At 51.1% G+C, this 55,886-nt stretch carries 62 protein-coding genes and 1 pseudogene (2 of these 63 running past the window's edge); 23 read left to right on the forward strand and 40 right to left on the reverse strand.

Annotated elements, in window-relative coordinates; all coding sequences use genetic code 11:
- From fabG to yceD, 6 genes are all read right to left on the reverse strand, one after another.
- Positions 1–289 carry the 5' portion of a 3-oxoacyl-ACP reductase FabG gene (gene fabG / locus OGX99_RS22175; protein WP_003036255.1) on the reverse strand. It extends 446 nt beyond the left edge of the window, so 289 of the gene's 735 nt are visible here — the first part of the coding sequence; it begins with the start codon at positions 287–289; the stop codon falls past the left edge of the window.
- A 12-nt stretch (positions 290–301) separates the two neighbouring features.
- On the reverse strand, positions 302–1,231 hold the full coding sequence (fabD, locus tag OGX99_RS22180; RefSeq protein ID WP_151218933.1) for an ACP S-malonyltransferase: 930 nt from the start codon (positions 1,229–1,231) through the stop codon (positions 302–304).
- Positions 1,232–1,246: 15 nt separating this feature from the next.
- Positions 1,247–2,200, reverse strand: coding sequence for a beta-ketoacyl-ACP synthase III (fabH, locus tag OGX99_RS22185; protein WP_151218934.1), 954 nt, complete (start codon positions 2,198–2,200; stop codon positions 1,247–1,249).
- A 77-nt stretch (positions 2,201–2,277) separates the two neighbouring features.
- A complete protein-coding gene (gene plsX, locus OGX99_RS22190; protein ID WP_151225245.1) occupies positions 2,278–3,357 on the reverse strand; it encodes a phosphate acyltransferase PlsX in 1,080 nt (359 codons plus the stop codon).
- Between the two features lie 122 nt (positions 3,358–3,479).
- On the reverse strand, positions 3,480–3,653 hold the full coding sequence (rpmF, locus tag OGX99_RS22195; RefSeq protein ID WP_003036242.1) for a 50S ribosomal protein L32: 174 nt from the start codon (positions 3,651–3,653) through the stop codon (positions 3,480–3,482).
- 16 nt (positions 3,654–3,669) lie between these two features.
- The gene (gene yceD, locus OGX99_RS22200; protein WP_003036239.1) at positions 3,670–4,191 is read right to left on the reverse strand and encodes a 23S rRNA accumulation protein YceD; all 522 of its coding nucleotides are present in this window, start codon (positions 4,189–4,191) and stop codon (positions 3,670–3,672) included.
- Positions 4,192–4,388: 197 nt separating this feature from the next.
- Between yceD and OGX99_RS22205 the strand changes: the two genes are divergently transcribed.
- Positions 4,389–4,973 carry a Maf family protein gene (locus OGX99_RS22205; protein WP_151218936.1) on the forward strand — a complete coding sequence of 195 codons (585 nt, stop codon included), beginning with the start codon at positions 4,389–4,391 and terminating at the stop codon, positions 4,971–4,973.
- A 97-nt stretch (positions 4,974–5,070) separates the two neighbouring features.
- On the opposite strand, the gene rluC is transcribed toward OGX99_RS22205, so the two are convergent.
- Complete coding sequence (rluC, locus tag OGX99_RS22210; protein ID WP_187252642.1) at positions 5,071–6,024, reverse strand: 23S rRNA pseudouridine(955/2504/2580) synthase RluC; 954 nt, start codon at positions 6,022–6,024, stop codon at positions 5,071–5,073.
- A 574-nt stretch (positions 6,025–6,598) separates the two neighbouring features.
- Between rluC and rne the strand changes: the two genes are divergently transcribed.
- A complete protein-coding gene (gene rne / locus OGX99_RS22215) occupies positions 6,599–9,862 on the forward strand; it encodes a ribonuclease E (protein WP_286545094.1) in 3,264 nt (1,087 codons plus the stop codon).
- A gap of 51 nt (positions 9,863–9,913) precedes the next feature.
- On the opposite strand, the gene OGX99_RS22220 is transcribed toward rne, so the two are convergent.
- Positions 9,914–10,864: a LysR family transcriptional regulator gene (locus OGX99_RS22220; protein WP_187252644.1), complete on the reverse strand. Its 951-nt coding sequence runs from the start codon at positions 10,862–10,864 to the stop codon at positions 9,914–9,916.
- A 96-nt stretch (positions 10,865–10,960) separates the two neighbouring features.
- Between OGX99_RS22220 and OGX99_RS22225 the strand changes: the two genes are divergently transcribed.
- Positions 10,961–12,160 (forward strand): MFS transporter, encoded by a 1,200-nt coding sequence (locus OGX99_RS22225; RefSeq protein WP_210904956.1) that lies wholly within the window; start codon positions 10,961–10,963, stop codon positions 12,158–12,160.
- Between the two features lie 76 nt (positions 12,161–12,236).
- On the opposite strand, the gene flgL is transcribed toward OGX99_RS22225, so the two are convergent.
- From flgL to flgB, 11 genes are all read right to left on the reverse strand, one after another.
- Positions 12,237–13,190, reverse strand: a complete 954-nt coding sequence (flgL, locus tag OGX99_RS22230) for a flagellar hook-associated protein FlgL (protein ID WP_286545097.1) — start codon at positions 13,188–13,190, stop codon at positions 12,237–12,239.
- A gap of 14 nt (positions 13,191–13,204) precedes the next feature.
- Positions 13,205–14,863, reverse strand: coding sequence for a flagellar hook-associated protein FlgK (gene flgK, locus OGX99_RS22235; protein WP_187252646.1), 1,659 nt, complete (start codon positions 14,861–14,863; stop codon positions 13,205–13,207).
- A 64-nt stretch (positions 14,864–14,927) separates the two neighbouring features.
- Entirely contained in the window at positions 14,928–15,878 is a 951-nt protein-coding gene (flgJ, locus tag OGX99_RS22240; RefSeq protein ID WP_151219687.1) for a flagellar assembly peptidoglycan hydrolase FlgJ, read from the reverse strand.
- Positions 15,878–16,954, reverse strand: a complete 1,077-nt coding sequence (locus OGX99_RS22245) for a flagellar basal body P-ring protein FlgI (protein ID WP_151219696.1) — start codon at positions 16,952–16,954, stop codon at positions 15,878–15,880. The genes flgJ and OGX99_RS22245 overlap by 1 nt, the downstream gene beginning before the upstream one ends.
- A 33-nt stretch (positions 16,955–16,987) precedes the next feature.
- Complete coding sequence (flgH, locus tag OGX99_RS22250; RefSeq protein WP_003836756.1) at positions 16,988–17,686, reverse strand: flagellar basal body L-ring protein FlgH; 699 nt, start codon at positions 17,684–17,686, stop codon at positions 16,988–16,990.
- 57 nt (positions 17,687–17,743) lie between these two features.
- Positions 17,744–18,526, reverse strand: coding sequence for a flagellar basal-body rod protein FlgG (flgG, locus tag OGX99_RS22255; protein WP_005129045.1), 783 nt, complete (start codon positions 18,524–18,526; stop codon positions 17,744–17,746).
- Positions 18,527–18,539: 13 nt separating this feature from the next.
- Entirely contained in the window at positions 18,540–19,295 is a 756-nt protein-coding gene (locus OGX99_RS22260; protein ID WP_151219686.1) for a flagellar basal body rod protein FlgF, read from the reverse strand.
- A gap of 20 nt (positions 19,296–19,315) precedes the next feature.
- On the reverse strand, positions 19,316–20,551 hold the full coding sequence (gene flgE / locus OGX99_RS22265) for a flagellar hook protein FlgE (protein ID WP_151219685.1): 1,236 nt from the start codon (positions 20,549–20,551) through the stop codon (positions 19,316–19,318).
- A 26-nt stretch (positions 20,552–20,577) separates the two neighbouring features.
- Complete coding sequence (gene flgD, locus OGX99_RS22270; protein WP_151219684.1) at positions 20,578–21,276, reverse strand: flagellar hook assembly protein FlgD; 699 nt, start codon at positions 21,274–21,276, stop codon at positions 20,578–20,580.
- Positions 21,277–21,287: 11 nt separating this feature from the next.
- Positions 21,288–21,692, reverse strand: coding sequence for a flagellar basal body rod protein FlgC (gene flgC / locus OGX99_RS22275; protein WP_006685091.1), 405 nt, complete (start codon positions 21,690–21,692; stop codon positions 21,288–21,290).
- Between the two features lie 3 nt (positions 21,693–21,695).
- Positions 21,696–22,112: a flagellar basal body rod protein FlgB gene (gene flgB, locus OGX99_RS22280; protein ID WP_187252647.1), complete on the reverse strand. Its 417-nt coding sequence runs from the start codon at positions 22,110–22,112 to the stop codon at positions 21,696–21,698.
- 157 nt (positions 22,113–22,269) lie between these two features.
- Here flgB and flgA point away from each other — a divergent pair, with 157 nt between their 5' ends.
- The 3 genes from flgA to flgN all read left to right on the forward strand — a co-directional run bounded on the left by flgA (position 22,270) and on the right by flgN (position 23,742).
- Positions 22,270–22,929: a flagellar basal body P-ring formation chaperone FlgA gene (gene flgA, locus OGX99_RS22285; RefSeq protein WP_151219683.1), complete on the forward strand. Its 660-nt coding sequence runs from the start codon at positions 22,270–22,272 to the stop codon at positions 22,927–22,929.
- A gap of 93 nt (positions 22,930–23,022) precedes the next feature.
- Complete coding sequence (gene flgM, locus OGX99_RS22290) at positions 23,023–23,316, forward strand: flagellar biosynthesis anti-sigma factor FlgM (protein ID WP_286545101.1); 294 nt, start codon at positions 23,023–23,025, stop codon at positions 23,314–23,316.
- 3 nt (positions 23,317–23,319) lie between these two features.
- Complete coding sequence (gene flgN, locus OGX99_RS22295; protein WP_286545103.1) at positions 23,320–23,742, forward strand: flagella biosynthesis chaperone FlgN; 423 nt, start codon at positions 23,320–23,322, stop codon at positions 23,740–23,742.
- Between the two features lie 91 nt (positions 23,743–23,833).
- On the opposite strand, the gene murJ is transcribed toward flgN, so the two are convergent.
- From murJ to rimJ, 4 genes are all read right to left on the reverse strand, one after another.
- Complete coding sequence (gene murJ, locus OGX99_RS22300) at positions 23,834–25,369, reverse strand: murein biosynthesis integral membrane protein MurJ (protein ID WP_151219682.1); 1,536 nt, start codon at positions 25,367–25,369, stop codon at positions 23,834–23,836.
- 223 nt (positions 25,370–25,592) lie between these two features.
- A complete protein-coding gene (locus OGX99_RS22305) occupies positions 25,593–26,516 on the reverse strand; it encodes a Gfo/Idh/MocA family protein (protein ID WP_286545104.1) in 924 nt (307 codons plus the stop codon).
- Between the two features lies 1 nt (position 26,517).
- Positions 26,518–27,165: a YceH family protein gene (locus OGX99_RS22310; RefSeq protein ID WP_151219680.1), complete on the reverse strand. Its 648-nt coding sequence runs from the start codon at positions 27,163–27,165 to the stop codon at positions 26,518–26,520.
- A 34-nt stretch (positions 27,166–27,199) separates the two neighbouring features.
- The gene (rimJ, locus tag OGX99_RS22315) at positions 27,200–27,784 is read right to left on the reverse strand and encodes a ribosomal protein S5-alanine N-acetyltransferase (protein WP_151225237.1); all 585 of its coding nucleotides are present in this window, start codon (positions 27,782–27,784) and stop codon (positions 27,200–27,202) included.
- A gap of 259 nt (positions 27,785–28,043) precedes the next feature.
- Here rimJ and mdtH point away from each other — a divergent pair, with 259 nt between their 5' ends.
- Both mdtH and OGX99_RS22325 read left to right on the forward strand, forming a co-directional pair.
- Positions 28,044–29,252, forward strand: a complete 1,209-nt coding sequence (gene mdtH, locus OGX99_RS22320; protein ID WP_151225235.1) for a multidrug efflux MFS transporter MdtH — start codon at positions 28,044–28,046, stop codon at positions 29,250–29,252.
- Between the two features lie 114 nt (positions 29,253–29,366).
- Entirely contained in the window at positions 29,367–29,927 is a 561-nt protein-coding gene (locus tag OGX99_RS22325) for a lipoprotein (RefSeq protein ID WP_187252652.1), read from the forward strand.
- 149 nt (positions 29,928–30,076) lie between these two features.
- On the opposite strand, the pseudogene OGX99_RS23945 reads toward OGX99_RS22325, so the two are convergent.
- The 4 genes and pseudogenes from OGX99_RS23945 to OGX99_RS22350 all read right to left on the reverse strand — a co-directional run bounded on the left by OGX99_RS23945 (position 30,077) and on the right by OGX99_RS22350 (position 32,046).
- Positions 30,077–31,036, reverse strand: a pseudogene (locus OGX99_RS23945) (KPHS_23130 family T6SS system protein).
- A gap of 70 nt (positions 31,037–31,106) precedes the next feature.
- Positions 31,107–31,337: a DUF6708 domain-containing protein gene (locus tag OGX99_RS22340; RefSeq protein ID WP_252838149.1), complete on the reverse strand. Its 231-nt coding sequence runs from the start codon at positions 31,335–31,337 to the stop codon at positions 31,107–31,109.
- Between the two features lie 35 nt (positions 31,338–31,372).
- Complete coding sequence (locus tag OGX99_RS22345) at positions 31,373–31,792, reverse strand: hypothetical protein (RefSeq protein WP_252838148.1); 420 nt, start codon at positions 31,790–31,792, stop codon at positions 31,373–31,375.
- 23 nt (positions 31,793–31,815) lie between these two features.
- A complete protein-coding gene (locus OGX99_RS22350; RefSeq protein ID WP_252838147.1) occupies positions 31,816–32,046 on the reverse strand; it encodes a hypothetical protein in 231 nt (76 codons plus the stop codon).
- Between the two features lie 264 nt (positions 32,047–32,310).
- On the opposite strand from OGX99_RS22350, the gene pyrC reads away from it, so the two are divergent.
- The 7 genes from pyrC (at position 32,311) to OGX99_RS22385 (ending at position 37,190) form a co-directional block, all read left to right on the forward strand.
- Positions 32,311–33,357: a dihydroorotase gene (pyrC, locus tag OGX99_RS22355; protein ID WP_151219672.1), complete on the forward strand. Its 1,047-nt coding sequence runs from the start codon at positions 32,311–32,313 to the stop codon at positions 33,355–33,357.
- Between the two features lie 65 nt (positions 33,358–33,422).
- Positions 33,423–33,668 (forward strand): DNA damage-inducible protein I, encoded by a 246-nt coding sequence (gene dinI / locus OGX99_RS22360; protein ID WP_006685106.1) that lies wholly within the window; start codon positions 33,423–33,425, stop codon positions 33,666–33,668.
- 339 nt (positions 33,669–34,007) lie between these two features.
- Positions 34,008–34,262, forward strand: a complete 255-nt coding sequence (gene bssS, locus OGX99_RS22365) for a biofilm formation regulator BssS (protein ID WP_003036154.1) — start codon at positions 34,008–34,010, stop codon at positions 34,260–34,262.
- A 239-nt stretch (positions 34,263–34,501) separates the two neighbouring features.
- The gene (gene solA, locus OGX99_RS22370; RefSeq protein ID WP_286545108.1) at positions 34,502–35,620 is read left to right on the forward strand and encodes an N-methyl-L-tryptophan oxidase; all 1,119 of its coding nucleotides are present in this window, start codon (positions 34,502–34,504) and stop codon (positions 35,618–35,620) included.
- A 52-nt stretch (positions 35,621–35,672) separates the two neighbouring features.
- Positions 35,673–35,786 (forward strand): YceO family protein, encoded by a 114-nt coding sequence (locus tag OGX99_RS22375; RefSeq protein WP_003036148.1) that lies wholly within the window; start codon positions 35,673–35,675, stop codon positions 35,784–35,786.
- A 260-nt stretch (positions 35,787–36,046) separates the two neighbouring features.
- On the forward strand, positions 36,047–36,613 hold the full coding sequence (locus tag OGX99_RS22380; protein WP_151219670.1) for a cytochrome b: 567 nt from the start codon (positions 36,047–36,049) through the stop codon (positions 36,611–36,613).
- 1 nt (position 36,614) lies between these two features.
- Positions 36,615–37,190, forward strand: coding sequence for a YceI family protein (locus OGX99_RS22385; RefSeq protein WP_151219669.1), 576 nt, complete (start codon positions 36,615–36,617; stop codon positions 37,188–37,190).
- A gap of 46 nt (positions 37,191–37,236) precedes the next feature.
- Here the strand turns inward: OGX99_RS22385 and trhO are convergent, their stop codons facing one another.
- Positions 37,237–38,289, reverse strand: coding sequence for an oxygen-dependent tRNA uridine(34) hydroxylase TrhO (gene trhO, locus OGX99_RS22390; protein WP_286545110.1), 1,053 nt, complete (start codon positions 38,287–38,289; stop codon positions 37,237–37,239).
- Between the two features lie 220 nt (positions 38,290–38,509).
- Between trhO and OGX99_RS22395 the strand changes: the two genes are divergently transcribed.
- The 3 genes from OGX99_RS22395 (at position 38,510) to OGX99_RS22405 (ending at position 41,265) form a co-directional block, all read left to right on the forward strand.
- Positions 38,510–39,430 carry a Kdo(2)-lipid IV(A) acyltransferase gene (locus OGX99_RS22395; RefSeq protein WP_151219668.1) on the forward strand — a complete coding sequence of 307 codons (921 nt, stop codon included), beginning with the start codon at positions 38,510–38,512 and terminating at the stop codon, positions 39,428–39,430.
- A 155-nt stretch (positions 39,431–39,585) separates the two neighbouring features.
- Positions 39,586–40,806 carry a multidrug efflux MFS transporter MdtG gene (gene mdtG, locus OGX99_RS22400; protein WP_187252659.1) on the forward strand — a complete coding sequence of 407 codons (1,221 nt, stop codon included), beginning with the start codon at positions 39,586–39,588 and terminating at the stop codon, positions 40,804–40,806.
- Positions 40,807–40,887: 81 nt separating this feature from the next.
- Positions 40,888–41,265: a MysB family protein gene (locus OGX99_RS22405; RefSeq protein WP_187252660.1), complete on the forward strand. Its 378-nt coding sequence runs from the start codon at positions 40,888–40,890 to the stop codon at positions 41,263–41,265.
- Here OGX99_RS22405 and OGX99_RS22410 read toward each other — a convergent pair whose 3' ends face one another.
- The 3 genes from OGX99_RS22410 to mdoG form a co-directional block, all read right to left on the reverse strand.
- A complete protein-coding gene (locus OGX99_RS22410; RefSeq protein WP_087052693.1) occupies positions 41,266–41,493 on the reverse strand; it encodes a YceK/YidQ family lipoprotein in 228 nt (75 codons plus the stop codon). It lies immediately after the preceding gene.
- A gap of 75 nt (positions 41,494–41,568) precedes the next feature.
- Positions 41,569–44,097: a glucans biosynthesis glucosyltransferase MdoH gene (gene mdoH / locus OGX99_RS22415; RefSeq protein ID WP_210904936.1), complete on the reverse strand. Its 2,529-nt coding sequence runs from the start codon at positions 44,095–44,097 to the stop codon at positions 41,569–41,571.
- Complete coding sequence (gene mdoG / locus OGX99_RS22420; RefSeq protein ID WP_151219666.1) at positions 44,090–45,625, reverse strand: glucans biosynthesis protein MdoG; 1,536 nt, start codon at positions 45,623–45,625, stop codon at positions 44,090–44,092. Before mdoG ends, mdoH begins: the two co-directional genes overlap by 8 nt.
- Before the next feature lie 271 nt (positions 45,626–45,896).
- Here mdoG and mdoC point away from each other — a divergent pair, with 271 nt between their 5' ends.
- Positions 45,897–47,057 (forward strand): glucans biosynthesis protein MdoC, encoded by a 1,161-nt coding sequence (gene mdoC, locus OGX99_RS22425; RefSeq protein ID WP_151219665.1) that lies wholly within the window; start codon positions 45,897–45,899, stop codon positions 47,055–47,057.
- Positions 47,058–47,081: 24 nt separating this feature from the next.
- Here mdoC and OGX99_RS22430 read toward each other — a convergent pair whose 3' ends face one another.
- The 6 genes from OGX99_RS22430 to csgB form a co-directional block, all read right to left on the reverse strand.
- The gene (locus OGX99_RS22430) at positions 47,082–48,521 is read right to left on the reverse strand and encodes a phospholipase D family protein (protein WP_187252662.1); all 1,440 of its coding nucleotides are present in this window, start codon (positions 48,519–48,521) and stop codon (positions 47,082–47,084) included.
- The gene (gene ymdB, locus OGX99_RS22435; protein ID WP_151219663.1) at positions 48,505–49,047 is read right to left on the reverse strand and encodes an O-acetyl-ADP-ribose deacetylase; all 543 of its coding nucleotides are present in this window, start codon (positions 49,045–49,047) and stop codon (positions 48,505–48,507) included. The genes OGX99_RS22430 and ymdB overlap by 17 nt, the downstream gene beginning before the upstream one ends.
- A gap of 101 nt (positions 49,048–49,148) precedes the next feature.
- Positions 49,149–49,469 (reverse strand): YmdA family protein, encoded by a 321-nt coding sequence (locus OGX99_RS22440; RefSeq protein WP_151219662.1) that lies wholly within the window; start codon positions 49,467–49,469, stop codon positions 49,149–49,151.
- A 152-nt stretch (positions 49,470–49,621) separates the two neighbouring features.
- Positions 49,622–49,954, reverse strand: a complete 333-nt coding sequence (gene csgC / locus OGX99_RS22445) for a curli assembly chaperone CsgC (RefSeq protein WP_286545346.1) — start codon at positions 49,952–49,954, stop codon at positions 49,622–49,624.
- 60 nt (positions 49,955–50,014) lie between these two features.
- A complete protein-coding gene (gene csgA, locus OGX99_RS22450) occupies positions 50,015–50,464 on the reverse strand; it encodes a curli major subunit CsgA (protein WP_151219661.1) in 450 nt (149 codons plus the stop codon).
- A 40-nt stretch (positions 50,465–50,504) separates the two neighbouring features.
- The gene (csgB, locus tag OGX99_RS22455; RefSeq protein WP_151219660.1) at positions 50,505–50,963 is read right to left on the reverse strand and encodes a curli minor subunit CsgB; all 459 of its coding nucleotides are present in this window, start codon (positions 50,961–50,963) and stop codon (positions 50,505–50,507) included.
- 761 nt (positions 50,964–51,724) lie between these two features.
- Here csgB and csgD point away from each other — a divergent pair.
- From csgD to csgG, 4 genes are read left to right on the forward strand one after another with little or no spacing between them, the layout of a single operon-like run.
- On the forward strand, positions 51,725–52,375 hold the full coding sequence (gene csgD, locus OGX99_RS22460; protein WP_151219659.1) for a biofilm master transcriptional regulator CsgD: 651 nt from the start codon (positions 51,725–51,727) through the stop codon (positions 52,373–52,375).
- Between the two features lie 4 nt (positions 52,376–52,379).
- The gene (csgE, locus tag OGX99_RS22465; protein WP_016152600.1) at positions 52,380–52,772 is read left to right on the forward strand and encodes a curli production assembly/transport protein CsgE; all 393 of its coding nucleotides are present in this window, start codon (positions 52,380–52,382) and stop codon (positions 52,770–52,772) included.
- A gap of 25 nt (positions 52,773–52,797) precedes the next feature.
- On the forward strand, positions 52,798–53,211 hold the full coding sequence (csgF, locus tag OGX99_RS22470; protein WP_003036084.1) for a curli production assembly/transport protein CsgF: 414 nt from the start codon (positions 52,798–52,800) through the stop codon (positions 53,209–53,211).
- Between the two features lie 25 nt (positions 53,212–53,236).
- Positions 53,237–54,070, forward strand: a complete 834-nt coding sequence (gene csgG / locus OGX99_RS22475; protein ID WP_151219658.1) for a curli production assembly/transport protein CsgG — start codon at positions 53,237–53,239, stop codon at positions 54,068–54,070.
- A 47-nt stretch (positions 54,071–54,117) separates the two neighbouring features.
- Here csgG and OGX99_RS22480 read toward each other — a convergent pair whose 3' ends face one another.
- The 3 genes from OGX99_RS22480 to OGX99_RS22490 form a co-directional block, all read right to left on the reverse strand.
- Positions 54,118–54,600: a DUF1097 domain-containing protein gene (locus OGX99_RS22480; RefSeq protein WP_286545115.1), complete on the reverse strand. Its 483-nt coding sequence runs from the start codon at positions 54,598–54,600 to the stop codon at positions 54,118–54,120.
- Between the two features lie 101 nt (positions 54,601–54,701).
- A complete protein-coding gene (locus OGX99_RS22485; protein ID WP_151219656.1) occupies positions 54,702–55,256 on the reverse strand; it encodes a TorD/DmsD family molecular chaperone in 555 nt (184 codons plus the stop codon).
- A gap of 23 nt (positions 55,257–55,279) precedes the next feature.
- Positions 55,280–55,886: the 3' portion of a phosphatase gene (locus OGX99_RS22490; RefSeq protein ID WP_151219655.1), read on the reverse strand. It continues 131 nt past the right edge of the window; the window shows 607 of its 738 coding nt (coding positions 132–738); its start codon lies beyond the right edge, outside the window; its stop codon occupies positions 55,280–55,282.

Genomic DNA, 55,886 nt, shown 5'->3' on the forward strand with positions numbered 1-55,886 from the left:
GCATTAACAGGTTATCACGAGTAATCCCAGCATTATTGACCAGGATATCGACTTCACCAAATTCTGCGCGAATATTTTCCAGAACCGATTCGATAGATGCCGGATCGGTCACATTCAACATCAGACCTTTACCATTTGCACCTAAGTAATCACTAATAGCCTGCGCGCCGCTTTCGCTGGTTGCAGTACCGATAACTTTCGCGCCACGGGCAACGAGTGTCTCAGCAATTGCGCGGCCAATGCCACGGCTTGCACCAGTAACCAGCGCGATTTTTCCTTCAAAACTCATGGTCTTCCTCTTTTATTGCTCTAGCGCCGCAGACAGTGCCGCCGGCTCATTCAGTGCCGAAGCAGTCAGGGTGTCAACAATACGTTTCGTCAAACCGGTCAGAACTTTGCCCGGACCAACTTCATACAAGTGCTCAACGCCCTGGGATGCCATAAATTCAACGGTTTTAGTCCACTGAACCGGGCTGTATAGCTGGCGAACCAGCGCATCGCGAATAGCGTCTGCGGTGGTTTCGCACTTCACGTCGACGTTGTTCACAACCGGAACGGTCGGTGCGTTAAAGGTGATTTTTTGCAGCTCAACGGCCAGTTTCTCAGCAGCTGGCTTCATCAGCGCGCAGTGAGAAGGAACGCTGACCGGCAGCGGCAGAGCGCGTTTCGCCCCCGCAGCTTTACATGCTGCGCCAGCACGTTCTACGGCTTCTTTGTGTCCGGCAATAACCACTTGACCCGGTGAGTTAAAGTTTACCGGTGAAACCACCTGGCCTTCAGCAGACTCTTCACATGCTTTAGCGATAGCAGCGTCGTCCAGACCGATAATCGCAGACATGCCGCCAGTGCCTTCCGGTACGGCTTCCTGCATGAATTTGCCGCGCAGTTCAACCAGACGTACGGCATCGGCAAAACCGATAACACCCGCACAGACTAGCGCAGAGTATTCGCCCAAGCTGTGACCTGCCATCAGCGCAGGTGTTTTACCACCCTGCTGCTGCCATACGCGATAAAGCGCGACAGATGCGGTCAACAGTGCTGGCTGCGTCTGCCAGGTTTTATTCAGTTCTTCGGCCGGACCCTGCTGAGTCAGCGCCCACAGATCATAGCCCAGCGCAGCCGATGCTTCAGCAAAAGTTTCTTCAACAATTGGGTAGCTTGCTGCCATTTCAGACAACATCCCAACGGTCTGGGAACCCTGCCCCGGAAACACAAATGCAAATTGCGTCATGTTTAAATCCTTATACTAGAAACGAACCAGCGCGGAGCCCCAGGTGAATCCACCCCCGAAGGCTTCAAGCAATATCAACTGCCCAGCTTTTATACGCCCGTCGCGGACGGCTTCGTCCAGCGCGCACGGTACGGAGGCAGCAGAGGTATTACCATGTCTGTCGAGCGTCACGACAACATTATCCATCGACATACCCAGCTTTTTCGCTGTTGCGCTGATAATTCGGAGGTTTGCCTGATGCGGTACCAGCCAGTCCAGCGCAGAACGATCGAGGTTATTTGCTTCCAGCGTTTCATCAACGATGTGTGCAAGCTCAGTCACCGCGACTTTAAAGACTTCATTACCTGCCATCGTCAGGTGAATCGGGTTCTCCGGATTCACGCGATCGGCATTAGGCAACGTCAACAGCTCACCATAGCGGCCATCAGCATGTAGATGGGTGGAGAGAATACCTGGTTCTTCTGATGCGCTCAGTACAACCGCACCCGCGCCATCACCGAAAATAATGATCGTGCCGCGATCGGTTGGATCACAGGTACGCGCCAGAACATCAGAGCCCACCACCAAAGCATGCTTCACTGCGCCAGACTTAACGTACTGGTCGGCAACGCTCAGGGCATAGGTGAAACCGGCACAAGCGGCCGCAACGTCAAACGCCGGGCAGCCTTTGATCCCCAGCATACTTTGGATCTGGCATGCCGCGCTTGGAAATGCGTGAGTGGATGATGTGGTGGCAACCACAATCAGACCAATTTGTTCTTTGTCGATGCCCGCCATTTCAATTGCATGGTTTGCGGCGGCAAAGCCCATCGTCGCAACTGTTTCGTTTGGCGCTGCAATATGGCGTTCACGGATACCTGTACGAGTGACGATCCACTCATCAGATGTCTCGACCATTTTTTCCAAATCGGCGTTAGTACGCACTTGTTCAGGCAGATAGCTGCCAGTACCAATAATCTTCGTATACATGTACGCTCAGTCACTTTTTGGTTATATACCGCTACGAGCAAATCGCCGGTACGCTGGCAGCATTCACAAACGCACCGTTATCTGTGTGCTCGCGAGTTTGCGCTTTCGCCACCGTCCAGCAGTTCGAATCCAGCTGGGTATACAGATTCCAGGCGAGCGGCAATTCGTTGAGGAAGTTGTCGCTGCACCGCCTGCACTGCCTGTTCAATCGCGACTTCAAATGCTCGCTGATTGGCCGCACCATGACTCTTAATCACCGTGCCGCGCAATCCTAACAGACAGGCGCCATTATACTGGTCGGGGTTGAGGTGACTAAATCGCCTTGTCAGGCTTTTTTGTAACCAACGTTTTAATAACAGCAGCCACCACGACCGTTTTTTACCCTCACCCTGAGATTTCAGCAATGAAAGGAACATTCTGACAACACCTTCCATCGTCTTTAATGTGACATTACCCGTAAAGCCATCACAGACCAACACATCCGTTTTGCCGGTCAGCAACTCATTGGCTTCAAGATAGCCGATATAATTGATGGAAGGGATTGTTTTTAGCACTGCAGAAGCATCCCGAATACTGTCGAGACCCTTAGTTTCTTCTTCACCGATATTGAGCAACGCAACACGAGGCCTGGCAATGCCAACCACCTCTTCTGCCAGCACGGAACCCATGACGGCAAATTGCACCAACATCGTGCTATCACAATCCACGTTGGCGCCTAAATCCAGCACCACCGTTTTACCCTTTTGCTGATGCGGTAAAACCGTCACCAATGCGGGACGTTCAATCCCCTCAAGGGGTTTGAGCAATAATTTCGCAAGTCCCATTAGCGCGCCTGTGTTACCGGCGCTCACACAAGCTTGCGCTCGACCTTCTTTCACGAGCTCCAGGGCAACACGCATTGAGCTTCCACGACTGGCGCGAATAGCTTGCGAGGGCCGGGCATCACTGGCAATAACTGACTGAGCAGGAATAATCTGCAGACGTGAACGTTGTTCGAAGTCAGCTTTGGCAAGTAATGGCGTGATTGTATCGGGATCCCCGACTAAAAGAAGTGTGAGTTGCGAGTTAGAATTCAGTGCCTGCAATGCTGCAGGCACTGTCACGGTAGGGCCAAAATCTCCCCCCATGACATCTAACGCCAGGGTTAGACGTGTCAAGGTATCGTCGCTGCCCGGTTAGGTGTTTCCCCAGTTACCCGGGGAAAGCCTCACTAAGCTTCATCACGCGTGTACTCTATGTCTTTCTCACCGTAGTGGGAAAGTCATTGAGTCATGCGTGATTACTTAGCGATTACCTTACGGCCGCGGTAGAAACCGTCGGCAGTGATGTGGTGACGCAGGTGTTGTTCACCAGAAGTTTTGTCTACAGACAGGCTGGTGACTGCGGTCAGAGCGTCATGAGAACGACGCATGCCACGTTTGGAACGGGTTGGTTTATTCTGTTGTACGGCCATGGACCTTACTCCTCAATTACTTACGCTTTAAGCTGGCTAATACGGCAAATGGGTTTGGTTTTTGCGCTTCATCAGGCAATTCGCCAAAGACCATGTCCGCCTCGGACACTTCACAGTGTTCAGAATCATGCACCGGAACTACCGGCAAGGAGAGGATAATCTCATCTTCAACCATTGCAAGCAGATCGATTTCACCGAATTCGTTAACCTCAATCGGCTCATACGCTTCCGGGAGTGCTTCAGCCTGTTCGTCAGAACGGACAGGACTAAAACAATATGTTGTGTGTACATGAAGTGGGAACGGTTTCCCGCAACGCTGACATTCGAGCGTAACCGAAACCTTCGCATCACCGGTTATAACGGCAAGACGCTGGTTATCGATAGCGAACGACATGGAGCATTCCACATCACTGTCCACACTGACTACAGAATCGGCGACACGCTCAACCAGATCAGAAGTATAGATACCTTCATAATCCAGGCGTTTTTGAGCCGTACGAACCGGATCAAGAGTCAGGGGTAATTTTACCTTTTGCATAGGGCGCGCATATTAACTTTGTAACGTCATATAGTCAAAGAAAAAGGCAGCCTGTGGTTGCCTTTTGCCAATAATTCGCACACATTGCGGGTCATCGACTTAAAATCGCTCAACACAAGCCAATACAGCCAGCTTGCAGGACGAAGTCCATAGTTTAAAATGGCTCTCATCAATACGCTATATGCGAGGGAAAAAATATGCCTCAACTTATTCTTGCTTCCACCTCTCCCTGGCGTCGCGCTTTACTGGAAAAACTGGCTATTCCGTTCGAATGCGCAGCACCTGAAGTTGATGAAACGCCGTTACCGGGCGAAGCACCGCGTCACCTGGTGTTGCGACTGGCGCAGCAAAAAGCGCAATCACTCGCCCACCGTTATCCCTCGCATCTGATTATCGGATCCGATCAAATTTGTGTTCTTGATGGTGAAATAACCGGTAAACCATTAACAGAAGAAAATGCGCGCCAGCAATTACTCAAAGCCCGTGGCAATATTGTGACGTTTTATACCGGTCTTGCGCTGTATAATTCTGCAACCGGACATTTACAAACTGAAGTTGAGCCGTTTGACGTTCATTTTCGTCATTTAAGCGAAACTGAAATTGAAGATTACGTGCGCAAAGAGCGTCCGCTGCATTGTGCCGGTAGTTTTAAAAGCGAAGGATTGGGTATAGCACTCTTTGAGCGCCTGGAAGGTCGCGATCCAAATACCTTGATCGGTTTACCACTGATTGCATTATGTCAAATGCTGCGGCGGGAAGAGATGAACCCGCTGAACGCATGATTAAAGAACTGCTGACAGGCGTAATCACGTAGGCCTGATAAGACGTTTACGTCGCTATCAGGCCTACAAATTTAGCGCGATAAAATCGCAACGCGCATCAGCCTTTGCTGCGTAATACTTCGAGACAGCGCTTCAACTGCTTATCCATCGGCGCTTCAATACGCATCACTTCCCCCGTCCCCGGATGAGTAAACTTCAATGCTGCGGCGTGCAAAAACAGCCTGCTCAACCCGGTATCCGCCAGTTGCTTATCGAACTCGCGGTCGCCGTAGCGATCGTCAAAGGCAATCGGATGTCCGGCATATTGCGTATGCACACGAATCTGGTGCGTGCGTCCGGTCACCGGACTGCAGCGCACAAGCGTAGCAAACGCGTAGCGCTCTTCCACTTTAAAGCGTGTTTCCGATGGTTTGCCTTCCTGATTCACCCGCACGATACGCTCGCCGCTTTGCAGAATGTTCTTTAACAGCGGCGCCTGCACGGATTTAACATGCGACTGCCACTGGCCTCGGACCAGCGCGAGGTAGTCTTTCTGCATGCCTTTTTCACGCAGTTGTTCATGCAACGAACGTAAGGCTGAGCGTTTTTTGGCTACCAACAGCACACCGGATGTATCCCGATCGAGGCGATGCACCAGCTCAAGGAAACGCGCTTCCGGACGCAGCGCGCGTAAGCCTTCAATGACGCCAAAGCTAAGTCCGCTGCCGCCGTGCACGGCCGTGCCCGAAGGTTTGTTAAGCACCAGAATGTGGTCATCTTCATATAAAATGACATCGGTCAGCGCCGCGACCTTCTGCAGATTTGGTGAAATGGCCTCTTCTTCACGTTCAGCGACACGCACAGGTGGAATACGCACAATGTCCCCGTCTTCGAGTTTGTACTCGGGTTTAATGCGTTTTTTGTTCACCCGCACTTCGCCTTTACGCAAAATGCGATAAATCATACTTTTCGGCACGCCCTTAAGCTGGGTGCGCAAAAAGTTGTCGATGCGTTGCCCTGCTTCGTCGGCAGTAATGGCAACTGTTTTTACGGCTGGAGTCTCTGTTTTCATGGGGGCCGATTTTAAATAGCCATCAAGATTCGCGCCACACATTTTTCTATGCTTATATTAACTGCTATACCTTATTACTTAAGTTTGACATCGCCGATTTGGTGGTTATTAAAGCAATCACTACGCGGAAGTGAAAAAACTGTGAGTAACCGGGTGATAAATGGCAAAAGTCATCTTGCTATAACAAGGTTAGCAGTGGAATAATGAGGTTGTTTCCGTGTTGAATCTTGTTAAAACAAGAACTTTTCCGGAATGACCCAATTTTGCCCGACCGATCATCAACGCAGCAATGGCGTAAGACGTATTGATCTTTCAGGCAGTTAGCGGGCTGCGGGTTGCAGTCCTTACCGGTAATAAGGAAGCTTCTCTGGAGAGTAACACCCAGACTGTTCCCCTGATAATTGCGCTGTGTTTCCGTATGAAATACAGGCAACCGACACTCTGCGCCTCTTTGAGCTGACGATAACCGTGAGGTTGGCGACGCGAATAGACACGAGGCCATCGGTTCACACCCGGAAAGGCATTACTCTGCCCGCAGCTTAGTCGTCAATGTAAGAATAATGAGTAAGTTACGATGAAAAGAATGTTAATTAACGCGACTCAGCAGGAAGAGTTGCGTGTCGCCCTTGTAGATGGGCAGCGTCTGTACGATCTGGATATTGAAAGTCCTGGACACGAACAGAAAAAAGCCAATATCTATAAAGGCAAAATTACCCGTATTGAACCGAGTCTGGAAGCTGCTTTCGTTGATTACGGCGCTGAACGTCACGGTTTCCTCCCGTTAAAAGAAATTGCCCGCGAATACTTCCCCGCTAACTACAACTCCCATGGTCGTCCCAACATAAAAGACGTGTTGCGCGAAGGTCAGGAAGTCATTGTTCAGATCGATAAAGAAGAACGCGGCAATAAAGGCGCTGCGCTGACCACCTTTATCAGCCTGGCGGGGAGCTATCTGGTTCTGATGCCGAACAACCCGCGCGCGGGCGGCATCTCCCGTCGCATTGAAGGCGACGACCGTACCGAACTGAAAGAAGCACTGGCAAGTCTGGAACTGCCTGATGGCATGGGGCTTATCGTGCGTACCGCAGGTGTCGGCAAATCCGCCGAAGCACTGCAGTGGGACCTGAGCTTCCGCCTGAAACACTGGGAAGCGATTCAAAAAGCCGCTGACAGCCGCCCTGCTCCGTTCCTGATCCACCAGGAAAGCAACGTTATCGTTCGCGCATTCCGTGACTACTTACGTCAGGACATCGGCGAAATCCTCATCGACAACCCAAAAGTCATGGAGATGGCGCGTCAGCACATCGCTGCATTGGGGCGTCCGGATTTCAGCAGTAAAATCAAACTGTACACCGGTGAAATCCCGTTGTTCAGCCACTATCAAATCGAGTCTCAAATTGAGTCTGCGTTCCAGCGAGAAGTACGTCTGCCGTCCGGCGGCTCAATCGTAATCGACAGCACTGAAGCGCTGACCGCTATCGATATCAACTCCGCACGCGCAACCCGCGGCGGCGACATCGAAGAAACAGCGTTCAACACAAACCTTGAAGCAGCCGATGAAATTGCTCGTCAGTTGCGCCTGCGCGACCTCGGCGGCCTGATTGTTATCGACTTTATCGATATGACCCCGGTTCGCCACCAGCGTGCGGTTGAAAACCGTCTGCGTGAAGCTGTGCGTCAGGACAGAGCACGTATTCAGATCAGCCATATTTCTCGTTTCGGTCTGCTGGAGATGTCTCGTCAGCGTCTGAGCCCGTCGCTGGGTGAATCCAGCCATCACGTGTGCCCGCGCTGCTCCGGCACCGGTACCGTACGTGATAACGAATCACTGTCGCTGTCTATTCTGCGTCTGATCGAAGAAGAAGCGTTGAAAGAAAATACGCAGGAAGTTCACGCTATTGTTCCTGTGCCGATCGCATCCTATCTGCTTAACGAAAAACGTACCGCGGTAAATGCCATCGAGACGCGTCAGAACGGGGTGCGCTGTGTGATCGTGCCAAACGATCAGATGGAAACCCCGCACTACTCCGTGCTGCGTGTACGCAAAGGGGAAGAAACGCCTACCCTGAGCTACCTGCTGCCGAAACTGCATGAAGAAGCGATGGCATTGCCGACGGAAGAAGAATACGTCGAGCGTAAACAGCCAGAACAACCGGCGCTGGCCACCTTTGCGATGCCAGACGTGCCGCCAGCCCCTGCACTGCAGGAGCCAGCTACGAAAGCCGTTGCGCCTAAAGCTGCTGTTGCGACCACAGCTGTCGCCGCACAGCCGGGTTTGATTAGTCGTTTCTTTGGCGCTCTGAAGTCCATCTTCAGCGGTAGCGAAGAAGTAAAACCGGTTGAACAACCTGCGCCGAAAGCTGAAGAGAAAACGGAACGCCAACAGGATCGTCGTAAACCGCGTCAGAACAATCGTCGCGACCGTAACGATCGTCGTGATAATCGCGACAACCGTGGTGACCGTGACAACCGTAACGAGCGTTCAGAAAGCGGCGAAAATCGCGAAGAAAACCGCCGTAATCGTCGTCAATCACAGCAGCAAAATGCGGAAGCACGTGATAACCGCCAGCAATCCACTGACATTGCAGACAAAACGAAGTCAGGCGATGAGCAGCAGGCTCCGCGTCGCGAACGCAACCGTCGTCGTAACGATGATAAACGTCAGGCACAGCAGGAAGTTAAAGAGCTGAACCAGGCTGAACAACCAGTGCAGGATACCGAGCAGGAAGAGCGCGTACGTCAGCCTCAAACTCGCCGTAAACAGCGTCAGTTGAGTCAGAAAGTTCGTTTCACAGACAGTCCGGCAGTCGAAACCGAAGTGGCTACCGCCGCCGTGGTCGCTGAAACAGTTGTCACTCAGCCTACTGAACAGTCTGCACCGGTACAGCGTACCGAACTGGCGAAAGTTGATCTGCCAGCTGTCGTCGCAACTGAGCAGGAAGACAACAGCGAAGCGCGTGACTCCAATGGCATGCCGCGTCGTTCCCGTCGCTCTCCTCGCCATCTGCGCGTAAGTGGACAGCGTCGTCGCCGTTACCGTGACGAGCGTTACCCGGTTCAGTCGCCGATGCCGTTAACCGTCGCCTGCGCCTCTCCGGAATTAGCGTCCGGTAAAGTATGGATCCGCTATCCTGTCGCTCGTCCTCAGGATCAGCAGAGTGAAGAGCAACGCGAGCAGGAAATGGTCCAGCCGCAAACAGCACCAGTAGCCGTAGAGCCTCAGGTTGCTGCAGCAGCTGCAGAACACATTGTGGACACTCCTGCACCGGTTGAAACCGTACAGCCAGAGGTTGTCGTAGCTGAAACTCAGGCCGCCGTTGTTGAAACCACACAGGTTGAAACCACACATCCGGAAGTTATTGCAGCTCCGGCCGAGCAGCAGTCGCAAATTATCGCTGAATCCGACGCACCTGTTGCCGAGGAGATCGCTGCGAAAGCCGAACCTGTAGCTGAAGTTGTAGCTGCGCCTGTTGTCGAAGAACCTGCAGACGTCATTGTCTCCCAGCCTGAATCGGTTGAAGAGATTGTCGAGGTTGTGGAAACAGCGCCTGTTGTTGAAGAAGTTGCAGCGCCGCAACAAGTTGTTGCAGCACCTGTCGTCGAAACCGAAGTCGTTAAGTCTGACGTTGTCGTAACCAGCGCTGACGCAGAACATCTTCACAGCCATGCGACCGCACCGATGACCCGCGCCCCGGCACCGGAATATGTGCCTGAAGCGCCGCGTCATAGCGAGTGGCAACGTCCGGCATTCGCCTTTGAAGGTAAAGGTGCTGCAGGCGGACACAGCGCCACGCACCAGGCGACCGCGCCAGCAACACGCCCGCAACCTGTTGAGTAAGTCATAATCACTATCAAAGCCGACCTTCGGGTCGGCTTTTTTATATCGGTTCTACGTGGGTTTTACACGTTTCATCCCCGTTAGCTGCGGCATGACATCTTTCATTAAAGCTAAAAATTTGCGTAATCGGGTCGGATAGTAACGCGCCCAGGGATAGACCAAATGCACAGGCAACGATGCCGCATGCCACTCGGGTAGCAACGTAACCAGGCGTCCGCTGGCAATATCTTCCTCGACCATCCAGCTCGACACAATCGTCACGCCTAACCCTGCCAGGGCAGCATTTCTGGCAACATAAATACTGTCGGTGCTTAATCTGGGTGTAATATTCAGCGTAACCGGTTCATTACGCGATTGATGCAGTAACGAAACGCTATGTTGGTAAAACGTGTTCACGGCAATCCACGGCAGCGCGGATAATTGCTCCGGATGCGAAAGCTCGCCATACTGCGCCAGCAATGCGGGACTCACCACCGTACTCCGGGGAACTTCGGCCAGTAATACCGAGACAGTGTCCGGATCAACCTCTGCCCCCACCCTGATCGCGCAATCAATATTATCGCTGAGGAAATCAACGGTTTTATCATTGAGCATCCACTCTACCGACAACTGCGGATAACGAGAAAGAAAGTGCAGCAACGGCTCAAGAAGTTGTTGCTGCCCGAAGGCATGCGGTGCACGTACCCGCAGCGTGCCCACCGGTTCCTCCTCCGTGACATTGAGCCCATCTTCCAGTGCCAGCCACGCATCAATAATTTTTTTGGCATGCTGGTAGCCGCGCTCACCGTCGTCGGTTAATTTCATCGCATGCGTGGTGCGCATTATCAGTTTCACACCAAGCAGTGCCTCCAGGGATTGTAACCGGCGGCTGACAGTCGCCTGCGTTGTGCCCATCTGTTTTGCCGCAGCCGAAAGCGATCCAGCCTCGACGATGCGCACGAAAGTCCGCATCAGCTCCACCCTATCTATACGTTCATTTTTTATCATTCGTAATTTCTTCATACGCTATACGTATAACAGTTTTACCACTGCACTCACTACCGCACCATCCGCTGAAGGATAAAAATAGCCGCACATCCTGTGATTGAGGAATCATTTGTGAACACGCATATCGCACTTTCCCGTTGGGTCATTTTTGTTCTGGCATTGGGCGCTGGTTTCAGCGTGGCCGCTATCTACTATGCCCAGCCTCTTCTGCCTTTAATGGGTCAGGATCTGGACTTAAGCATCACCGGCATGGGGCTGGTTCCGACGCTCACCCAGGCGGGATACGCGCTGGGGATTTTGTTTTTACTGCCCCTGGGAGACCGTTATGATCGCCGGACGCTAATTCTGTTTAAAAGCTTCACGCTTGCCTTCCTTCTTCTGGCCTGCAGCTTTACCGGACAGTTGTATTCACTATTGCTGGTCAGCCTGTTGATGGGAATGGCGGCAACTATGGCGCAGGACATTGTCCCCGCAGCGGCCATTCTGGCGCCTGAAGGCAGGCAGGGAAAAACGGTGGGCACCGTAATGACTGGCCTACTGCTGGGGATTTTACTCTCGCGTACCATCAGTGGACTGATAGGTGAAGCCTTTGGCTGGCGCGAAATGTATCAGCTCGCCGCCGTCAGTATTGCTGTTATTACCGTGATTATGTGGAAAGCACTGCCTCGTTTTGCCGTCCATTCCACGTTGAGCTACCCGTCATTAATGCTCTCGATGGCGCAACTGTGGCAAAGGTATCCCGCCTTACGGCGCGCGGCACTGGCGCAAGGTTTTCTGTCCATTGCCTTTAGCGCCTTCTGGTCTACGCTGGCTGTGATGTTATCTGAACATTACCAAATGGGTAGCGCGATGGCAGGCGCGTTTGGTATCGCGGGTGCGGCCGGAGCGCTTGCCGCGCCGCTGGCAGGTCACCTTGCTGATAAAGTAGGTGCTGCGAAAGTGACGCAGTTAAGTGCTTTACTGGTCACGGTATCCTTCGCACTGATGTTCTTGTTACCCGCTCTACCAGTTCAGGGACAATGGTTGCTTATTGCCCTTTCAGCGGTAGGTTTTGATCTCGGATTACAATCCAGCCTGGTTGCCCACCAGAACCTGGTCTATAGCCTGGAGCCTCAGGCCAGAGGGCGTCTGAACGCACTGTTGTTTACCATGGTATTTATCGGTATGGCGCTGGGTTCAGTTCTCGGCAGCCAGGTTTACGCGCTGGCAAACTGGGAAGGAGTGGTTGCACTGGCAACATGTAGCGGTGCGATCGCACTGGTAATCAGACTCACAAGCAATCTGTCACTTTACAAAACGACGGACGCCTAAAAAAATGCCCGCTCCGGGTGTTAAGGGAGCGGGCAGATAAACATATCCAGTTTCATGATATGTTCAAAATGGGTCGTTACCGGTTAAGCTGGAACAGCGACATGCCCTGCATATCAGTAAACGTTTTATACGATGCCTGCAGTGCGGCTTGTTGCATCACGTAAGACGAAATCGCGGCGTTCCAGTCGACATCCACCAGATTACTCATCTGTTGGGTTTGCCCCAATGCACGATCGGCACCCAGTGAATCCAGCGAGCTCAATTCGCTTAGCTGCGTGCCTAATTCTGCACGTACAGACAGCACGTTATTCAGCGAGTTTTTAAGACCTCGGCTGGTTTTATCGATGGCTGCAGTGGCAGTAGCTTTTGCCGCATCATTGCCCTCAACCGGTGTGTTAAGCGCATCAATCGCGCTATCCAGCATTTTGAACAGGTTCTTTTCCTGAGTACCGCCCGCAGGTTCAGGCACGGCGTTGCTGGTCAGGCTGGCGAAGACTTTATCGCCAGTATGACCAATCACCATGGTCCGGGAGGCATCAACCTGCTGGGTGACGTTTGTCGTACCGCCGCTGTAAGCGCCATCAGTCTGGGCAAACGGTGCAGATTCTGTTTTATATCCGCCAAAAATGTAGCGCCCATTACCGTCGGTGCTGTTCGCCAGGTTCATCAGCTGATCGCGGATCCCCTGCAGGTCGGTGGCCAACGATGCACGGTCATCATCACTTAACGTACCGTTTCCCGCACTAACGATTTTTTCCTGCGCAGTCTGGATCGCCGTCGTCACCTGATTCAGCACGTTCTCTTCCAGCGACACTTTTTGCGTCGCGAATGTGCGCGCCAACGTGTATTGGCTGTTCTGCGCCTGAGCCTGCGAAAGTACTACAGCTTGCGAGGCGGCAATCGGATCGTCAGATGGGTTCAGCACGCGTTTGCCCGTCGACATCTGCTCGCCGAACTTCATCCATTCCGCCTGAGAGTTAGTGATGCCGCGCATATTCTGCTGGTACATCATCTGGGTGCTAATACGCATAGTTTCCCTCTCCCTTAGCGAATATTAATCAGTGCATCGAACAGCGCATTCGCAGTTTGCAGTACTTGCGCGTTAGCCAGGTAATATTGTTGATAACGCTGCAAATTTCCGTACTCTTCATCGAGGTTAACCCCGGAAATAGACTGCTGCTGCTTATAAAGTTGCGTTACCACGTTATTCTGGGTGATGGCACTGGTTTTCAGCGTCGCGGTTTTGTTACCAACATCGCTCACCAGCGTGGCGTAGGCGTCATTAAAGGTTTTATCACCGACAGTGGCCTTGGTTTGCAGATCCAGCAGTTTCTGGCCGTTGCGGTTATCGCTTTTACCCTTATCAATATCCGGATCGGGATCATTTTTAGACACTTGAGCCATCGCAATTTTCGACTCATCGGTCACCATGACTTTCATATCAACAACAGCGTTACTCACCGGCTTCACTATAAAGCTGTCATTAGCTGTCGCCCCCGCGTTAACTGTAATCTCCATCCCATCGAAGGACATTTTTCCGCCAGCCACGGTAGCTTTGAAGCTGGTGTTGTCAGCCAGACGTGTAACCTGCCAGTCCGTCCCATCAAAAACGATTTTATAATCTGTCGCCTGTACAGCAGAACTGTCGGTGATCTTCGCGCCTAGCGATCCTGTCCCCGAATTTTTTGTGTTATTGAATACAGCCGGGCTGCCAATAGCAAAGAAATCCTTACCCTGATCGCCGTTAGCATCAAAACCTTCTTTATGCTGGGTGTTAAACGCATCGGCAAACGCCAGCGCCAGTTGGCCAAGAGTGTTGCGCGTCTGATCCAGTTCCTGCGAACGGAAAGTCAGTAATCCGCCCAATGAACCGGTATTCAACAGTTTCTCGGGGATCTCGACATTACCGGCAACCCCATCAACGTAGGCCACAGTAGTGCGATTAGGATCGTCGCTGGAAGGGACTGCCGCCAGTTGACGCGCATTGCTGCCCTGCACCAGTGAATAGCCGTTCGCCATGGTAACATTGTAAGTCCCGCCGTCCTGCACGCTGACTTCCACGCCGACAATCTGGTTAAGTTCACTGACCAGTTGGTCGCGCTGGTCAAGCAAATCGTTAGGCGATGCACCCGCGCCGACGCCCGTCAGACGGGAAATCTGGTCGTTAAGACTGGCAATCTGTTTCGAGTAGTTGTTGATCTGATCAACACTTGCTTTTATTGCAGTATTGACCTGCTTATCCTGATCGCGCAGATACTGGTCAGTTGTTTTAAACTGATTCACTAAACCATTCGCTTTGCCGATCAACGCCTGACGCGCCGCCGGATCTTCGGCATTACTGACCAGCGTTTGCAAACCGGTAAAAAAGTCCTGCATTGAGGTCGAAATGGAACTGGTTTTGCTGGAGAGCAGATTGTCAATTTTTGACATTTGCTCATAGCGCGTCGTCAGACCGCTGCTCTGATTCTGCGCTGCTCGCAACTGATTAGTGATAAAGGAGTCATACTCGCGCTGCACGCCAGAAACATAGACGCCATTGCCAACCCAGCCCCCCGCACCCAGCGTGCTGTTCGCCTGTGCCATAATTGTCGTTTGGCGGGTGTAGCCGGCAACGTTATAGCTGGAGATATTATTACTGGCGGTACTCAACGCGGCCTGCGCTGCGCTGAGTCCACTCATCGCGTTATTAATCAAGCTGGACATGGAGGTTCCTTGTAATCCTTCAATACTCGTTATTATCGGCAGCAGGTTGGTAGACTTGAGCTATTTAAAAGAGATTATCGATATTCGTACTGTAGGTTTTGCTCACTTTTTCGCTCATCGATTTCAACTGCTGGATCATGCTGGTTAATTTGCGTGCGTAGTTAGGGTCGGTCGCGTAACCGGCATTCTGCAGCGCCTGCGCGCCCTGTTCGGCGGTCGCGGCGGCGGTTACCGCCGCGTAGCGCGGATTACGGGATATCAGACCGACGTAATCCGACAGCGCCTCAAGATAAGAGCTGTAGACGCGGAAGCGGGCTTTCACCTTTTTCGCCTCACCGTTTTCATATTCGGTAGTGGTGATTTCGGTGGTTGGACCTTTCCAGCTTCCCGAAGCCTTCACGCCAAAAATGTTAAAGCTCGGTTCGCCGTTTTCACGGCGAATCTGTCGCTGGCCCCAACCGGATTCCAGCGCCGCCTGCGCCAGAATCAGATGGTGCGGAACACCGCTTTGCTGGCTGGCCAGTTTTGCCGGTAGCGAGAGCTGGGCAAGGAAATCTTTACTGTCACCTGATAACGGTTCTTCATTGCTGTCTGTCGCCCGGGGAATCGCTTTGCGGACCAGTTGCGTCAGCGCCTGATTTTGATAGCTGGTCACCGTTTCCAGTGAGAACTTCATTGGCACCTGCGGCGCGTCATCCGCAGGTTGCGCCTGCCCTTCGGTCATCTGCTTAACCATCATCTCAGCCAGCCCCAGACCTTTACCTGCGGTCATCTGCTGCGCAATTTGCTGGTCATACATGCTGGTATACAAACGCGTCGAGTCGCTGCTAAACACGCCATCTTTTGGCAACGCTTCACGCATGCTTTTCAGCATCATTTGCACGAACATCCCTTCAACCTGGCGGGCAACCGGGCGGATATTCGCCGCCGGGTCCTGACCCGCTTTCGCTTTCAGTTCGTTCAGTGATTGCGCATCCCAGGCGGCGCTGGTCAGCAATTTGGTATCACCAATCATCAGATGATTTCCAGTTTGGCGCGCAGACAACCCGCACTTTGCATGGATTGCAGGATAGACATCAGATCCATCGGTGTTGCCCCCAGCGCATTCAATGCACGTACGACATTGTTCAGGTTGGCGCTGGAGCGCACGCTCTGCAACGAACCACCGCTCTGACGCAGATCGATCTGCGTTTGCGGCGTCACTACAGTTTGTCCACCGCCAAACGGCGTATCCGGCTGGCTGACATTCGCCTGGCGGTTAACTGTGATCGACAGGTTACCTTGCGCCACAGCACAACTGTCCAGCGTCACTTCGCGGTTCATGACCACCGATCCCGTACGCGAGTTAATAATCACTTTCGCGTCCTGCGGCGTGACGTTCACCTCCATATTCTGAATGTCGGCGAGGAAGCGCACCTGCGAACTGTTGCCGCTTGGCACCCGCACCTGGATTGTCCGGGCATCCAGCGCCGTTGCGCTGCCAAAACCGCGCGAGCGATTAATAGTGTCGGTAATTTGCTGTGCCATCGTGAAATCTTCATTATTCAGCTGCAAATTAATGGTGTTACCGCCGCCGAACTGGCTGGGTAATTCACGTTCGATGGTCGCGCCGTTGGTAATACGTCCACCATTGAGCTGGTTTACCTGCACGCTACTGCCACCCGCAGCCGCGCCTGCACCGCCAACCAGAATATTCCCCTGCGCCAACGCATAGACCTGGCTATCGACCCCTTTCAGCGGAGTCATCAGCAGCGTTCCGCCGCGCAGGCTTTTAGCGTTCCCCATGGAAGAGACGACCACGTCAATAGTTTGCCCTTGACGACCAAAGGCCGGGAACTGCGCAGTGACCATGACCGCTGCCACGTTTTTCAGTTGCATATTGGTGCCAGTGGGCACGGTGATCCCCAACTGCGACAGCATGTTGTTGAGCGTTTGTGTCGTAAATGGCGTCTGTGTAGTCTGGTCACCTGTGCCATCCAGTCCGACCACCAGCCCATAACCAATCAGCGAGTTTTCCCGCACGCCCTGCACGCTGGTCAGGTCACGAATACGGTCGGCATACGCGAAGGCGGTTACCAGCACCAGTACCATTCCAACAAAAGATTTAAACACAGGGTACCTCGCTTACATCGGCGACAAGTTAAGGAAGAAACGCTGCAACCAGCCCATATTTTGCGCTTCATTTATGTAGCCGTTGCCGACGTACTCAATCCGCGCATCCGCAACCTGAGTTGACGGTACGGAGTTACTGCCACTGATAGTGCGAGGGTTAACCACCCCGGAGAAGCGAATGAATTCAGTGCCCTGATTAATGGCGATCTGTTTTTCACCCACGACATGTAAGTTGCCATTCACCAGTACCTGATCGACCGTTACGGTCAGCGTACCGCTGAAGGTATTTCTGGCGTTCGCGCCGCCTTTACCGTTAAAGGAGTTACCGCCTGACGCTTCTACGTCGGCACGTTCGTTACCGAACAATCCTTGCAAATAGCGCGGGACAGTATCAAAACCAAAGTTGGTTTTGCCGTCACGGCTGGCGTTAGCCGAAGAGCTTTTGCTCGCGCTGACGTTTTCCTGCAATACGATGGTTAACGTATCGCCAATATTGCGCGGGCGGCGGTCTTCGAATAGCGGCTGATAGCCGTAGTTAATCGGCTGCGCCGACTGGAAGATTGAGCCATTTGCCACCGGCGTTGGACCAGGAACGGGCTGGGCGGTCGTCGCGCCTTGCACGAGGGGCGTGGCCGGGATCCAGGCGCATCCTGTCAGTGAAACCACCAACAGGGCTAAAATTGGGTATGGGTGAAGCGCGTATTTTCGCATTGCCGTCATCTTCAAAATCAGTGTGCCGGTGAGGTTTGCACCTCACCGGACCACACTTTAGAGTTGCGTCAGTTTTTGCAGCATCTGATCGGTGGTCGATACCGCTTTACTGTTGATTTCATAAGCGCGCTGAACCTGGATCATGTTTACCAACTCTTCCGCCACGTTGACGTTAGAGGTTTCAACATATCCCTGATACAGCAGACCCGCGCCGTTCAGCCCCGGCGTGCTCTCGTTCGGCGCACCGGATGACTGCGTTTCGGTGTACAGATTCTCACCAATGCTTTCCAGGCCGGTATCGTTCATAAAAGTAGTCAGGTTAAGCTGCCCTACCTGAACCGGTGCAGCCTGCCCCTGCTGGGTCACGCTGACAATCCCGTCGCGTCCAATAGTGATACTGAGCGAGTTAGCCGGAATGGTGATGGCCGGTTGCACCTGAAAACCACCCGCGGTCACCAGTTGACCGTTTTGATCCACCTGGAAAGAACCGTCACGGGTATAGGCTGACGTGCCATCTGGCAGCATGACCTGGAAAAAGCCCTGGCCTTTAATCGCCACATCTTTACTGTTGTTGGTCTGCGACAGGTTACCCTGACTGTGTAAACGTTCGGTAGCAACCGGACGCACACCGGTACCAATCTGCAAACCAGACGGCAGCGTGGTTTGTTCAGAAGACTGCGCGCCAGGCTGGCGAATCGTCTGATACAACAGATCTTCAAATACCGCACGTTGGCGCTTAAATCCGTTGGTGCTGACGTTTGCCAGGTTGTTGGCAATCACATCCATGTTGGTTTGCTGCGCATCCAGGCCGGTTTTGGCGATCCATAATGAATTGATCATAAAATGTCCTGTATTAACTCATCGACAGCAGTTGGTTGGCGCGGCCCGCGTTATCATCCACGCTACTGATAATCTTCATTTGCATTTCGAAACGGCGGGCGTTAGCGATCATGTCACTCATCGCGGCAACCGGCTTGACGTTACTGCCTTCCAGCACGCCCGACATGACACGAATGCCAGGATCGGCCTGTAACGTCGCACCACGAGTAGCCTGTGCGGCCTGGGTCAGACGGAACATACCGTCATCGCCACGTTGCACTTCACTCCCCGTCGCCTTCACTAACTTCAGTCGCCCAACTGGCGCTACGGTATTCGCCGGATCGCCAGGGTTTAGCGCCGAAATCGTTCCGTCAGCCGCAATGGTGACTTCTGAACCTTCCGGTACGGCTATCGGTCCGGCTTCGCCAATCACCGGGTGTCCCTGAATGGTCAGTTCACCCGTAGGGCTTACCTGAATGGCACCATTACGGGTATAACCTTCGCTGCCGTCTGCGGTCTGCACAGCCAACCAGCCATCCTGTTGCAGCGCCACGTCTAATGGACGTGAGGTATAGTCCATCTGGCCCGGCGTCATATCGGCCCCCGGCGTGGAGGCCACCACCAGCGTACGCGTCGGCAAAGACAATCCTTCTACGGGGACCGCGCGTAGCGCATTGAGCTGCGCGCGAAAACCCGGCGTGGAGGCATTTGCCAGGTTGCTGGCCGTCACCGCCTGTTGATTCAGCGTCTGACTGGCTGCGCCCATGGCGGTATATATTGCGTGATCCATTAAGCCATCCCGTCAGGCGCTTAGCGCAAGTTGACCAGCGTGTTGAGGATCTGATCCTGGGTTTTGATGGTCTGCGCGTTTGACTGATAGTTACGCTGGGCGACGATCATATTCACCAGTTCTTTACTTAAATCCACGTTTGACGCTTCCAGCGCACCGTTGGTCAGCTTGCCGAAGTTTCCTTCGCCTGCGGTACCCAGCAGCGCCACGCCAGAGGCCTGAGTAGCGGCCCAGACGTTATCGCCCTGAGAAGCCAGACCTTCGTTGTTAGCAAAGTTTGCCAGCACGATCTGCCCCAGCACCTGTTGTTGTTCATTGGAGTAGTTACCGACCACGGTACCGTCATTGTTAATCTGGTAGCTCACCAGATCACCCGGCTTGTAGCCATTCTGATTCGTGGCAACGATGTTGTTGGCACCGGTGTTCTGCTGCATGGAGTTCAGGAAGCTCAGAGAGAAAGTTGCAGCATCTGCACCGTTAATCTGCCCGGTGGTGATGTTGATACCCGTTCCTGCTGGCGCCCCGGTTGCAGTGGCGCTAATCCCTAAAAACACACCGTTTTCATTAAAGCGCATAAACCCGGCTGATTGTGCAGCGCCTCCGGTTGAAGCATCCTGCGTGTGAACTTCCCAGGTATTGCTCTGCGCATTTTTGACATAAAAAATATTCATGTCATGGGCATTACCCTGACTATCGAAAACGGTAACGGTGCCTTTCTTGTTGTAGGAATCCGCATCGTTTGGATTGAACGGGGTTTTCGTTGGCACTTTGTCAGTGGAGTTCAGGTTGATCTGCATTGACGCGGTCGTGGTGGTTTTAGCCGCCATCAGCGTATTGGGGATAGTGATCGGTGCCGGGTTAGCCCCTTGCTGGATCGTTGGCGGTGTGCCGGTAGCCGGATAACCCGTCAGTTGCAGCCCCTGCATGTTGACGATATTGCGGTTTTCATCGAGCTTGAACTGACCGTTACGGCTGTAGAAAACGGAACCGTTGCTGTCTACCATGCGGAAAAAACCGTTCTGGCTGATAGCAACATCCAGCCCACGTCCGGTGTTGGTGGTGGTGCCGTCGGTAAAGTCCTGGGTAATACCCGCCACTTTAACGCCCAGACCCACTTTAGAACCGGCAAACATATCAGCAAAAGATGCCGTACCGGATTTAAAACCGTAGGTGGCGGAGTTGGCGATGTTGTTACCAATGACATCGAGGTTGGTCGCTGCAGCGTTCAGACCGCTGACCGCTTGTGAAAAGGCCATGACTTACTCCTGATAAGTGTGGTGGCTTAAATTATCTGCCGTACTTCGTCGAGGGTGGTGGTTCCATAGGTGCCCAGATCCAGCGTATTTCCGCCGTTACTGCGAATAACGCCCTGCACCAGCGCAAACTGAAGCGGCTGTGCCACCAGTTGCGTTCCGCCATTGCTTGCAGCAATTGACACGTTGTAAGAACCGCTTGGCGCATCCGTGCCATCGGTCATGGTGCCGTCCCAGGTAAAGGTATGAACGCCTGCTTTCAACCCACCAATATCAATGGTACGTACCACCTTGCCGTCTTTATCGGTAATGGTTGCCGTTACCTTATCTGCCGGTTGCTGCAGTTCAACGCCAAACGGCGTGGTGGTGGTTTTTGCCCCCTCTTCCGAACCTTTACCGGTCAGGATGGTGGTGCCCGGGATCATGACGCCGTGACCAATCAACGTACTGGCCTGCAGCGACTGACTGTTGTCGATCTGCCCGGAGATCGACCCCAACGTGGTGTTCAGTTTTTCAATACCGCTCACGGTACTGATTTGCGCCAGTTGGGTAGTCAGTTCGTTGTTTTGCAACGGATTGGTGGGATCCTGGTTTTTCAGCTGTGCAACCAGCAGCGTAAGAAAGCTGCTTTGCAGATCGGCTGCGTTGCTGCCTGTCAGCGAATTCTTCCCCGTAGCATCATTAACACCCGTCGTGCTCGGGTCATTCATTTTTACAGCAATAGACATGTGCGCCTCCTTTACTGGCCTAGCGTCAGCGTTTTGAGCATCAAGCTTTTCACGGTGTTAAGCACTTCGACGTTTGCCTGGTAGCTGCGCGAGGCTGACATGGTATTGACCATTTCACCGACAACATCCACATTTGGCATTTTTACGTAGCCGTTCGCGTCTGCCAGCGGATTACCGGGTTCATAAACCAGCTTATCCGGCGCCTGGCTTTCAATAACGTCAGCAACTTTCACACCGCCGGTTGCCGCGCCTGGTGCTGCATCAACCTGAAAAACAACCTGCTTCGCGCGATACGGCTGACCGTCAGGTCCGGTGACGCTATCCGCATTCGCCATGTTGCTGGCCGCTACGTTCAGGCGCTTAGACTGAGCCGTTAGCGCAGAGCCTGCGATATCAAAAATATTTAACAGCGCCACGAATTAGTTTCCTCCCTGCAGCACGTTCATCATGCCTTTGATTTGTCCACCCAGCGCGGTCAGCCCCATTTGATATTTGAGGCTGTTGTCTGCAAATTGCGTACGCTCCCGGTCCATATCCACCGTGTTGCCATCAAGTGACGGCTGGTCAGGAATCCGGTAGAGCAGCTCCGTAGAAGGCGCAGAAAGGGCCTGGGCCGGAATGTGTTGTGCAGAGGTCAGCGTCAATGAAACGCCGCCGGTTTCTTCCCGTCCTCGCACCATGACTTTTTTTAACTCACTGGCGAAATCCAGGTCGCGCGCCTGATACCCCGGCGTGTCGGCATTGGCTATGTTGGCCGCCAACACTTCCTGGCGTTGGGCGCGCAAATTCAGCGCTTCCTGTTGAAAACGTAAGGCGGCATCGAGCTTATCGAGCATATCTCCTCCGCAAATGACAATATTCAGCCGACAGCTTAAATCCCATTACGCGCGCGTTATCGCCGGAATAAACGCAAAATGCGTCGCTATTTGTTGCGTTGATGACTGCGTCACACAGGTAAAATCCTTCCACTACCTGAAAAAGCGCGAGGTTTTGATGCAAACGTTTAAACGTGGAATAGTCGTGGCAGCACTGCTGTTCAGCCCTATGACGCTGGCGCAAGACCTGAATTCACAGCTGACGGCATGGTTTTCCCAGCGTCTGGCCGGATTTAGCGATGAGGTGGTCGTCACTATTCGAACGTCACCTAACTTACTGCCGAGCTGTGATCAACCGGCATTAAGCGTGTCTGGCAACGCAAAACTGTGGGGTAATGTGAACGTGCTGGCGCGCTGCGCTAACGAAAAACGCTATCTGCAGGTGAACGTGCAGGCCACGGGAAACTACGTTGTTGTCGCCGCGCCCGTAGCCCGAGGTAGCGCCCTGACGCCGGCCAGCGTAGCGCTGAAACGTGGTCGGTTAGACCAGCTACCGCCCCGCGCCGTGTTGGATATAAATCAGGTGCAGGATGCCGTAAGCCTGCGCGATCTGGTTCCAGGTCAGCCGATACAGCTTTCGATGTTGCGCCAGGCATGGCGGATCAAGGCCGGTCAGCGCGTTCTGGTTATCGCCAACGGAGATGGTTTTCGGGTGAATGCCGAAGGTAAAGCGCTGAACAATGCCGCCGTTGCACAGAATGCGCGAGTGCGGATGGTTTCAGGCCAGGTGGTGAGCGGTGTCGTCGATTCTGATGGGAATATTCTTATTAACCTATAATAAGTTAAAGATTTTTTAGCGTGTGCCGATAGATAATCAACCAATGAATACAGCGGGCCGCTATAGCGTAACCCCTCGATGAGGATAAACAAAATGAGCATTGATCGTACCTCACCATTGAAGCCAGTCAGTACCGTTCAGCCCCGCGAAACCAGCGATGCGCCGGTACAAAAAACGCGGAAGGAAAAAACCACCGCGACCACCAGCACCAGCGTCATGCTGAGCGACGCTCAGGCTAAACTGATGCAGCCCGGCACCAATGACATCAATATGGAACGCGTAGAAGAACTGAAAACCGCGATCCGTAACGGTGAGCTGAAAATGGACACCGGAAAAATTGCCGACTCGCTGATCCGCGAGGCGCAGAGCTACTTACAGAGTAAATAAAGTATGACTCGCTTGTCAGAAATACTTGACCAGATGACGACCGTGCTCAATGAGCTGAAAACGGTAATGGATGCTGAACAGCAGCAGCTTTCCGCAGGCCATATCAATGGCAGCCAGCTACAGCGTATTACAGAAGAAAAAAGCTCTTTGCTGGCGACCCTTGATTATCTGGAGCAACAGCGTCGTCAGGAGCATGACGCCACGCGCAGCGCCAATGATGAAATTGTCGAGCGCTGGAAGACCATTACCATGAAAACACAGCACTTACGCGACCTCAACCAGCACAATGGCTGGCTGCTGGAAGGGCAGATCGAGCGTAATCAACAGGCGATCCAAGTGCTGAAACCGCACCAGGAACCGGCGCTGTACGGCGCAAACGGTCAAACCTCTGCTGCACACCGCGGCGGAAAAAAATTCTCTATTTGATGCAAGCCTGATAACACTTTTGCTTATCAGGCCTACGCGTTCTGTAGGCCGGATACGGCGTCATACCGCCATCCGGCATTGAACTGATCTGTTACGCCGTCCGGCGCACAAACTCTTTCACTTTAAAGCCCAGCACGGCGAGCGCAGCAAAGTAAGCGGCAATACCCGCCACCACGACGGCCATCAGACGCAACAGACGCCATAACATCGTCCCCTGTGACCAGTCCGGCATGATGTAAAGCATCCCAACCAGCGCCGCCGACATCACCAGCACAGAAATTACCAGTCGCGTCAGGAACCAGGTCCAACCCGGTTGGGGAGTAAAGATATTCTGCTTACGCAACTGCCAGTACAGCAATGACGCGTTCAGACACGCCGCCAGACCAATCGACAGCGACAGCCCGGCATGCTTCAGCGGCCCGATAAATGCCAGGTTCATTACCTGGGTCATAATCAGCGTTACAATAGCAATCTTTACCGGCGTTTTAATATCCTGGCGCGAATAGAAACCTGGAGCCAACACTTTCACCACGATTAAGCCAATCAAACCCACCGAGTACGCCACCAGCGCACGCTGGGTCATAGCAGCATCAAAGGCGGTAAATTTACCGTACTGGAACAGAGAAACTGTCAGCGGTTTAGCCAGAATACCCAACGCTACGGCGCTTGGTAATGCCAGCAGAAAACACAAACGCAGGCCCCAGTCCATCAAACGGCAATACTCGTCATGATTACCACTAGAAAAGCTTTTGGACAGCGATGGCAGCAGGATAGTCCCCAATGCTACGCCGAGTACGCCCGACGGAAACTCCATCAGACGGTCGGCATAGTACATCCATGAAACTGAGCCGGAGGCCAGAAACGAGGCGAAAATCGTATTGATGATCAGAGAAATTTGGCTGACAGATACCCCAAGGATCGCCGGGCCCATTTGCTTGACGACACGCATCGCCCCTGCATCGTGGAAGTTCACACGAGGAAGAACCAGCATGCCAATTTTCTTCAGATGCGGAAGCTGATAAACCAGCTGTAACACGCCACCAACGGTAACGGCCCATGCCAGCGCCAGCACCGGTGGATGAAAATATGGGGCTGCAAACAGCGCGAAGCCGATCATGCTGATATTCAGAAACGTGGGCGCAAACGCCGGAATGGAAAAGCGATTCCAGGTGTTCAGGATTGCCCCGACCAGCGAGGCCAGTGAGATCAGCAAAATATACGGAAAGGTGATCCGCAGCAGTTGAGTGGTCAGCGCAAATTTATCCGCCGTGTCGGCAAAACCGGGCGCGGTGACTAAAATCACCCACGGCGCAGCCAGCATCCCGGCAACCGTCACCACTGCCAGCGCCAGGGTCAACAGCCCGGAAACGTAAGCGACAAAGACGCGGGTCGCATCTTCTCCCTGCTTACTTTTATATTCGGCCAGAATAGGCACAAATGCCTGCGAAAAAGCACCTTCGGCAAAGATTCGGCGCAGCAGGTTAGGAAGTTTGAATGCCACAAAAAAGGCATCTGTCGCCATCCCTGCGCCAAAGATTCTGGCGACAATCGCATCACGCGCAAAACCCAGTACGCGTGAAAACATCGTCATCGAGCTGACGGCTGCCAGCGACTTTAATAAATTCATCTATGTTGTATTCCAGACTCTGAGGCAAAGCCCCGCATAATCAGCCCGTTTACCGGATAAGACATAAGCGCCACTATCCGGTAATCTCGCAGTGCCTGCTGGCAACGCTTTTGCGTCTTATCAAGCCAACAAATCAGCCAGGGGTTGAAAAGAGGTGTTATTTTTGAGTTGGCATATAGTACCTGGATTACATTGAATTACTACCGCCAGATGTTACAGGGGGTTATTCCGCCATCGCTTCTCGCCACAGCATTTCGGCAACGCGCTGGGCCATTAGCGCCTGTTCGCCTGCCGTCTGCGGAACCGTCTGATTTTGCACGCACTCAATAAAATGACGTGCGCATCCGGCAAAACCACGCTGTTCCAGGGTGGTTTGCCAGCCAGCTACTGGCTTGTGCACCACGCCTTGCCCACGTTCTTCCCGCCATTCACGCATATCCGTAACGCCAATCAGGCCACCGTCCGTCACCGCCTGAACGATCTCGCGCTGGCTACCAGCACGACGATGCATACTGGTGGTTATCTGCATTTGTCCGACAGAAAAATGGTGCTCAGCATAGAGCATCGCACCGGATTCATTGGTTAATAGCGTACCGTTATTTAACTGCGCCGTCCCTCCAGCCAGCCATAATGCGGTATCGACCACGTGCAGATAGTCGTCCAGCAGAGTGAAGCGCAGATCGTGCGGACCGACGCTGTCCGTACGGTGCTTATCCATGCGCACGGACGTCGCCTGACTCAACTGAGCTTTGAGATCCTGATACAGCGGTGCAAACCGGCGATTAAACCCTACCATCAGCGTCAATTTTTTTCGCTCGGCCAGTTCCACCAGTTGTTCAGCCTCACGCAGGCTTTCAGCCAGCGGTTTATCTACGCACACATGAACACCAGCATTCAGCAGTTCGCTTACCACCGCAAAGTGCGTCGCGGTGCTGGAATGCACGAAAACCGCATCACAGGTTTGCGCCAGATTCACCAGTGAATCAACATAAGGGATCCGCCAGGTATCACAGATACGCTGCGCTTTTTCCCGCGAAGGTGAAAATGCCCCTTCCAACGTCCAGTCTGCACTGGTGCCCAGCACAGGCAGCCAGGCCTTTTGTGCTATCCCGCCGAGACCGACAACGCCGACACGTAATTTATTCACATTAATCTCCCAGATGCGCAAGCAAGGAATCAAGCCGCTGCTTTAGCTCCGCGACTTCGGTTTCCAGCGCCTCAACCCGTGCCAGCAGATCACCCGAGGCTGCCGGGAGTTCATCTGCCGAGGCGATCGCCTCATCAACCTCACCGCAAAACAAGTGCATATAACGGCTTTCACGTTTACCCGGCTCACGCGCCAGGCGAATCACATAAGGACCATCTTCCCGGGTCGCTAGTTTCTCCAGCGTTGACTCCACTTCGGCCATATCGCTGAATTCATACATACGAGATGCACGGCTACGCAGTTCGCCTGGCGTCTGAGCACCGCGCAGCAACAACGTGGTAATCAGCGCGACTTCTCCCGCGCTGAGCTTAAGATTGCCGAACTCAGAGTTGCAAAAACGCTGCTCATATTTCGTGACGCGATTGCCAAAGCCGCTCACCGTGCGCAGAAAATGCCGTTTTACCAGGTTATCAAGCTGATCCTGCACTTCCGATTCCGACAGGTTCATCACCGGTTCACGATTCGTTTTTTGATTACAGGCGGTTACGACGCCATTAACGGAGAGTGGGTACTGTTCGGGTGTGGTGACTTGTTTTTCTAATAAACAGCCGATCACTCGCGCTTCGGTGGCGGTTAATTCGTATTTCATCGTCTTCTCCATTAATCGTGGCTGCATCTGAAAGTTAGCGGCCAGGGGTCCATTCTGATGTGGTTAATGCCGTCAGCACGTGATCACGCCACTGCCCGTCAATCAGCAGGTAGTCTTTGGCATAGCCTTCTTTTTCAAAACCCAGTCGCGCCAACAGATCACCGCTGCGCTTATTATGTGGCATGTAATTCGCCATGATGCGGTGAATATGCTGCGATCGCTGCATATAGCGGATGGCTGAGGTTAAGGCTTCATACATCAATCCCTGCCCCTGCCACTTCTGCCCAATAGAGTACCCGAGATAACAGGCGTGAAAAGACCCCCGCACCACGTTCGAGAAGTTCGCGACGCCGATAATCTCTTTTTCCTCCGGATCGAGCAGCGCAAAATAATAAGCAGTGCCCTGTTTATGAAACTCAGAGATCATACCGAGACGCGCCTGCCAGCCGGACGGATAACAGTGGCTTTCATCGCGAATAGGTTCCCAGGGTTTTAAGAAATGACGATTTTCTGCGTAATAATCTGCCAGACGCCAGGCATCACGCTCATGCACTAAACGCACGACCAGGTGGTCCGTGGTTAAGCGCACTTTTGGCACGTTACTGCGATAGCCAAACATTCTATACCTACTCCTTCCCGTAACGTCTTCAATACGCTATTCGCATTACTATACCTGTGCAAATACACCCTGTGAAAAGAGCAAAATGCCATTTTTTGAATTATTCACACATTTTGATGAAAACTCTCTATCAAGACGGACTTTTGATAAAAAAATATTGTCCCGCGAAGGGTGGGAAAAGCGATGACGACACCGCAGAATAGGAGGTGCTTATCTTTTAAACTCTATCCAGAGTGACGAGTTTTTCCCTGGAGGGGAAATGTCGCAAGTCTCGCAGGCAAGGAACCTGGGTAAATACTTCCTTCTCATCGATAATATGCTGGTCGTGCTGGGTTTTTTCGTCGTTTTCCCGCTGATCTCAATTCGTTTCGTCGACCAGATGGGCTGGGCTGCGGTGATGGTCGGTATCGCACTTGGATTACGCCAATTTATCCAGCAGGGATTGGGTATTTTTGGCGGTGCTATTGCCGACCGTTTTGGCGCCAAGCCGATGATCGTCACCGGCATGCTGATGCGCGCTGCCGGGTTCGCCACCATGGGTATTGCCCATGAACCGTGGCTACTGTGGTTTTCCTGCTTCCTCTCTGGGCTGGGCGGCACCCTCTTCGACCCTCCCCGCTCGGCGCTGGTAGTCAAGCTGATCCGCCCGGAAAAGCGCGGGCGCTTTTTCTCTATTCTGATGATGCAGGATAGCGCCGGAGCCGTAGTCGGCGCGTTGCTCGGCAGTTGGTTGTTGCAATACGATTTCCGCCTGGTTTGCGCCGTAGGCGCGATTTTGTTCGTTCTGTGCGCGGCGTTTAACGCGTGGTTGCTTCCGGCATGGAAGCTCTCGACAGTGAAAATTCCGGTGCGTGAAGGAATGAGCCACGTGATGCATGACAAACGCTTTGTCACCTACGTGCTGACGCTGGCGGGCTATTACATGCTGGCCGTACAAGTGATGTTGATGCTGCCTATCATGGTGAACGACATCGCTGGCTCACCGGCCGCCGTGAAATGGATGTATGCCATCGAGGCGTGTCTCTCTTTAACGCTGCTGTACCCAATTGCCCGCTGGAGTGAAAAACGCTTCCGCCTTGAGCATCGTCTGATGGCTGGTCTGTTGGTGATGTCACTAAGCATGATGCCGATCGGGCTGGTCGGGAATCTGCAGCAGTTGTTCACTCTGATTTGCACGTTCTATATTGGCTCGATCATCGCCGAACCGGCGCGTGAAACCCTCAGCGCTTCGTTGGCGAATGCCCGGGCCCGCGGAAGCTACATGGGATTCAGCCGACTGGGGCTCGCCATCGGCGGCGCAATTGGCTATATCGGCGGCGGCTGGCTGTTTGATATGGGTAAAGCGCTGGCGCAGCCTGAACTGCCCTGGATGATGCTCGGTATCATCGGCTTCATCACGTTCCTCGCGTTGGGCTGGCAATTCAGTCTCAAACGCCCAACCCGCGGTATGCTGGAGCCAGACGCCTGATAACCGAACCAGCGTCCAGACGTTTTTCAGTTTTTTCTGCTGGCGTCCGGGGCGCTGGTACTCGATGATGCTTTGTGTCACGATTACGCCACATGCATCATGTTGAGGAACCCCATGAAAAAGTTTTTTTTTGCCGCTGCACTGATTGTCGGCGGCCTGTTGGTTGGTTGTAATCAACTCACGCAATACACGGTTAGCGAGCAAGAAATTAATCAAGCCCTGGCAAAGCATAATAACTTTTCAAAAGACATCGGTTTGCCCGGCGTTGCTGAAGCACATATCGTACTGAATAATCTCGCCAGCCAGATTGGCCGTGAAGAGCCTAACAAAGTAACCCTGACCGGCGACGCAAACCTGGATATGAACTCCCTGTTTGGCAGTCAGAAAGCGACCATGAAGCTAAAGCTCAAAGCCTTACCGGTTTTCAATAAAGAAAAAGGCGCGATTTATCTGCAAGAGATGGAGGTCGTGGACGCCACCGTCACGCCGGAAAAAATGCAGTCGGTACTGCAAACGCTGATGCCTTATTTAAATCAATCGCTGCGTAACTATTTCAACCAGCAGCCAGCGTACATTCTGAAGGAAGACAGCAGCCAGGGTGAAGCGCTGGCGAAAAAACTGGCGAAAGGTATTGAGGTCAAACCGGGCGAAATCATCATCCCGTTCACCGACTAATAAAACTGAGGGCGCTGATGCGCCCTTTTTTTCGATATTACATTTATTCTGCAAGTAAAGTAATCGTGTGACCATCAAGTACGATCTTCCGGGCATCATCAGGATCGAACGCATCGCGTTTCACGATTAGCCGCCAGTTTCCCTTCTCCCTATCCGGATCGCGAAACAACGCGACTATCCGCCGGTTGAGCGGGTACCCAATCCAACGCCTGCGCAATATTCTCTGCCAGCGTTTCAGTAAAACTTTCCTCTACCCGTTGTAGTACTGCTTGTGGTGTCAGAATATGTTGGGTCAGGCGATTCCCCAGCAGCAGCGCAACAGCAGCTTCTCCAGTCCCTTCAGGCTTATCGGGATCAACCTGTAACGCAATAATGAGTAGCACTGTCTCTTCGCGGATTCGATCATCCAGCCAGTTGTCGACCACGCTCACTCCATGCCCGATAACAGGCTCCAGGCATTGACGTATATCGTAGTTTTCCCATGCGTTACGCCAGAGAGAATGCAACCGCTGGGCGGGTAATGACGTATTCACTTCAAACAGCAGTGCGACCGGGTGATTCTCCGGTAGTTACTTAAGATGGCGTGCAATTCCTGCGACTAATCTGTTAAAAATTTGCTGAATCAGGTCATCTCGCGTCATTCCGCTCTGGATTGGCAGCCTACTTAGACGATAACTGTTATTGCCGTGCCATGAAGGCTGCATATGCAAGATTTGTTTATTCTGGGTCAACACCCCCACTGATGAGATATTCGTCTGTTCAGGCTCGCTATGCGCGGTGATAAATGTACTGTGTAATATCTGTAACGCGCGCCGCCCACGTCGAACTTCACTTAACAACAGTTCTTCCCTTCGTTTATTCCAGGCGTTAGCCTGAATTAATGCCGGAAGATAAATCATCATGCGCAACCAGATTGCGGTTAGCCAAACGATAAATGGCAGCACGACCGCTATTATCCAGAATGCCGGTGCGTCAAATGACATTCCGGTAAAATACCCCCAACCGAAGCCAGGAATCAGTAATCCCGCAAGGCTTTTGAACCAACGGCTACCGATCGGAAAATCGGGTTTCTGAGCCGCAGGAGGGATCAGCTTTAATTTAACGGGCATGATTTATAATCGCTAAAGGGAAACGGGAACGGCAAAATACGGTAAAAACGGGCTTACAGTCTGGCGTCACTCACGGCGCCGTGCGGGATTCAGTGTCCATCTCTTCCGGCCAGTGAATATGTCCCCACTGCTGGGGATGCTCCGCAAACCGCGCTTCCTCTGGTACCGGCTGGTACTGCATATAGCGGCAGCAGTAGCACCACAACTCGCGGATCTCCACCGGCCATTCTGTCCACGGGTTCCAGCTGCTGCGCCGGTGTTCATAAATATAGATTTTCTGCCGTTTCCGGTTTAAACGCACAGGGGTACCACGGGGCGTGTGATAGGTCATTCTGATTAAAAGTTTAAAAAAGAGAGGAAAAAGACTACACCCATCATTGAGACTAGAAAAATTCTTATATCCCACCAAAATAATATAGGGCTAATTGAAAAGAAAAAAATAAACGGCACTAAGAGAAAGGCAAAAGTATCACCTCCGCTCCATGAAATCTGATTTTCATAACGGGGAATTTCCAGCCAGATATCATTCTTTTCATTCAGCCAGATAGTATTGGGCTCCACACCATGCTCCAGCCACTGAACCGGCAGATCCGCCTGCCATCTTTCCGCCTGCGGGCTCAGCACGGAGCGGCGATAGAAAGGGTTTCCAGGATGTTCTCCTGGCATCGTATCAGCGCTCTGGCACTGTTTAGTTGTTCCGCCGGAGGATACTGATGCACGACGCTGCGCTTTATTCCCTGATTTCTGATTAGCCATACTTCACCCCTTGATATTAATCGTTAATGACAGGACATCTTGCGGATTGTATTTATTTTTCCAGTAGGCACGGGTTTCACCCGCCCCTGGATAAGAGCCTGCGCGTCAAACTCTGCGCACCAGACGCCCCATGGATGCATAACGCCTATCCGGGAAATACCTTCATCATCGAGGGAGTTAATCAACGTTTGCTGCTGGAAGTACTGGGGAGAAAGGAGGATTCCTTTTGTCCACAACGGACGACAGATCTTCATAGCACCTCCTGTGCATTCGCGTTTCAATTCGGGCATAACGTAAATTAATACTTAAGCCAAAATTATTTGTTATGTAATTAATTATTATCATGCATATAATTACATTTGATAATAAAAAAATTTACGCACAACAACAAGAGCAAGAGGCACTAAACACAGCCGTTATTTCTATCTGGTACCGAGACTTTTTTACGTGCAAACGAAAACGTTTCCGCTTATCCTTTGTTTCCGGCAAAAAAGACTATCCTCAGCCGGAGCATATTGATGACTGCACCATCCCAGGTTTTAAAGATCCGCCGCCCAGACGACTGGCATCTTCACTTTCGCGACGGCGACATGTTAAAAACTGTCGTGCCTTATACCAGTGAAGTCTATGGTCGCGCCATTGTGATGCCGAACCTGGCTCCGCCCGTCACCACGGTTGACGCGGCTATCGCTTACCGCCAGCGCATTCTGGACGCGGTACCTGTCGGACACGATTTCACGCCATTAATGACCTGCTACTTAACGGATACGCTGGACCCCAACGAGCTGGAACGTGGATTTAACGAGGGCGTTTTCACCGCCGCAAAACTCTATCCGGCCAATGCCACCACCAACTCAACGCATGGCGTAACCTCTGTTGATGCCATCATGCCGGTGCTGGAACGGATGGAAAAATTAGGTATGCCGCTGCTGGTGCATGGTGAAGTGACGCATGCGGATATCGATATTTTCGATCGTGAAGCGCGTTTTATTGAAACGGTGATGGAACCGCTGCGTCAGCGTTTGACTGCGCTGAAAGTGGTGTTTGAACATATCACCACTAAAGATGCTGCCGAATACGTGCGGGACGGTAACGAGCTTCTGGCGGCGACCATTACGCCACAGCATCTGATGTTTAACCGCAACCACATGCTGGTCGGCGGGATTCGCCCGCACCTGTACTGTCTGCCAATCCTTAAACGTAACGTCCATCAACAGGCGCTGCGTGAACTGGTCGCCAGCGGATTTAGCCGTGCGTTCCTTGGTACCGACTCAGCGCCGCATGCGCGTCATCGTAAAGAATCCAGTTGCGGCTGTGCTGGGTGTTTTAACGCCCCGACCGCGCTGGGCAGCTATGCCACCGTGTTTGAAGAGATGAACGCGCTGGCGCATTTCGAAGCCTTCTGCTCACTCAATGGCCCGCAGTTCTACGGCTTACCGGTGAACGAGAGCTTTATTGAGCTGGAACGCCTCGAACACCGGGTTCCGGAGAGCATTGCGCTGAAAGACGATACGCTGGTGCCTTTCCTGGGTGGCGAAACGGTACGCTGGTCAGTAAAAAGCTAAAAAAAGTGTAGCCAATTGCTGCGGATAACTGTATAAATAAACAGTATATTCCACAGGGGGCTACTATGCGTATTGAAGTCACTATTGCTAAAACTTCACCTTTACCTGCCGGTGCAATTGACGCACTGGCGGGCGAACTCTCCCGTCGTATTCATCATCATTTTCCGGATAACGAAGGTAATGTTACCGTCCGTTATGCTGGCGCAAACAATCTGTCGGTCATTGGCGCGACAAAAGAGGACAAAGAACGCATCAGCGAGATCCTGCAGGAGACATGGGAAAGCGCAGATGACTGGTTCATCAACGAATAAATAATGATATGCAGTGATGTTTTTTTGCCGGGTCGCCCCGGCTTTTTTATACGCACTATCTTTTAATCAATCGCGCATTCCTTACAACGAACTTTTAATTTAATAATTAATTCCTGGTCATATTTTAACCATAACACCAAAATAATTGTGCAACATGCTAAAAAAAAATGAATAACATGTTGGTTTCTTAGTCAGAAAACGCTGAAAACAAAAAATTTATGCACTGCCCTCTTTAAATTTTCAATGAATACCCTTATTTATTGATATACTGAAGTTGCTTCAGAAAAAACGCATTGAACCTCGAAAACCGTTGTCTAGTAACACGAATTAGGGGGCATGATGGAAAAGAATAATGAAGTCATTCAGACTCATCCACTTGTAGGATGGGACATCAGCACTGTTGATAGCTATGATGCGCTGATGCTGCGTTTGCACTACCAGACCCCGAATCGCCCGGACCCGGATGGGACTGAAGTTGGTCAAACGCTCTGGTTAACCACTGATGTTGCCAGGCAATTTATTTCGATATTAGAAGCAGGAATCGCTAAAATTGAATCCGGCGATTACCAGGTAAATGAGTATCAGCGACATTAAACCTGATACATCCAACCATCAAAAGGCACCTTATCGGTGCCTTTCTTATTTCCAGGTTGAATATTCCGGGTCAGTTATTTACTCTGCTATACCTGTCATACTTCAAGTTGCATGTGCGTTGGCTTTCCTCGCTCACCCCAGTCACGTACTTATGTACGCTCCCGGGGATTCGCTGTGTCGCCGCCTTCCTGCAACTCGAATTATTTAAGGTATACTATCGCGATTGCAGAGAGAAGCGGATGAAATACGACTTAATCATTATTGGCAGCGGTTCCGTGGGTGCCGCAGCCGGATACTATGCCACTCGCGCCGGTCTGAAGGTACTGATGATCGATGCGCATATGCCCCCGCATCAGCAGGGCAGCCACCACGGCGACACTCGATTAATTCGTCATGCTTATGGCGAAGGTGAAAAATACGTTCCGCTGGTGCTGCGTGCGCAAACATTATGGGATGAACTGTCCACCCAAAATGAAGAGCCAATTTTTGTTCGCTCCGGTGTTATCAATCTCGGTCCGGCAGATTCCACCTTCTTAGCAACCGCGACGCAAAGTGCAAAACAGTGGCAACTCAATGTTGAACAACTGGATGCAGAAGCCATCATGGCTCGCTGGCCAGAGATTCGCGTACCTGAAAACTATATTGGCCTGTTTGAAGCCGAGTCAGGTTTTTTACGCAGTGAATTAGCGATTAAAATCTGGATCCGCCTGGCGGAAGAAGCCGGTTGTGCGCAGCTATTTAAATGCCCGGTCAGCGCAATTCACCACAGTGATGATGGCGTGACGGTAGAAACCGCCGACGGTGACTATCACGCGCAAAAAGCGGTGATTTGCGCCGGAACCTGGGTGCAGGCATTGGTGCCTGAACTACCAATACAACCGGTACGTAAAGTGTTCGCCTGGTATCAGGCTGATGGGCGCTACAGCGTTAAGAATAACTTCCCTGCTTTCACCGGCGAACTGCCAAATGGCGATCAATACTACGGTTTCCCGGCAGAAAACGATGAGCTAAAAATTGGTAAGCACAATGGCGGGCAGGTAATTCATTCTGCAGATGAACGTAAGCCGTTTGCCGCTGTCGCCAGCGACGGTTCTGAAGCCTTCCCATTCCTGCGCACAATTCTGCCAGGCGTTGGCTGCTGCCTGCACGGTGCGTCCTGCACCTATGATAACTCACCGGATGAAGACTTCATTATTGATACTCTACCGGAGCATGACAACACGCTGATCGTTACCGGGCTAAGCGGACATGGCTTTAAGTTTGCCTCCGTACTGGGAGAGATTGCGGCAGACTTCGCCCAGAATAAACCGTCTGACTTTGACCTGACTCCCTTCAGGTTGAGCCGCTTTAAGCGATAATAAATGGATGGCCTCGTTGATGAGGCCATTTTTAATGACAGGAATAACGTTGATGCGTCGCATCTTTCACTATCTGGTTAATAATATTCGCGAGCACCTTATGCTCTACATTATTTTATGGTCGCTGCTGGCAATCATGGATGTGATATATATTATGTTTTTTTAATCTTGTTGCGCTGACAATAATTGACACAAACTGATATTAACTTAAAATTCATTGCAATTAACTGAATAATAGAAACAACCCCAACCCCGTCAAATTAAGCCTTAACTTCCGCCACCCTCTGATTCCTTGATGATTACTTAATAATTCAATCAATTTTATTGAATTAAAAATAAATATCATCATCATTGTTATTTATTAGTTGCATTAATGTCTTTTCCGCGCCATTTTCATTCACTTCTGAAATATCTAATGGTGTGATTATGCAATTCAATAATAGTCCTCAGCGCTATGGCGTGGTGTCTGCCGCATTACACTGGCTGATTGCGATTGCTGTATATGGCATGTTTGCGCTGGGCTTGTGGATGGTCACACTCAGCTATTACGACGGCTGGTATCACCAGGCCCCAGAACTGCATAAAAGCATCGGCGTTCTGCTCATGTTAGGGCTGGTTATTCGCGTTGTCTGGCGGTGGATCTCACCACCGCCTCCTGCGTTGGCAAACTATTCCCGTTTTACTCGCATCGCTGCGGCTCTGGGTCACCTCGCGCTATACACCTTGCTGTTTTCTATTGTCATTAGCGGGTATTTGATTTCCACCGCTGATGGCAAAGCGATAAGCGTATTTGGCTGGTTCGATATTCCTGCGACCCTTGCTAATGCGGGCGCTCAGGCCGACCTCGCCGGTAGCCTGCATCTGTGGCTTGCGTGGAGCGTAGTGATTTTATCGCTTCTGCACGGCGTGATGGCGCTGAAACATCACTTTATCGATAACGACGATACCCTCAATCGCATGTTGGGAAAATCGTCATCTGACTATGGAGCTTAAAATGAAAAAAAACCTGCTGGGACTTACACTCGCCTCTCTGTTATTCACCACCGGGTCGGCCGTGGCGGCAGATTACAAAATTGACAAAGAAGGACAGCATGCCTTTGTTAATTTCCGTATTCAGCATCTGGGTTACAGTTGGCTGTACGGCACATTTAAAGATTTCGACGGTACGTTTACCTTTGATGAGAAAAACCCCGCAGCCGATAAGGTAAACGTGACCATCAACACCAATAGCGTTGACACCAATCACGCCGAACGCGATAAGCATCTGCGCAGCGCAGACTTCCTTAACGTTGCTAAATTCCCGCAAGCGACCTTTAACTCCACCAGCGTGAAAAAAGAAGGAAACGACCTTGATATCACGGGTAATCTGACCCTGAACGGCGTTACCAAGCCCGTTACGCTGGACGCAAAACTAATCGGTCAGGGCGGCGATCCGTGGGGCGGCACGCGCGCTGGTTTTGAAGCACAAGGGAAAATTAAGTTAAAAGACTTCAACATCACCACCGATCTCGGCCCCGCGTCTCAGGAGGTCGATCTGATCATCTCAGTGGAAGGTGTGCAACAGAAGTAACGTGTGAATGGCCGGATGGGGCTCAAGCCACCACCCGGCATAGCGACTATTGCGCAGGATCCGGAATCCCCAGTTTGGTATTCAGGCGACCGCGTGACTTATTAAAGATTTTGTTGCCATTTTCACGCCCCGCGCGACGACGGCGTTGCTCCTCTTCCGGCAACTCACTCTCTTCGCAACACTGCTCGCTACAGCAGCCTTTAAACTTCTGCGCACAGGACGGACACTGGATAAACAGCAGATGGCAGCCGTCATTTTTGCAATTTGTATGGCTGTCGCAGGCGGTTCCACACTGATGGCAATGCGCAATAACATCTTCAGAGATCCTTTCGCCCATCCGCTCGTCAAAAACAAAGTTTTTACCCACGAAGCGCACCGGAAGTCCCTGTTCTCGCGCCTTGCGGGCATATTCAATAATACCGCCTTCAATGTGCCAGACTTTACTAAATCCATTGTGTTTCATCCAGGCACTGGCCTTCTCACAACGTATGCCGCCCGTGCAGTACATAACGATTTTTTTATCTTTATGCTCCTGCATCATTTCAACCGCTTTCGGTAACTGATCGCGGAACGTGTCTGCCGGGATCTCCAGCGCATTCTCGAAATGGCCCACCTCATATTCATAGTGATTACGCATATCAATAAATACCGCGTCAGGATCGTCCAGCATGGCATTCACTTCCGCCGCCTTCAGGTAATCACCCACGTTGCTGGCATCAAAGTTCGGATCGTCAATCCCATCCGCCACAATGCGTTCGCGCACTTTCATACGTAGCACCCAGAAAGATTTCCCGTCATCATCCAGCGCGATATTCAGACGTAATCCGTTTAATGCGGGGTCAAACGCATACAGTTGCTGGCGGAGTGCCTCGACATTGCTTTGCGGCACGCTGATTTGCGCGTTGATGCCTTCATGGGCAAGATACACGCGCCCAAAGACGTTCAACGCAGTGAACATCTGGTACAACGCATCTCGTGTGAGTTGAGGATCATTGATCGTGAAATATTTATAGAACGAGATGGTTGTGCGCGGCTCAGTCTCGGCCAGCATTTTGGCTTTAAGAACATCGTTTGAAATGCGGTTGTGTAACACTGGCATGGTGTACGTATCCTGCAAAAAGGGAGAAAATGAAAATCGGCGGCATAATAAAGCAAACATCGCCAATTTACATCCACACATTTTACGCTACATTTCTTACTCCATTATAAAATCGCAACAACAATTGCTGATTTAATCACCACTCTCCCGTCGCAAATTTTTGATACGCGCGAAAAAATGCGACAATACAGGGAATTGGTCGTTTGAAGACAGGATAGACATGACGAATTTACCCAAGTTTTCGGCTGCGTTACTGCATCCACGTTATTGGTTAACCTGGCTGGGCATTGGCATCCTTTGGTTAATCGTGCAGTTACCCTACCCGATTCTTTATAAGTTAGGCTGCGCATTAGGTCGACTGGCGTTACGTTTGATGAAACGTCGGGCTAAAATTGTTTCCCGTAATCTTGAACTGTGCTTTCCACAGATGGGCGAACATGAACGCCAGCAGATGGTCGTCAGGAACTTCGAGTCTGTGGGCATGGGCGTGATGGAAACTGGAATGGCCTGGTTTTGGTCCGACAAGCGCATTTCACGCTGGACAGAAGTTATCGGGATGGAACATATCCGCGACGTTCAGGCGCAAAAGCGGGGAATTTTGTTAGTGGGCCTGCACTTTTTGACTCTGGAACTGGGTGCGCGCCAGTTTGGCTTGCAGGAGCCGGGGATCGGCGTGTATCGCCCTAACGATAACCCGCTGCTCGACTGGCTACAAACCTGGGGGCGTATGCGCTCGAATAAATCAATGCTCGATCGTAAAGACCTGAAAGGAATGATTAAAGCGTTGAAAAAAGGCGAAGTGGTTTGGTATGCGCCGGATCATGACTACGGTCCTCGCGCCAGCGTGTTTGTCCCGCTTTTTGCTGTTGAGCAGGCCGCAACAACCTCCGGAACATGGATGCTGTCACGCATGTCGAACGCCTGCCTGGTACCGTTTGTTCCTCGCCGCAAGCCGGACGGCAAAGGATATCAATTGATTATGCTGCCTGCGGAGTGTTCACCACCGTTAGACGACGCGGAAACTACGGCGGCGTGGATGAATAAGATCGTTGAACAATGCATCATGATGGCGCCAGAGCAGTATATGTGGCTGCACCGACGCTTCAAGACGCGTCCCGAAGGCTCCCCTTCCCTGTACTAAAGCACTGTTGCAGTCCACTGGACTGCAACCCCTTTCCTACCCACTTTAGGTTTAACTGCTATCCGCATTGCAGCAACTATCTACCAGGCGCATAATTAGCCTGCTTACTTATATTCAATCGATAGCGCAAACAGCGCGCCACACTGCGGAACGCTATGTCACCCACAGAAGCTCCCATAAACTGGAAACGTAACCTCACCGTTGCCTGGCTGGGTTGTTTTTTAACCGGCGCAGCATTTAGCCTGGTTATGCCCTTTTTACCCCTCTATGTCGAGAGTCTCGGCGTCACAGGTCATAGCGCCCTGAACATGTGGTCAGGCCTGGTCTTCAGCATCACTTTTCTCTTTTCCGCCATCGCCTCTCCTTTCTGGGGTGGTCTTGCCGATCGCAAAGGGCGAAAAATCATGCTGCTGCGTTCCGCGTTGGGCATGGCTATTGTGATGCTGCTGATGGGCCTGGCGCAAAATATCTGGCAGTTCTTGATCCTGCGAGCACTATTGGGGCTACTCGGCGGTTTCATTCCCAACGCCAATGCACTGATCGCCACCCAGGTTCCGCGCAATAAAAGCGGATGGGCGCTGGGAACGTTATCAACCGGTGGCGTCAGCGGCGCACTCCTCGGACCGCTGGCAGGAGGCTTACTTGCCGACCAGTATGGGCTACGCCCCGTTTTCTTTATTACCGCCAGCGTGCTGCTACTCTGCTTTATTCTGACGTTATTTTTTATTCGCGAGCATTTCCAGCCGGTGAGCAAGAAAGAAATGCTGCACATTCGCGAAGTTGTAGCCTCGTTAAAGAACCCCAAACTGGTGCTGAGCCTGTTTGTTACAACGCTGATAATCCAGGTAGCAACCGGCTCCATCGCGCCAATTCTGACGTTGTACGTTCGGGAACTGGCTGGCAACGTCAGTAATATCGCTTTTATCAGCGGCATGATTGCCTCTGTACCTGGTGTAGCTGCGTTAATTAGCGCTCCAAGGCTTGGCAAACTCGGTGACCGAATTGGCCCAGAGAAGATCCTGATTGTTGCTTTGGTCATTTCCGTGCTGCTGCTTATTCCAATGTCGTTTGTACAATCGCCCTGGCAACTTGGCGTGTTGCGCTTTTTATTGGGTGCAGCCGACGGGGCTCTGCTCCCGGCGGTACAAACGCTGCTGGTCTATAACTCGACCAATCAGATCGCCGGGCGTATTTTCAGTTATAACCAGTCATTTCGTGATATCGGCAACGTAACGGGGCCGTTAATGGGGGCGGCAATATCCGCCAACTATGGTTTTCGCGCCGTGTTCTGCGTGACCGCGGGCATCGTGCTGTTTAACGCTCTCTACTCGTGGAATAGCCTGCGCCGTCGCCGAAGCGCTGAGGCCGCGGGATGAATTTCGTGTATTCATACTTGCAATATCGCAGAATCAACTATTATTTCCCTGAATGCTTCATTAAATCAAAGGGAGACTCCGATGACCATGTATGCCACGCTGGAAGAAGCCATTGATGCCGCTCGTGAACAATTTTTGGCAGATAACCCCGATCTTGAACCTGACGAAGCCAGTGTCGGGCAGTTAAACGTACAAAAATACGTGCTACAGGATGGGGACATCATGTGGCAGGCGGAATTTTTTGCTGACGAAGAGAGTGATGAAGGCGAATGTCTGCCAATGCTGAGCGGTGAAGCGGCGCAGAGCGTTTTTGATGGCGACTATGACGAGATTGAAATCCGTCAGGAGTGGCAGGAAGAAAACACCCTTCATGAATGGGATGAAGGTGAATTCCAGCTGGAACCTCCCCTTGATACTGAAGAGGGTCAAACCGCAGCCGATGAATGGGATGAGCGATAGTTACTCGTAAGGTCCATGATGAATATCGAGCGGTAGCAGCAACGTATCAAACACCAGCGAAAAAGGCAGGTCGAGAATGGTGACGTAGCGCCATGCGGAGTCGCGGACATCCCATTGCACGCCCGGATAGTATTGGTTTCCGTGCCCTTGTCCTGGGATGGTTCGGCTAATAATACTGCCGCATCCGCTCAGGAAGAACACCATGATCCCCACAGCTAATATTCGCACCTGATACCTCCCGACTCTTTTATTCAGTATAAAAAAATACCGGCACCAGGCCGGTATTTTCACGTCATAGAACGCTTATTCTTTCCTGAGCGCCAGCGGGTTCAGAGTCAGCCCCTGATAGTAATTCACCCAAGAAGAATACTTATCAGGTGAATTCCAGACGCGGTAATGTAATCGCGCCATCGTTACTGGATCGCTCAACAAGACCAGGCGGCGGTCACGGTTCAGTTTCTCCGGCGTTTCGTTCAGCGCCTGCTCCACATGACGGTCGCGGGCTATCTCAAGCACGTTGCTGGCACGGTGACGCGCAGTCGCCATTGCCGTTGCCAGAGCGTTAAACGACGGGTTAAACACCGCATGCATAAAGCCGTCGTTCAGCGTACGATTGCGGTTCATCACCAGGTAGGTATCTGTATCTACCAACACCTGCGGCGGAGAATATTCTTCCGGGATCAGGAACAGCTTCCAGCGCTTGGTACGTAACCCAACCGTGGAACGACTGGAAATCACGGAAACAAACGGCGACAGGATCAGCGAGAAAACGATTGGTGCCAACCAGAACAGGAAACGCAGATCCAGCCAGGCCATACCCACAGCCCACACCAGCCCCAGTAATAACTGAGAGCCGTGACGCATAAACGCTTCCCCCCACGGGGTGGAATCGTCATCACGCTGCGGGGAATTCCACACGACTTCCCATCCGAGGAAAGCGCTCACGACGAAGACGGTATGGAACAGCATACGCACCGGTGCCAGCAGCACGGAGAACAGAACCTCCAGCAGCAGCGACAGCGTAACGCGGATGAACCCACCGTACTCTTTCGTCCCTTTACACCAGATGAGCAAAATACTCAGCAGCTTCGGCAGGAACAGCAGCACCATCGTCGAAGCAAACAGTGCGATCGCCAGTTCAGGACGCCACTGCGGCCATACCGGGAACAACTGGCGTGGTTGCAGGAAGTACTGCGGTTCCGTTAACGCGTGAACCACCTGTAATGCCGTAGACAGCGCGAGGAACATAAACCAGAGTGGCGCGGACAGATAGGACATAACGCCGGTCAGGAATACCGCGCGGTGAACCGGGTGCATCCCCTTAACCAGGAACAGACGGAAGTTCATCAGGTTGCCGTGGCACCAGCGTCGGTCACGCTTGAGTTCATCCAGCAGGTTCGGTGGCAGCTCTTCATAAGAGCCCGGCAGATCGTAAGCAATCCACACGCCCCAGCCGGCACGCCGCATCAACGCCGCTTCCACGAAGTCATGGGAGAGGATCGAGCCCGCAAACGAGCCTTCGCCCGGTAACGGCGCAAGCGCACAGTGCTCGATAAACGGCTTCACGCGGATAATTGCGTTGTGGCCCCAGTAGTGTGATTCGCCTAACTGCCAGAAGTGAAGTCCGGCAGTGAACAGCGGCCCATACACACGGGTCGCAAACTGCTGGCAGCGCGCATACAGCGTATCCATACCGGAAGCCTTCGGTGAAGACTGGATAATCCCGGCATTCGGATTGGCTTCCATCAGGCGTACCAGTCCGCTCAGACAGTCACCGCTCATTACGGAGTCCGCGTCCAGCACTACCATGTAGCTGTACTGATTTCCCCAGCGACGGCAGAAGTCATCAATGTTGCCGCTTTTACGCTTCACGCGACGACGACGACGACGGTAGAAAATTTGCCCCTCGCCCTGCACTTCGGCAATCAGCTCCATCCACGCTTTTTGTTCTGCTACGCAGATATCGGGGTTGTAGCTGTCGCTCAGGATGTAAACATCGAAATGCTCAGCATTGCCCGTTGCTTTGACCGACTCCCACGTGGCACGAAGTCCCGCGAAAACGCGGTCAACGTCCTCGTTACAGATAGGCATAATCAACGCGGTACGGTGTTCAGGATTCAGCGGTTCATCCCCTACCGTTGAGGCAGAGATACTGTACTTATCTCGTCCAATCAGCAGTTGCAGGAAGCCCATCAGCGCGGTCCAGAACCCCGCTGATACCCAACAGAAAAGCACGGCAAACAAAATAAGGATGCCGGTCTGGAGCATGTAAGGCAGCAGTTGCATAAAGGAGACCCACAAATCCTGCCCCATCATGTCTGCAGGATTAATGAATGCCCACCCCTGGTACGGAAGGATTGTCTTCATATACCAGGTTGCGACGACCGTTTGCGCCAGTGTTAAGATCAACAGCGTATAGCGACGAATGGTGCCAACGGTACGCCATTTTTGCTCGCTCACTTGTTCTTCTTTCGTCAAACGAGAAAGATAACGCGGCGTCACATCACGCCCTCGCAGACGATCCCAAAAACGGCCGACCGGGTTGGTACGCCAGGGATCGGGGAACATAGAGGTGCGCGTTGCTTTTGGCATAGCCTGTAGCTGATCGCGCCCTTCATCGTCCTTAATCAACTGATCTTTAGCCAAAGAATCCGGCCATGCTTGCTCAAGGCGAGCTTTTACAGAACCCTGCGGTGAATCATCTTCGCGCGAGTACGTACGATGCTCAGCATCCAGCGCCTGATGAACGGCGCGGATGTCAGTTTTCGGCAGTGCCGCTTTTTCGATATCCGAAAGCGGCATTGCATCAATATACTCAGTTGTCTTATTCATTGGCAGGTAACTGGTAGCTCCAGGTTTCACTCAGCGTCTGATCGGCATTGACCAGGGCAGCACGCATTTCAGTGGTTTTCTTCACGTCTTTCACTTTCACGCGCAATACCAAACGCCAACCTTTAGTGACCGGATTGTAGCGCACGGTGTTTTCAACGATTTCACCGTTGTCGCCAATACTGGTTTGTGCGGTAACAGGCGTATCCTGCGGCAGCTTTTTCATATCGGTGCCAGTAAAGTCCACCACAAACGCGATGGTACCGTCAGGCTGACGAATCAGGTTGGACTGTTTAACATCACCGGTAGAACGACGGGTCTGTTGTACCCAGGCATTATCAGGCGCATGAAGCTTGTCTTCATCGCGCGTGAACGTCAGGGTATATTTAAAGTTCATTTCTTTACCGGCTTCAGGCAGCTGATCCGGCGTCCAGTACGCAACGATGTTATCGTTCGTTTCATCGTTAGTTGGAATTTCAACTAACTCAATCTTACCTTTGCCCCAATCGCCTTTTGGCGTGATCCAGGCGCTTGGGCGCAGATCGTAGCGATCGTCGATGTCTTCAAAACGCGAGAACTGACGGCCACGCTGCAACAGACCGAAACCTTGCGGATTTTCCATAGCAAAGCTGCTCACCGCGAGATGTTTCGGGTTGTTCAGCGGACGCCAAATCCATTCGCCGTTGCCAGCGTGGATGGACAAACCGTTAGAGTCATGCAGTTCTGGACGATAGTTAGTCGTCGGAGAAGGCTGGTTTGGACCGTACAGGAACATACTGGTTAACGGTGCAACGCCAAGTTTGCCCACTTTGTCGCGCAGATAAACCTTGGACTGAACATCGACTACCGTGTCACGACCAGGAATGATGACAAAGCGATACGCTCCGGTTGCACGCGGAGAATCCAGTAAGGCATAAATGGTTAAACGTTTATCAGTTGGTTTCGGACGCTCGATCCAAAACTCACGAAAGCGGGGAAATTCTTCACCAGAAGGCAGAGCGGTATCTATCGCGAGACCGCGCGCAGAAAGGCCGTAGACCTGGCCTGCACCCAGAACACGGAAATAGCTGGCACCGAGCATGCTGACGATTTCGTCGTTTTTATCTTTGCTGTTGATCGGATACAGCACTTTGAACCCGGCGAAACCGAGATCTTTTACCGTGTCTTTATCATGCTGAACATCGCCGAAATTAAAGTAATCTGGGCTGTATTTGATTCTTTTCACCGCAGTAGCGGTCACTTCGTTGATTTTGACCGGCGTGTCGAAGTACATACCCTGGTGGTAGAACTCGAGCTTAAATGGGGTCTTAAGATTGCTCCAGTAGGCTTTATCATGATTAAACTGGATCTGCTGATAATCCGCATATTTCATGTCGCGGAAAACGGAGGGCAAGTTACTTTTTGGCGCCTCATAGCCTTTATCGGCTAAGGATTGAGCTTGTTTTGCAACATCATCAATGCTGAATGCCCAGCTCGATGATGTGTACAGCGTTAACATGACTGCTGCACCCAACCAACGCATTTTCATCATTTGTAGTTTATGTTTCATAATTAGTAAGCACTTCCCCCTTTGTGTGCTTATATTGATCCGATCCATTTTAATGGATAATCGGGTATTCCGACAACTGAATCCCTGTATTGTTCGCGCGCTGGCTTATGGTTTAAGCAGGTTCGTCTGCCTGTTTTCACTTTGCGTGCTTATCCTGGAGACAGGTTGTTAGACTTCGTGTAGGGTTGCCTTCGAATGTAACCATTATTCGTCTTAGGGATAAGACGAAAAGTCTGAGAATACATAACTGTCTATGAGCTCTGTATCACCACCACGCGAATATTTTCTTGACTCCATCCGTGCCTGGCTAATGTTGTTAGGGATCCCGTTCCATATTTCATTGATCTACTCCACCCACACCTGGCATGTGAACAGCGCAGAACCATCGTGGTGGTTGACCTTGTTTAATGACTTTATCCATGCTTTTCGCATGCAAGTCTTCTTTGTCATTTCGGGTTATTTTTCCTACATGCTATTTCTACGCTATCCGTTAAAGCGCTGGTGGAAAGTACGAGTGGAACGCGTGGGGATCCCGATGCTAACTGCGATTCCATTGCTTACGCTACCGCAATTTATCATGCTGCAGTACGTGAAAGGAAAAGCAGACAGCTGGCATACTCTCAGCAGCTACGAGAAATACAATGCGCTGGCCTGGGAGCTGATTTCCCATCTGTGGTTTTTACTGGTTCTGGTGGTGTTAACGACCGTAAGCATGTGGATGTTCACCCAGATGAAAAACAGATTAACGCAAAGCGACATCGGCAGTTCGCCTTCGGTGTCGATGACAAAATTAACGCTGATTTTTGCAGTGCTTGGTATCGGTTATGCCGCCGTCAGAAGGACTATTTTCATCTTTTATCCTTCGATTCTCAGCGACGGTATGTTCAATTTTGTCGTTATGCAAACGCTGTTCTATGTGCCTTTCTTTATGCTCGGCGCGCTGGCGTTTATCAATCCTAATTTGAAAGCGCTGTTTACCACACCGTCGCGCGGTTGCACGCTGGGAGCCGCATGCGCATTTGTCGCCTATCTGCTCAATCAGCGCTATGGTAACGGTGATGCCTGGATGTATGAATCTGAATATGTCATTACCATGGTCATGGGCTTGTGGATGGTGAACGTCGTCTTTTCACTTGGTCACCGCTTACTGAATTTCCAGTCAGCCCGCGTGACCTATTTTGTCAACGCATCCCTGTTTATCTATCTGGTGCATCATCCGTTAACACTGTTTTTTGGCGCTTACATTACTCCGCATATCTCGTCGAATCTGCTGGGTTTTCTCTGTGGTCTACTGTTTGTGGTCGGGATTGCGGTAATACTGTACGAAATCCATTTACGCATACCGGTGCTGAAGTTTCTCTTTTCGGGTAAACCACCCGTTAAGCAGGATAAAAACAAGGCCGTAGCCCGTTAGTTTTTCTTTCAACCATTGAGTGATTCAGAGCAACCACTCAATGGGTAACACTGACGCCAGCTTGACCAGCACCCGCTTCCAGAATCCTGTGGCGGGTTCTTTTTTCAGTACCTGTTCACTGCCAGAAAGTCGGTCGACCCAATTAATTCTTCCCCAACGGTCGAGGCGTAGTTGCCAGGCCATATCTCGCTGGCTTTGCATAAACCGCTTATGAATCAACTCTGCCAGCACTTCACTTTCAATCACAAATCCCATTTCCGTATTAAGCAGTGTTGAACGGGGATCAAAATTAAGCGAGCCAATAAACACTTTGCGATCGTCAATGCTGAAGGTTTTCGCATGCAGGCTGGAACCTGAATTACCGGTTAACCCACGATCGTGAACGACCGGGACGCGATCAAGGTTCGGTTTGAGTTCGTATAATTCCACGCCGTAGCGCAGCAGTTTTTTTCTCCAGCGTGCATAGCCAGCATGAACGATTGCCACATCATTCGCCGCCAGTGAATTGGTTAAAATGGCGATCTTGACGCCTTTTCTTACCAGTTTCAGGAGCTGCGCTACACCGGCGCGAGTCGGCACAAAGTAGGCTGAAATGATATCAATACGTTCGGTCGGCGAACCCATCACGTCAAACAAACGCTGTGGTAACAGCGAGTGACGCGGTGCTTTCCCTTCTCCTTTTGCAGGATCATCACTCAGCAAACGCGTTTTTGCCCAAACCAGCGGCAGCGACCGTTGATCAAGATGGGTCATAAAATGGCTGGTTTCCAGCTTGTGCTGATAGCGACGGGTAATATCATCGTTATACCAGGATTCGGGCAGCTCAATATGGCGCACAGAATCTGGCTCAGACATCTCAAGCACATTTTTTAACGTTGAAACCGAGCGGCAATGCCAGTAACGCTCAAAATCATCGGCGACATCTTTAACCACCGGCCCAATAGCCATGACGTCCAGATCCGAAAACAGCGGTTGTTTTCCCGCGCCAAAATAGGCATCGCCAATATTACGCCCACCCACGAGGGTCACCACGCCATCAGCGGTATAACTTTTATTGTGCATACGCCGATTAAGTCGGGCAAAGTCAGTTAAATAGCCGAGGGCACGCAGAATGCGAAACGAAAAAGGGTTAAACAGGCGAACTTCTATATTCGGGTGGCTATCCAGCAGGCGCAGCGTGTCATCCAGCCCTGGCGTATTATTATCATCCAGCAGCAAACGCACACGTACGCCACGCTTCGCCGCAGCCAGCAGCACGGAAAAGAGCAATAGCCCGGACATGTCGCTTTCCCAGATGTAATACTGCACATCCAGAGTACGCTCTGCCATTTCCGTTAACCGATAACGAGCAGCAAACGCATCGAGGCTGTCATCCAGCGCAAGAATGCCGCATTCTCCCGGGTGGTTTTCACAAAGTGGCGTGATGGCACGCTCAAGTCGCGTCATATCAGTCCGTGTTAGCATCGTCTTGCTGGGTCAGCAATCTCTTGTAAAGTTGGGCGCTTTCTTCATCAAAACACACGAAGAAGATTTGATCGGGCAGTGCGCGGCGGGTAATAAATTTCAGCACCGTATTTACCGCTATTTCTGCTGCCGCCGCGCGGGGATAACCATAAGCCCCGGTGCTGATTGCCGGAAAAGCAATGGACTGATAGCCATTGGCTAAGGCTAGTTGCAAGCTATTCAAGTAAGCCTCTTCGAGGCGTTCAGCTTCATGATGATCGCCGCCCTGCCAGACGGGCCCCACTGTGTGGATCACCGCTTTGGCGGGCAAATTTCCCGCCAGGGTGATCACCGCATGACCTGTTGGGCATTCACCCTGTTGCTGGATAACCTGCTTGCAGGCCGCCAGCAACGCAGGTCCGGCAGCGCGATGGATTGCACCATCGACGCCACCGCCGCCCAATAGCGATGGATTCGCTGCGTTGACAATCACATCAACAGCGATCGTTGTAATATCGCCATGTAACACATGAACACGTGATTGCATAAGTTCCCCCCTGACAAAACACTATTTGCTAAGTGTACAGCAGGGTTTTCCCGGAAATCTCACTTTTTAACCACACGTGTGCATATGTACGCCAGAATGATTCATTTATATTCAATGTTAAGAATTGCCATGTTTTTCTGTTCATTGAGATAGTGCATTTTGACTGTGGCAATTTGCTGCACATTTTGAGGGGCAGTCGCGACCTGTTGCTGATTGTAGAGACTATTACGAGTGGTGCCGTCGCGCATACATGACAATTCAATTTGCTGATGCCGAGCGTTAACATCGCAAGGTGATTCAACTATTGCACCGCGAAAATGAATAACCCCACCGGTTGAGATTTGCTGCGCCATTGCGGGGAGGGTAAAAAGAGAAATGCTGCACAAGCTGATACTTAGAAAACGCTTTAATAATGTACACATAAGGGTTCCTCAATGATTAGCCATCCTTGAGGGATCGAAATGATCCTTCACCGCTGTGATTAACGATCAAATTAAAACGTTTACACGTTTCTATATTCATAGAACAGCAGTGCATTCCCAGCCACACCCTTAATGCAAATACAGCAAAAAAATCATGGGTGACTGTTTGAGTCTGGCCATTGCTGAGACAGATGCAGAGACTGCCCATCCGAAACGGTAACGATAATTTTGACCGAATCCTCAGGTGAAATATTAAAACTCAGTTTGGTTAATTCAATCGGCCGATTAGCGGGGACTGAAAGGCTTGTTTTCTGCTGCGATTGACTTTGCCCCCCCTGCCCTTTACGTATGGCAAGGACTTGTACCTCACATACGCACGGTTGAGCTAACGTCACCTGAGAAATAATGGTGTAGATATCACCTTGCTGAGTTGTATTGAATGTTATTTGATTTGCCAGCGCGGCAATGAGTAAGAGCGTATGCATCATATTCTCCCGAAAAAAAACAGGGCTCACGCCCTGTTTATTATCAGTCAGAAAACTGAATTAGTGTTGGTTAGCAGTAGCGTTGTTGCCAAAGCCAACCTGCTGAATCAGCACATTGGAGTCAGAAGCTGTCTGATTAACCAACGCACCGTTGCGGCCCCCGAACTGGGTCACGCTAATATCAGCATTTTTTGCATTCCACTGATCGATAGTGGCACTGTTCTGGAAGCCGGTCTGTTTCAGGCTGATAGTACTGTCATCAGCACCCTGGCCAACAACAGCTCCGTTACCACGCCCGTGTTGTGTGATGGTGACATCTGATTTACGCGCATCACTTTGCAAAGCATTCGCAGAGTTGCTTGACCCATATTGATAGATACTCAGTGAAGAGTCTGGGCCATAATTACTGCCGCCACCATGATGATTGCCGCCCCATTGCGGAACAACACCAGCCAGAGCACTGCCAGAAACAACGATTGCTGCGAATGCTGCCACTTTTAAAAGTTTCATGGTAAACCCCCATCGGATTGATTTAAACGTCGTTAATGGATTAGCGTTGAGTCACGCGAATTGCCATTTGCGACTGTCTCTGCACCACAACTGCTGTTTTTTGTGTACCGTACTGGGTAATATTGGCTTTATTACCAGAACCTTTCTGGATAATCACCGCCGTATTACCGTATGAACCTTGTTTAATACTCGCATCATTGGAACTACCCGCTTGATCAATATATGCAAAGTTATATGATCCCGTCTGGTCTGTTTTCGCCCGATTACCAGAACCTTCTTGCGAAATGACTGACAATAACTTCGAGCCCCCCTGGCGAGTATTTGCACTGTTCGCAGTGCCAACCTGACCAATAATGGCTGCCTGATTAAATGAAGACTTACTTAATTCATTTACCGCAAAGTTATATTCTGAATTAGCCAAATCATAACTTGTCGTCGCGGCTGCAATCCCAGGCACACCCAGCATTGTAAACATCATAAATAACAACTTGTTTTTCATGTTGTCACCCTGGACCTGGTCGTACATAAAGTAAAATTAATTACCACTCAAATTGTTGTTAACATGACTTACATTTGTTAACGCCACGTTACGATGAAGAGTATGTCTGCGGAAACATTTTAAATAACTCACCCGCCAGTTGTATTTTTATATTAAGATTCACCCCAAAGTACTAATTAACAGTGAACAACACCGTTGCAGCTCTGGATTTTATTTCTTTTTTAACCCGGAAAATGAATTTCTATGCAGTAACATAAAAAACGCGCTTTCCGTGTTTTCTGGGCTTCGTAGCGAGGTACTTCGATAGTTAACGGTACAAGTCGTGACAACTGTCATTTTTTTTCATCTAAAATTGTCCAACTTCAAGTGAGACAAAAAAACCTGAATTCACTAGAAATAAAAAACCATCTAATCATAAATTTAATCATTATTAATCAATAACATATTATAATTTGTATGATTTTTTAAATCTATGCAATAAAGCTAAAATGTACAACTTTACTATCAAATCTAAACTCCTGGAAAACTCAAAAATCACATTTTAATATATAAATTTACATCCTGTAACATGTTTAACACTTGCTTTAAGATTTGTAATAGCTAGATTGAAATCAGTTGAAGTCCATTTGTTTTAATATTTTCACCCCATTGGGTCGATATTTTATTTCTACACAGCAGTGCAACATCTGCCAGTACTTCTGGGGTCTCTATTTTAGGTGAGGCAACTGTCAGGTGTGCGACTAAAAAAGTGGAGTTTCATCATGTTTAATGAAGTCCATAGTATTCATGGTCATACATTATTGTTGATCACAAAACCTTCCCTGCAGGCAACTGCGTTGTTACAGCATTTAAAACAATCGCTGGCGTTAACCGGAAAACTACATAATATTCAACGTTCTCTGGATGATATTTCCTCCAGCTGCATTGTTCTACTGGATATGATGGAGGCAGATAAGAAACTGATCCATTACTGGCAAGATAATTTGAGCAGAAAAAACAACAGCATAAAGACTTTATTATTGAATACCCCAGATGATTATCCTTATCGGGATATTGAAAACTGGCCGCATATCAATGGCGTATTCTATGCAACGGAAGATGAGCAGCGTGTCGTCAGCGGATTACAAGGTGTATTGCGTGGCGAATGCTACTTTTCACAAAAGCTCGCCAGCTACCTAATCACGCATTCCGGGAACTACCGCTATAACAGCACGGAGTCGGCATTACTTACGCACCGTGAAAAAGAGATCCTTAATAAACTGCGTATTGGCGCCTCAAATATTGAAATCGCGCGTTCACTATTTATCAGTGAAAATACGGTGAAAACACATCTTTATAATCTTTTCAAAAAGATAGCTGTCAAAAATCGTACGCAGGCGGTTTCGTGGGCCAATGATAACCTCAGGCGATAATGCCATGAAACGCTATTTGACCTGGATTGTGGCAGCAAATCTGTTCCTTGCTGCCGGGAATCTACACGCGGCTGTAGAGGTGGAGGTTCCCGGACTGTTGACTGACCACACTGTCTCTTCCATTGGCCATGATTTTTATCGGGCCTTTAGTGACAAGTGGGAAAGTAAGTACACAGGAAACTTAACCATTAATGAAAGGCCCAGTGCACGTTGGGGAAGCTGGATCACCATAACTGTCAATCAGGACGTTATCTTCCAGACTTTTTTATTCCCGACGAAAAGAGACTTCGACAAAATTGTGGTCTTCGCATTGGCAGAAACTGAGGAAGCATTAAATCGTCGGCAAATAGATCAAACACTATTAAGCACGAGCGATTTAGCGCGAGATGAATTCTAAAACATGATTTTGTCCGGAGGCTTTCATGCGTGTCAAACATGCAGTGGTTTTGCTCATGCTGATTTCACCATTAAGTTGGGCCGGAAACATGACGTTCCAGTTCCGCAACCCTAACTTTGGTGGCAACCCAAACAACGGCTCTTTTTTACTGAACAGCGCCCAGGCGCAAAACTCGTATAAGGATCCGAGTGCTGGCGACTACGGGATTGAAACCCCATCAGCGCTGGATAACTTTACCCAGGCGATACAGTCGCAAATACTCGGTGGTTTGCTCACCAATATCAATACCGGTAAGCCGGGAAGGATGGTAACCAGCGATTTTATCGTTGATATCGCCAACCGGGATGGACAACTGCAATTGAATGTCACGGACAGGAAAACGGGGAGAACGTCGACTATTGAAGTGTCGGGTTTACAAAATCAGTCGACGGATTTCTAAATTATAGCCACGAAAGGAAAAAATCATGCAGCGCTTACTTATCATGGTGGCAGTAATTTTACTCAGCGGATGTTTAACAGCCCCGCCGAAAGAAGCCGCAAAGCCGACATTAATGCCCCGGGCTCAAAGCTATAAAGACTTGACACATCTGCCCATGCCTACAGGTAAGATTTTTGTGTCGGTATACAATATTCAGGATGAGACTGGCCAGTTCAAACCTTATCCGGCAAGTAACTTCTCAACCGCCGTCCCGCAAAGCGCCACGGCGATGCTCGTCACCGCATTGAAAGATTCTCGTTGGTTCATACCGCTGGAACGTCAGGGGTTACAGAACTTATTGAATGAACGAAAAATTATTCGTGCGGCGCAGGAAAACGGTACCGTTGCCGTGAATAACCGGATACCACTGCAGTCATTAACCGCGGCTAACATCATGGTGGAAGGGTCCATTATTGGATACGAAAGCAACGTTAAGTCGGGTGGCGTTGGGGCACGCTATTTCGGTATTGGTGCCGATACGCAATATCAACTCGACCAGATAGCGGTAAACCTGCGCGTGGTTAACGTCAGTACCGGTGAAATCCTCTCATCGGTGAATACCAGCAAAACCATCCTGTCTTATGAAGTCCAGGCTGGGGTATTCCGCTTTATTGACTACCAGCGTTTGTTGGAAGGTGAAATTGGCTACACCTCTAACGAACCGGTTATGCTTTGCCTGATGTCAGCGATTGAAACCGGCGTTATCTTCCTGATTAATGACGGGATTGATCGCGGGTTGTGGGATTTGCAGGATAAGAAACAAGTTGATAATGACATTCTGGTAAAATACCGCCATATGTCGGTACCTCCGGAATCCTGAGTGGTCGGGAAGGTACAAAAAGCGTGAGGCATACCCTCACGCTTTTTTTATTTACTGGTCAGCGTCGACGATATTCGATTCTCACGACGAGACGCCAGCCACAATCCGCTGTTTTTCATCGCATAGCCGAATACCAGACCCAGCGCCAGAGATGGCACGACCAGATGCCAGTCCCCCTGCCCTGCAAACGTCGCGCATGCGCCAATAAACGTGCCTGGCACAAATGAAAGCAACCATTGCTTTGCCTGAATACACATCAGAAACGCGACAATTCCCGTCATGACATAACCAATGATGTCCATATGCGGGGCGAGCGCGCTACCGTTAATAATCACCAACGCCCACACCACACCGCTTAGCAGCGTACACGCCGAGATCCACAGCCCTTTCAGTCCACCCTGCGGACAGGCGAAATAGGCCGTGCAGCCCATAAAGCCAGCCCAACTGAGTAAGCCAAGAGAAACAGCCACCCATCCCCAGATCCCGGAGAGGATGCCCGTTGTGATTGCAATTGAGAGAAGTATGTTCATGCCGCGTATCTTAGCAGAAAAACGGCATAGGAATGAGATCGTGCACACAAATTATGCAAGAGCCTAATTTGTGTTGCAGTTTAAAGTGATCTAAATCACATTTATTCGTCCGTATCTTCCTGCAATTCGTCCCACATTGCACTAATCGCATCGCGCGTTAATGGCGCCATCGTACGCCAGAACGGCGTGCTGGCGTGCGCTTCAACTTTGCCAAGGAACGTACCACACCAGGGCAGCAGGTATTCTACAAACAACGTTTCAAGCGCTTCGCTTTCATCTTCCGCAGACTGGTCTTCAAGCCAGGATGCCGCCAGCAACAACGTACCAATGTGATCTGCCGGCGTATCTGCCAGCGGCATTCCGCGAGCAGAAAGAAATGCGCGAACATCGGATTCTTTCGCCCCTTCTACCCAGGCGCTACGATAAGGCGACACCGCACACTCGTCACCGACAAACAGCGCATTGTAATCCGCAGCCAGCTGAGACATATCGCAGCTCTTTTGCAGACGGGCCAACAGTTCATCCTGTTCCAGCGGCCAGCTGGCGGACAGTTTACCTTCACTAATCAGGGTAAACAGGGGAACCAGTAAAGGGTCCTGCGGTTGGCGGTAAAACAGCGAGCCCAGTACACGGCACAGGATAGAAAACTCGTTCATTGATATATTCCAGTTAGTAACAATTACAGTTCAGCAAATTCCGCGATCGGCTCCATGCCTCGCGATTCCAGAAACGCCAACAGGCGTTTGGGTGTGACGTTTAAAATTCTGTCTTCCGGGAAATTCACATCATCGAGAATTTTACGGCATTCGCCAAATTCTCCCAACGTGAAAGCAGTGTGTGAATCCGATCCTAACGCTACCCAGCCGCCGGCATCCCGTACTGCCGCAGCAACCGCGCGACAATTATCCTCACTACCCTTACGCGAATGTAAAAACGAGGAGTTATTGATTTCCAGCGCGACCTGATATTTTGCTGCAGCCTGTGCAATTGCTGTTATATCAACGGGATACTTTGGATTCCCCGGATGGCTGATGATATGCACATTGCCGCTGGCCATCGTGGCTATCATCGCCTTGGTATTCGTGTCTTTATCGTGAGGTGCAAAAACCGGCTCATGGAAACCCGCAATGATCAGATCCAGAGAGGTAAACATAGGACCTGAACAGTCAATTTCACCTTCAATATTCTTAATATTCGCCTCAATGCCGCGCAGGATCCCTACGCCATCTACAACACGTGGCCAAATGCGCATATTAATAAAGTGCCAGTGATGAGGCGCATCCGCC

The organism is Citrobacter sp. Cu096 (assembly GCF_030332285.1).
Lineage (GTDB): Bacteria > Pseudomonadota > Gammaproteobacteria > Enterobacterales > Enterobacteriaceae > Citrobacter > Citrobacter meridianamericanus.

Excerpts from the sequence above, each read along its gene's own strand:
- fabD (WP_151218933.1), bottom strand. The coding sequence starts at position 1,231 with ATGACGCAATTTGCATTTGTGTTTCCGGGGCAGGGTTCCCAGACCGTT.
- fabH (WP_151218934.1), bottom strand. The coding sequence starts at position 2,200 with ATGTATACGAAGATTATTGGTACTGGCAGCTATCTGCCTGAACAAGTG.
- rpmF (WP_003036242.1), bottom strand. The coding sequence starts at position 3,653 with ATGGCCGTACAACAGAATAAACCAACCCGTTCCAAACGTGGCATGCGT.
- yceD (WP_003036239.1), bottom strand. The coding sequence starts at position 4,191 with ATGCAAAAGGTAAAATTACCCCTGACTCTTGATCCGGTTCGTACGGCT.
- OGX99_RS22205 (WP_151218936.1), top strand. The coding sequence starts at position 4,389 with ATGCCTCAACTTATTCTTGCTTCCACCTCTCCCTGGCGTCGCGCTTTA.
- rluC (WP_187252642.1), bottom strand. The coding sequence starts at position 6,024 with ATGAAAACAGAGACTCCAGCCGTAAAAACAGTTGCCATTACTGCCGAC.
- rne (WP_286545094.1), top strand. The coding sequence starts at position 6,599 with ATGAAAAGAATGTTAATTAACGCGACTCAGCAGGAAGAGTTGCGTGTC.
- OGX99_RS22220 (WP_187252644.1), bottom strand. The coding sequence starts at position 10,864 with ATGAAGAAATTACGAATGATAAAAAATGAACGTATAGATAGGGTGGAG.
- flgL (WP_286545097.1), bottom strand. The coding sequence starts at position 13,190 with ATGCGTATTAGCACCCAGATGATGTACCAGCAGAATATGCGCGGCATC.
- flgK (WP_187252646.1), bottom strand. The coding sequence starts at position 14,863 with ATGTCCAGCTTGATTAATAACGCGATGAGTGGACTCAGCGCAGCGCAG.
- flgJ (WP_151219687.1), bottom strand. The coding sequence starts at position 15,878 with ATGATTGGTGATACCAAATTGCTGACCAGCGCCGCCTGGGATGCGCAA.
- OGX99_RS22245 (WP_151219696.1), bottom strand. The coding sequence starts at position 16,954 with ATGGTACTGGTGCTGGTAACCGCCTTCGCGTATGCCGACCGTATTCGT.
- flgH (WP_003836756.1), bottom strand. The coding sequence starts at position 17,686 with ATGCGAAAATACGCGCTTCACCCATACCCAATTTTAGCCCTGTTGGTG.
- flgG (WP_005129045.1), bottom strand. The coding sequence starts at position 18,526 with ATGATCAATTCATTATGGATCGCCAAAACCGGCCTGGATGCGCAGCAA.
- OGX99_RS22260 (WP_151219686.1), bottom strand. The coding sequence starts at position 19,295 with ATGGATCACGCAATATATACCGCCATGGGCGCAGCCAGTCAGACGCTG.
- flgE (WP_151219685.1), bottom strand. The coding sequence starts at position 20,551 with ATGGCCTTTTCACAAGCGGTCAGCGGTCTGAACGCTGCAGCGACCAAC.
- flgD (WP_151219684.1), bottom strand. The coding sequence starts at position 21,276 with ATGTCTATTGCTGTAAAAATGAATGACCCGAGCACGACGGGTGTTAAT.
- flgB (WP_187252647.1), bottom strand. The coding sequence starts at position 22,112 with ATGCTCGATAAGCTCGATGCCGCCTTACGTTTTCAACAGGAAGCGCTG.
- flgA (WP_151219683.1), top strand. The coding sequence starts at position 22,270 with ATGCAAACGTTTAAACGTGGAATAGTCGTGGCAGCACTGCTGTTCAGC.
- flgM (WP_286545101.1), top strand. The coding sequence starts at position 23,023 with ATGAGCATTGATCGTACCTCACCATTGAAGCCAGTCAGTACCGTTCAG.
- flgN (WP_286545103.1), top strand. The coding sequence starts at position 23,320 with ATGACTCGCTTGTCAGAAATACTTGACCAGATGACGACCGTGCTCAAT.
- murJ (WP_151219682.1), bottom strand. The coding sequence starts at position 25,369 with ATGAATTTATTAAAGTCGCTGGCAGCCGTCAGCTCGATGACGATGTTT.
- OGX99_RS22310 (WP_151219680.1), bottom strand. The coding sequence starts at position 27,165 with ATGAAATACGAATTAACCGCCACCGAAGCGCGAGTGATCGGCTGTTTA.
- rimJ (WP_151225237.1), bottom strand. The coding sequence starts at position 27,784 with ATGTTTGGCTATCGCAGTAACGTGCCAAAAGTGCGCTTAACCACGGAC.
- mdtH (WP_151225235.1), top strand. The coding sequence starts at position 28,044 with ATGTCGCAAGTCTCGCAGGCAAGGAACCTGGGTAAATACTTCCTTCTC.
- OGX99_RS22325 (WP_187252652.1), top strand. The coding sequence starts at position 29,367 with ATGAAAAAGTTTTTTTTTGCCGCTGCACTGATTGTCGGCGGCCTGTTG.
- OGX99_RS22345 (WP_252838148.1), bottom strand. The coding sequence starts at position 31,792 with ATGGCTAATCAGAAATCAGGGAATAAAGCGCAGCGTCGTGCATCAGTA.
- OGX99_RS22350 (WP_252838147.1), bottom strand. The coding sequence starts at position 32,046 with ATGAAGATCTGTCGTCCGTTGTGGACAAAAGGAATCCTCCTTTCTCCC.
- pyrC (WP_151219672.1), top strand. The coding sequence starts at position 32,311 with ATGACTGCACCATCCCAGGTTTTAAAGATCCGCCGCCCAGACGACTGG.
- dinI (WP_006685106.1), top strand. The coding sequence starts at position 33,423 with ATGCGTATTGAAGTCACTATTGCTAAAACTTCACCTTTACCTGCCGGT.
- bssS (WP_003036154.1), top strand. The coding sequence starts at position 34,008 with ATGGAAAAGAATAATGAAGTCATTCAGACTCATCCACTTGTAGGATGG.
- solA (WP_286545108.1), top strand. The coding sequence starts at position 34,502 with ATGAAATACGACTTAATCATTATTGGCAGCGGTTCCGTGGGTGCCGCA.
- OGX99_RS22375 (WP_003036148.1), top strand. The coding sequence starts at position 35,673 with ATGCGTCGCATCTTTCACTATCTGGTTAATAATATTCGCGAGCACCTT.
- OGX99_RS22380 (WP_151219670.1), top strand. The coding sequence starts at position 36,047 with ATGCAATTCAATAATAGTCCTCAGCGCTATGGCGTGGTGTCTGCCGCA.
- OGX99_RS22385 (WP_151219669.1), top strand. The coding sequence starts at position 36,615 with ATGAAAAAAAACCTGCTGGGACTTACACTCGCCTCTCTGTTATTCACC.
- trhO (WP_286545110.1), bottom strand. The coding sequence starts at position 38,289 with ATGCCAGTGTTACACAACCGCATTTCAAACGATGTTCTTAAAGCCAAA.
- OGX99_RS22395 (WP_151219668.1), top strand. The coding sequence starts at position 38,510 with ATGACGAATTTACCCAAGTTTTCGGCTGCGTTACTGCATCCACGTTAT.
- mdtG (WP_187252659.1), top strand. The coding sequence starts at position 39,586 with ATGTCACCCACAGAAGCTCCCATAAACTGGAAACGTAACCTCACCGTT.
- OGX99_RS22405 (WP_187252660.1), top strand. The coding sequence starts at position 40,888 with ATGACCATGTATGCCACGCTGGAAGAAGCCATTGATGCCGCTCGTGAA.
- mdoH (WP_210904936.1), bottom strand. The coding sequence starts at position 44,097 with ATGAATAAGACAACTGAGTATATTGATGCAATGCCGCTTTCGGATATC.
- mdoG (WP_151219666.1), bottom strand. The coding sequence starts at position 45,625 with ATGATGAAAATGCGTTGGTTGGGTGCAGCAGTCATGTTAACGCTGTAC.
- mdoC (WP_151219665.1), top strand. The coding sequence starts at position 45,897 with ATGAGCTCTGTATCACCACCACGCGAATATTTTCTTGACTCCATCCGT.
- OGX99_RS22430 (WP_187252662.1), bottom strand. The coding sequence starts at position 48,521 with ATGCTAACACGGACTGATATGACGCGACTTGAGCGTGCCATCACGCCA.
- ymdB (WP_151219663.1), bottom strand. The coding sequence starts at position 49,047 with ATGCAATCACGTGTTCATGTGTTACATGGCGATATTACAACGATCGCT.
- OGX99_RS22440 (WP_151219662.1), bottom strand. The coding sequence starts at position 49,469 with ATGTGTACATTATTAAAGCGTTTTCTAAGTATCAGCTTGTGCAGCATT.
- csgC (WP_286545346.1), bottom strand. The coding sequence starts at position 49,954 with ATGCATACGCTCTTACTCATTGCCGCGCTGGCAAATCAAATAACATTC.
- csgA (WP_151219661.1), bottom strand. The coding sequence starts at position 50,464 with ATGAAACTTTTAAAAGTGGCAGCATTCGCAGCAATCGTTGTTTCTGGC.
- csgB (WP_151219660.1), bottom strand. The coding sequence starts at position 50,963 with ATGAAAAACAAGTTGTTATTTATGATGTTTACAATGCTGGGTGTGCCT.
- csgD (WP_151219659.1), top strand. The coding sequence starts at position 51,725 with ATGTTTAATGAAGTCCATAGTATTCATGGTCATACATTATTGTTGATC.
- csgE (WP_016152600.1), top strand. The coding sequence starts at position 52,380 with ATGAAACGCTATTTGACCTGGATTGTGGCAGCAAATCTGTTCCTTGCT.
- csgF (WP_003036084.1), top strand. The coding sequence starts at position 52,798 with ATGCGTGTCAAACATGCAGTGGTTTTGCTCATGCTGATTTCACCATTA.
- csgG (WP_151219658.1), top strand. The coding sequence starts at position 53,237 with ATGCAGCGCTTACTTATCATGGTGGCAGTAATTTTACTCAGCGGATGT.
- OGX99_RS22480 (WP_286545115.1), bottom strand. The coding sequence starts at position 54,600 with ATGAACATACTTCTCTCAATTGCAATCACAACGGGCATCCTCTCCGGG.
- OGX99_RS22485 (WP_151219656.1), bottom strand. The coding sequence starts at position 55,256 with ATGAACGAGTTTTCTATCCTGTGCCGTGTACTGGGCTCGCTGTTTTAC.